We start from the raw sequence: 57,671 nt of genomic DNA, 5'->3' as shown, positions 1-57,671 counted from the left end.
TAATGTTATGATTCATGTTCAACGAAAAATGCTTTTCTTTATGCAAGACAGATAGCTTTAGAATTTCCAGGTGAATCCTTACATTTGAATAGCTAAAAACATTGATACTTTGAAAAAGACGACACAACAACATATCATCGGATTATTTGAGAAAACGTTTGGCGAAAAAGTAACAGATATCGAGGTATTGCCTCCTTCCGGTTCCTACCGGGAATATTGCCGGCTGATTTCGGAAAACCGGACGGTAATTGGCGCCTGGAATGAGGATGATAAGGAAAACCGCGCGTTTATCGAATTTTCGAAAGCGCTGAGAGGTGGCGGCATTAATGTGCCTGAGATTTACAGTGAAGAAACCGGAAAGCATATATACCTGCAACAGGATTTGGGTAATATCACATTGTTTCAGTTCTTGAGCGATGTGCGCGAAAAGGACGGATTCTCACCGGAAATTATCGATGTATATTGCAAAGTTGTGGCTCAGTTGCCGCTTATTCAGGTGAAGGCAGGCCAAAACATCAACTACAGCTATTGCTACCCACGCGATGCGTTCGATAGGCAATCGATGATGTGGGATTTGAATTATTTCAAGTACTATTTCCTGAAGTTGGCCAAGATTTCGTTCGATGAGCAATCGCTCGAAGATGATTTTCAGCGTTTTACCGACTTTTTACTGGAGGTTGAAAAGGACTTTTTCCTGTATCGCGATTTCCAGAGCCGGAACGTGATGTTGATGGATGGCGAGCCTTGGTTCATCGATTACCAGGGAGGACGGAAAGGAGCTTTGCAATACGATTTGGCTTCGTTGCTGTATGACTCAAAAGCAGATATTCCACAACTGGTTCGTGACGAATTGCTGGAATCATACCTGGATGAATTGGAAAAATATCATCCGGTTAACCGGAAAGATTTCCGTGAATATTTCTACGGCTATGTGCTTATTCGTATGATGCAGTCGATGGGAGCATACGGGTTCCGTGGATTTTATGAAAAGAAAGAGCATTTCCTGAAAAGTATTCCATATGCACTGGAAAACCTGGTCGTTGTTTTGGATAAATTTTCGTTTCCAATCAAGTTACCTGAACTGGAAAAAGTGTTGCGTTCACTTCCTGAATCAGCAACGTTGAAAAAAATTGCGTCGAAGCAAGATGAGATGACCGTTCGGATTACCAGTTTTTCATACAAAAAAGGGGTTCCACAAGATCCTTCAGGCAACGGGGGCGGCTATGTTTTCGATTGCCGTGCGGTTCATAATCCCGGTCGATACGACAAATACAAAACACTGACCGGTAAAGACCCGGAGGTGGTTACTTTTTTTGAAGAGGAATCGGAGATGGAGGATTTTCTGCGGCCGGTGTTCAATTTGGTAGACCAAAGTGTGGAGAAATATCTGGAACGTAAGTTTAATCACCTTATGGTAAATTTTGGGTGTACCGGTGGGCAGCACCGTTCGGTTTATGCCGCTGAGCGCCTTTCAGAGCACCTGAAAAACAAATATCCGGTCCGTGTTGTTACTTTCCACAGAGAGCAGGAAGCTCTGTGATTAGTAGCAAAAAGTAGTTATGTCAAAAACTTTGTGTAAGTCGAAGAAGGAGTATCAGCCTCCGGAAAATCCGAAGTACGAGTGCAAGAAATGCGGCAAGGTTACCATCAAGGAAAAAAAGGTCTGCAAGCCTCGGAAGGTAAAAAGTTAATTTATTCAATAGAATACATGATATCGGCGGTTTACCCTGTGAACCGCCGATGTTTTTTTATTTTCGTGAAGAAACAGTCGTCAATGTCTAAATATTACCAAACCATATGAAAGCCATGATTTTCGCGGCTGGCCTTGGCACCCGCCTTCGTCCGTTAACCGATAACAAGCCCAAAGCATTGGTAGAAGTAGCTGGAAAAACGTTGCTTCAACGGGCTATTGAAAAGGTGAGCGATGCCGGTTTTGATGAAATTGTCGTGAACATTCATCATTTTGGTGGTCAGATTATTGATTTCCTGAAAAAGAACGACAACTTTGGGTTGGATATCCGCATTTCCGACGAGCGCGGTGAGTTGCTCGATACGGGCGGTGGCATACTCAAGGCCCGGCGGTTGTTAGAAGGTTTGGAACCTTTCCTGGTTTACAACGTGGATGTGTTGTGTTCGCTCGATTTGAAAAAGTTACTGGAATGGCATCGGAAACATAAAGCATTGGCAACACTGGTTGTCCGGAAACGGGAAACTGCCCGCTATCTTTTGTTCGATAAAGAAATGCAGCTCTCCGGTTGGACAAATAGTAAAACCGGCGAAATAAAAATGGCCAGGCAAACACCGGAAGTCGGTAAGTTTGCTTTCAGTGGCATTCACATCATCGAGCCTTCTATTTTCCCTTTGATTACAGAAACCGGCAAGTTCCCGATTATTCCGATGTATTTACGTTTGGCCGCGCAAAATGCCGTTTATGGATTCGAAGATACTTCGGGTTTATGGATGGATTTGGGTAAGCCGGGGCAATTGAAAGTGGCAGAAGAAATGCTTTCAGATTAGCGGGCAACGAAAATCCCCGTAGGGAAGACAACCGAATGCAGATGTTTCAGATGCCGATAATACGCTGTTTTACGGCATTGCCGGGGGAATATGACCGGGTTGTTGTGTTGAACGATATTGTTGTTGCTCAAAATTGCTCCATTGGGGCGGTAAAAGGCCCCGTTCACGGGATGAATAAATGCGACGACGGAGTAAGTAACCCAGTTTATGCCGTAAAAGACCTGTTCAACGCGGTCCTATGACCCCTGTTTTGGGGAATATTACCCCTTTGTCCTGGCCATTCACCGAGTGAAAGCATTAATTCACCCCGCCGAAGGGTTGCCTGGACGGGGTAAATGGGGTTGCCTGACGGGGTAAACAGCTTTTTATGCAACAAAAAAAGAAGGTGTCCCTGATGGTTGGCTGCTACGTTTTTTGAAACTGACAGAGCCACGATGGCGACACCTTCTTCGTTTACCGTAATCGTTACGGGTTATTCGTCTTTCGTCCCTTTTTCGGGAAGCAGGGCAACACTTACGTAGTTGTTGAAATCCCAAACCCGTTTGGCTGCTTTTTGCAACTCTTCCGGGTTCAGGGCATCTACTTCTGTGTTAAACTGATTGAAGGTAGAGAAGTCGCCACCGTGATTCAGGTAATACGATTTCAATGCAGTTGACCAGTAGCTGTTTTCACGCAAATTGGTTTCCCGTTCCCGCATCATTTTTTCCATTGCCTTGTGTACCTCTTCCTGGGTCGGGCCCTTCTTAATCAAATCCTTTATTTCATCGAAAACGGCCGTTTTTAATGTGTCAATTTTCTTCGGATCGGTACCATAATAAATGGTCATGGTATATTCCGGTTCCGGAAGTTTATTGAACGAAGGGCGCGCTCCGATGTAATATACACTGGATTTGTCCTCACGAATACTCTCCAGCAAACGGGTGGTCAGGATTTTGGACAGTGCGTCGAGTTCGACGATGTCCTTCGTATCGTAGTTCAGCGGACCGTGGAACTGGATATACTGAATACTCTTGGGTTCGGTTCCCTTGTACACTGTTTTCACAACAGCACCTTTCGGTGGACGAATGCCCAAATCTTTCCAATGGTCAGTTTTACCGGTTGTCGGCAACGAAGCAAGGTAAGTTTCCACTAACGGTTTCATCTTGTCGAAGTCGATGTTACCAACAAAGATGAATTTGAAATCGCCGGCGTTGGAGAAACGGTCCTTATCGATGGCCTTGATGCGATCGAAATTTGCTTCTTTCAAAGTTTCTTTTGTCAGCGGACGGACCCATGGGCTGTAATTGCTGGTTACTACACGGAAAGTATCGGAGAAGGCTGCTTCCGGTGAAGCTTTCCGGTTATCGAGCTGACTCTCCATTCGTGTCATGAATGAGTTGAAAGCCGATTGGTCAAAACGCGGATGTGTGAAATAGAGGTTCACCAGTTGTAGCATTGTTTCAACATCGTTCCTGGAAGAAGAGCCCTCGAAGCCTTGCGTAATCTGGCGAATATACGGGGCAACACTCGCTACTTTGCCGGCCAGCTTTTTGTCCAGTTCAGGAGCAGTGAAATCCGACAGGCCACTCATTTGCATGATGGTGGTGGCAAAATCAGTGGAAATATCATCGGAAGACGGGAATACCGAATAACCACCGGGACCGTATGCGCTGAACAGAATCTCGTCATCCTTGAAATCAGTTTTTTTCAGGATAACCTTAGCTCCGTTGGAGAGTGTCCACTCTTCAGCATTAACTTCCGGAATTTTCTTTTCGCTGACAATCTTACCAGGAATAGGCTGTTTGGGCATCAGTGGCGAGTCAGAAACCTGATCTTTATAAGGTGTAACTTTAGCCGTATCAACTTCAGCCAACAGTTGTTTAACATCGGTCTCGCTTGGCACCGGAACGCCTTTAACATCCGGTGCTGTAATAATTATTACCCGGTTGTCATCAGTCAGCCATTTTTTTGCCAGTGCATTTACATCTGCCAGCTTGATGGTGGGCATGAATTCCTTATAATATTGGTGCTCTTTATCAAGACCGGGAACAGGCTCTTTACGCATCAGGAAGTTGCGGCTGTATTCATCAGCAATGCTGATGGACTTCCGCTTGTCGCGCTCGTTATAAGCTGTTTCCATGGAACTCATCATGGATGCTTTCGCACGTTTTAACTCGCTGGCAGTAAAGCCATAGTTTTTCACACGTTGATTTTCGAGAAGAACAGCTTTTAGTCCTTCCGGAATTTTTCCCGGATGGGTAACAACCATGGAAGAGTATACATCTACCGGTCCAACCAAACCTCCGTAACTGGAGCGGGCGAACACAAAAGGCGGATTTTCTTTTTGTGCGATTTCCGATAACCGGTCATTGATCATGCTGTTGTACAAGCTATGCATCATCATTTCGCGGTAGCCGCCAACCGTTGTATCAAGCTCCATCGGGTGTTTGATGTACAGGTTGGCCGAAGAGTAAGTTGCTTCCGGGTCGGTTACAATTTTGATGAGTGTGCCTTTCTGAGGAGGAACATCATATGAGGGCTTTGGGCGTTCCTGTTTGTGGACGGGAATTTTGGAGAATTTCTCTTTTACTTCCTGAACCATTTTCTTTTGGTCAAAATCGCCCACAACAATTATTGCCTGTAGATCGGGGCGGTACCAATCGTCGCGGAAACGCCGAACTGCTGAAGGCGGGCAACTGTCAACAACCGACATTTTCCCGATAGGTAACCTGTCGGCGTAGTGTGAGTCTTTGAAAAATACCGGCAACCATTGCTTCATCATGCGCTGCTGTGCACCCTGGCCACTGCGCCATTCTTCATGAATCACGCCGCGTTCTTTGTTGATTTCATCATTCGAATTGGTTACCTGGCAAGCCCAGTCATAAAGAACCTGCAGGCCTTTATTCATGAATTTAGCGCTGTCAAGCGGTACTTTCAACATGTAAACTGTCTGGTCGAACCCGGTATACGCGTTGATTTCCGGCCCGAACTCCATACCAATGGATTCGAAATAATTGATGAGGTCATTTTTGGGGAAATTTTTGGTCCCGTTAAAGCTCATGTGCTCGCAAAAGTGGGCGAGCCCCTGTTGGTCGTTGTCTTCCAGAATTGAACCTGCTGATACAACCAGCATCAACTCTGCACGGTTTTTAGGTGTTTGGTTAGCCCTCACATAATAGGTAAGTCCATTTTTCAATACACCTTTATCCGTTTTCGGATCAAAGGGAATTTTGGAATTTAAATCAGGCACCTGGGCAAAAGCGCCCGTTACCATGAAAATGGTCAACAGACCAAGGATTAACTTTTTCATAAGCAATTCGTCTTGAGATAGATAATTATGTATAATTAGTAGATATTTCTCTATTTGTATCCTGTTCTTCTATTTTGTTACAAATGTTTTCGAACAGCATAGGAGAATCCGTCTTTAAGATGGGAAAGACTGTTCCGGTAGCGAAATTTAAGTTCGTCCGGCGCATTGTCAACAACATACGAATGACGGGTGTAATCGAGTAACTCCATATCGTTAAAATCATTCCCGATGCCCAGCGTGTGTTCCTGTGGAATTCCGGTAATGTGGCAAACTTCTTCCACACCACGTGCTTTCGTAACTCCTTCCGGGAAGATTTCCATCCAGGTAAAATCGGGATGTAACGGAGAAGTGGCCCTAATAACACTGACGTGAGGGAAATGGTTCAGTATCTTTTGTTTGATGGTAACGAACAGTTCCGTACCACGCCGGAGAAATATCAGGACCTGCGAAATGGGAAAAGCATCGCCTTGTTTTAGGGGAACCGCGTCTCCCAGCACTTTATGATAATTCAGGTAACGTTCGAATTCTTCGCACGGGGTACTTCTCCACCAGGCAAAATGGTGATTGTCCGGTATCTCCCTTGACACTTTGAAGTTCAGTTTCTCCTCCATCAGAAAGCGGATGATTTCGCCGGTTTCCTCAGAAGGAATACTCCTGGCGATCAGCAGCTTTTGTTTTTTCCAGTCCATCAAGCCAGCGCCTGAGCTGAAAATGACAAAATCAAACGGCATGTCGGGAGTAAGCGCCTGCCTAACTTTCACCAGGTTTCTTCCGGTGGCTGCCACCCGGCATATTCCACGTTCTCCCAACTCCTTCAATGTACTGTAATCGGCTGTGCTGATGGAATGGTCGGCCTGCAATAGCGTGCCATCCAAGTCGGTTATTACCATTTTTATTTCTGTCATCTCAAAAAATAATTGTCGGCGGAATGGTTGAAGTTACAATTTCTGCAGTAGGCATAAAAATTAAATATTAAAAATTTAAGTGATTATGTAAGATAATTCGAAAGATATTGGCTTTGAAAAGGTGGAGTTTTTATGGGTGAAATTTGTCTCCTCAATTGTTAAATAATTATTAAATTGGGGCGCCGAACGAAATACTGATATGGGGTTTTATTATTCCTTTGTCTTTCATTAACCGGGCGATGGTTGCAGCGGCAATGGTATTTAACAGAAGAAGGTCCGGATGTATATTTTCTAAAGGATGTTGTTCGGTTCGTTGATGACATTACAATCTGTATTTTCTCTTCTTTTTTTTGTCAGGGGAATTGTATCTTTCGAATTCGTTTTTTTGGCATGTAGACAACCAAAATCAATGCATACAACAAATAACTAATAGATATGGACAACAGACTTCAAGAGCTGACTGATAAGATTTATCAGGAAGGAATCTCGAAAGGAAACGAGGAGGCCGAAAAAATTGTGTCCGATGCCCGCGCGGAGGCAGAGAAAATTTTGGCGGATGCAAAAAAAGATGCTGAGAAAATCGTTTCTGAAGCCGAGAAAAAATCAGCCGAATTTGATAAGAACACCAAATCAGAACTCAAGCTGGCTTCCCGGCAGGCAGTTGATGCCCTGAAACAAGAACTTGTGGGCATTATTAATGGTGCCATTACCACTTCCGAAATTAAAGCAGCGATGGGGGATACCGGGTTTATCCGGAAAGCCATCGAAACAGCTGTGAAAAACTGGGCTGTACATAACGATGAAACTACCGACATGCAGGTTCTTATCCCCAAACAGGACGAAAAGGCCATCAGCGATTACTTCGCAAGTGTTGCCAAAGGGGTGCTCGATAAAGGCTTCACCATCGAAACTGTAAACGGCCTGAAGGCTGGTTTCCAGGTAGCTCCGGCTGACGGAAGCTACAAGGTCAGTTTTACCGATGAGGATTTCATCAACTTCTTCAAAGAGTTCCTGCGTCCAAAAATCGTTGAACTTCTTTTCGAAAAGTAAGTAAAACACCGGGGCATTTCCCAGTGCTTTTGGATGAGAACCTTTTACGAATGAAACAACCAACCGGGCCAGGGTTCCTATTTTCAGACCTTTGCTATGGCAGGCCAGGAATAAGACTTATTTCCACTGAATCCGGCAGGCTGTTTGTTTTGGAAAACCGTTTCGAATGAAAAAATATTACTGTCTGGTTGCCGGGCTTCCCGAGATTCACATAGATGACAATAAGCAGAACTTTGATTTGAAAGAGTTCAAGGACGAGTTGCGTGCGAACCTGTCGGAAGACGATTTTGAGTTGATTAAGCTCTTTTACCGGAAATTCGACAACCTGAACCTGATTGCATACCTGAAAGATGCGGAGGCAAAACTTGACGACCGGGGTAATCTTGCCGGGGATGATTTAGCCGGGATTTTGCAAATGGTGAAGGAGGAAGAAAATCCGAAAGATGAACGAATTCCTGTGTACTTTAAGGAGTTTATTCCTGCCTGGCTCGAAGAGAAACCACTGTTTCCCGATATGGCCTGGGAAGATCAGTTGGCGACACTTTATTACGATGACGCCCTGAACAGCCGGAATGAGTTTGTCAGCAGTTGGTTTGCCTTTAACCTGAATGTGCAGAATATTCTCACGGCAATCAATTGTCGGAATTACGATTTGGATTTAGGGCCGGCGATTGTCGGAAACAGTGAAATCGCTAATACCATCCGCGAAAGCAATTCAAAAGATTTTGGTCTGGCAGCCATCTTCCCATATCTGGATGATGTATTACATATCGCCGAAGAGGCCAATCTTTATGAACGCGAACGTCGTATTGATGCACTGCGGTGGAAATGGCTCGAAGAAAATTCTTTCTTCAAGTATTTCACCGTTGAGAAAGTCTTTGCTTACCTGTTGCAACTCGAAATGATTGAGCGATGGGTGAAACTGAGCCAGGAAACCGGTCTGAAGATTTTCCGCGATTTCGTCCAGGAACTGCAACACTCGTTCGAATTCCCTGAAGAATTTAAATTAAACAAGTAAACAACGAATATGTCTACGCAAGGTAAAGTCAAAGGAATTATTGCCAACCTGGTGACAGTGGAAGCCGACGGTCCGGTAGCGCAGAACGAAATCTGCTACCTTCAGACTCGTGGTACCGACCTGATGGCAGAGGTGATTAAGGTGAACGGAGCCAACGCCTTTGTACAGGTTTTCGAAAGCACCAGGGGACTGAAAATCGGTGATCCTGTTCGATTCACCGGACATATGCTCGAAGTAACACTCGGGCCAGGCATCCTCTCCAAAAACTACGATGGTCTGCAAAACGACCTCGACAAAATGGATGGCGTCTTCCTGAAAAGGGGAGATTATACCAATCCGCTGGATGATGATACAATCTGGGACTTCAAACCGCTGGCCAAATCGGGCGACGAAGTGGAAGCTGCCGACTGGCTGGGTGAGGTAAACGAAAATGGTAAACCTCACCGTATTATGGTGCCATTTGTGTTTGAAGGTAAATACACTGTTAAATCGGTGGTCGAAGCCGGCGAATATAAAATAAACGACACAATTGCTGTGTTGGTGGATGCTGACGGCAAGGAGCATAATGTGACGATGGTCCAGAAATGGCCGGTGAAAAGAGCTATTACTGCTTACCGCGAAAAACCACGTCCATTTAAATTACTTGAAACGGGAGTTCGCACCATCGATACCATTAACCCGATTGTAGAAGGTGGAACCGGCTTTATTCCCGGACCTTTCGGAACGGGTAAAACCGTATTGCAGCATGCCATTTCGAAACAGGCCGAAGCCGATATCGTAGTGATTGCTGCCTGTGGTGAGCGTGCCAACGAGGTGGTGGAAATCTTTACCGAGTTCCCCGAACTGGAAGACCCGCACACCGGAGGTAAACTAATGGAGCGTACCGTCATCGTGGCGAACACTTCTAATATGCCGGTTGCTTCCCGTGAAGCGTCGGTATATACAGCAATGACGCTTTCGGAATATTATCGTTCCATGGGACTGAAAGTGTTGATGATGGCCGACTCAACTTCCCGTTGGGCGCAGGCATTGCGTGAGATGTCGAACCGTTTGGAGGAATTGCCCGGACAGGATGCTTTCCCGATGGACCTTTCGGCTGTTATTGCGAACTTCTATGCACGTGCCGGTTTCGTTCACCTGAATAATGGTGAAACCGGTTCTGTTACCTTTATCGGAACGGTATCGCCTGCGGGGGGTAACCTGAAAGAGCCGGTAACCGAGTCCACCAAGAAAGTGGCCCGTTGTTTCTACGCATTGCAGCAGAGCCGTGCCGACGGAAAACGTTACCCGGCCATCAACCCAATCGAATCGTATTCCAAATACCTGGAATATCCTGAGTTTGAAGAGTATATCGGCAAACGTATTGGAGACAAGTGGATTGCTTCGATTAATGAACTGAAAACGCTCCTGCTTCGCGGACAGGAAGTTAGTGAGCAGATCAATATCTTGGGCGATGATGGTGTGCCGGTGGAATATCACATCCGTTTCTGGAAGTCGGAAGTTATCGACTTTGTGATTCTTCAGCAGGATGCATTCGATAAGGTTGATATGAATACTCCGCTCGAACGTCAGGAATATATGTTGAATAAGGTAATGGGCATTTGCCATACCGATTTTCAGTTTGAATCGTTCACTGAAGTGGGGAGCTACTTCAAACGCGTGATCAACAACCTGCGCCAAATGAACTACTCGGAGTTTGAAACTGACGAGTTTAAGAAGTTTGAAGAAGAATTGAATCAGATCATTAACGAAAGAAAAGTAGCATAATGGCAACGAAAGCTTTTCAGAAAATATATACTAAAGTCACACAGATTACAAAAGCAACCTGTACCCTGAGAGCTGAAGGGATTGGCTACGATGAGCTGGCCGAAATTAGCGGACGGCTGGCGCAGGTGGTGAAAATCATTGGTGACGATGTGACCCTGCAGGTGTTTGGTGGTACCGAAGGTATCCCGACCAATGCAGAGGTAACCTTCCTGGGAAAATCGCCTTCGCTGAAAGTAAGTGACCAGCTTGCCGGACGCTTTTTTAACGCTTTTGGCAACCCAATCGATGGCGGACCTGATATTGAAGGGCAGGAAATTGCAATTGGCGGACCGTCGGTAAATCCCGTGCGTCGCAAGCAACCGTCCGAATTGATTGCAACCGGTATCGCTGGTATCGACCTGAACAACACGCTGGTGTCGGGACAGAAGATTCCGTTCTTCGCCGACCCGGATCAGCCGTTCAACCAGGTAATGGCGATGGTAGCACTTCGCGCAAAAGCCGACAAGATTATTCTTGGTGGTATGGGACTGACGAACGACGACTACCTTTTCTTCCGCAATGTATTCGATAATGCCGGTGCGCTTGACCGTATCGTATCGTTTGTGAATACGACGGAAAATCCGCCGGTAGAACGTTTGTTGGTACCGGACATGGCGCTGACGGCTGCCGAATATTTCGCGGTAGAGAAAAACGAAAGTGTGCTGGTGCTGTTGACTGACATGACGCTTTACGCGGATGCGCTCTCGATTGTGTCGAACCGTATGGACCAGATTCCGTCGAAAGACTCGATGCCGGGTTCGCTCTATTCCGACCTCGCGAAAATTTACGAAAAAGCAGTGCAGTTCCCAAGTGGCGGTTCCATTACCATTATCGCGGTTACAACGCTGTCAGGTGGCGATATTACCCACGCGATTCCGGATAACACCGGTTACATTACCGAAGGACAGTTGTTCCTGCGCCGTGACTCAGATGTAGGCAAAGTAATCGTTGACCCGTTCCGTTCGCTGTCGCGACTGAAACAGTTGGTTATCGGGGATAAAACCCGTGAGGATCACCCACAGGTAATGAACGCTGCCATCCGGCTTTACGCCGATGCCGCCAGCGCCAAAACGAAACTGGAGAACGGTTTCGACCTGACGGAATATGACCAGCGGACCCTTGATTTTGCTAAAGAGTACTCCAACGATTTGCTGGCTATTGACGTGAACATCGGTACGGATGAAATGCTGGACACCGGCTGGAAACTTCTTAGCAGACACTTCAAGCCTGAAGAGGTTGGTATCAAGCAGGAGCTGATGAATAAATACTGGCCGAAAGAGGCGTAGAAAATTAATTGAAAATTGAGAATTGAAAATTGAGAATGAATGAAGTCGCCAGCAATGTAATTCCTGACCGAACGTTTCGGTTTGCACAGAAAATTGTTGGACTGTGCAGATGGCTACAGCAGGAAAAGAAAGAATATGTTCTTTCCAAACAATTGCTTCGTTCTGGTACCAGTATTGGAGCCAACAGCCGTGAAGCGCAGGAAGCTGAAAGTAAAGCGGATTTCATTCATAAATTTTCAATTGCTAATAAAGAATCGATAGAAACTAATTATTGGCTGGAATTACTGGAGGCCAGCGAGTTGATTCTGGATTATCCGGACTACCAGGAAGTGATGGAAGAAGGAAAGGAGATTAAAAATATTCTTACTTCGATTATCCGTACTTCAAAAGGTGTTAGGAAGTCTTAATTTTCAATTCTCCATTCTCCATTTTCAATTGTAAAGAATATGGCAATAAATTTTCAATACAATAAAACCGCTTTACAGGGACTCGAGAAGCAACTCAAGGTTCGGGTGAAGGCTTTGCCTACCATCAAGAACAAGGAGTCGGCGCTGCGGGTCGAAGTAAAGAGGGCTAAAGATGAGGTGAAAAGGCTGAACAAGCTCCTCGAAGAGACCATCGAAGAATACGATTCAATGATGGCACTTTGGGGCGAGTTCGATGTTTCACTCGTCAGGGTAAAGGACGTGAAGATGTCGGTGAAAAAGATTGCCGGTGTCCAGACGCCTATCCTCGACGGTGTGGAATTTGATATTGCACCGTTCAGCATTTTCAGCAAACCTAAATGGTTCCTCGATGGTATCAAAGTGGTGAAAGAACTGGCCGAAATTGGGATCGAACAGGAGTTTTTCAGTCAGAAGATGGTTCTGTTGGATCACGCCCGTAAGAAGACCACCCAGAAGGTGAATCTCTTCGAAAAGGTACAGATTCCGGGCTACGAAGATGCCATTCGAAAAATCAAGCGATTCCTGGAAGACAAGGAAAACCTTTCCAAGTCCGCCCAGAAGATTGTGAAATCTCGACAGGAAGCAAGGGAGGTGGAATCATGATTATACGGATGAAAAAATACACTTTTCTCGTCTACCACAGGGAGTATGAAACGTTTCTGGAAGCTGTTCGGGAACGCGGATTGTTGCATGTGAAAGAGCGGAAAGGTGGAGAAATGGATGACGCTACACTGCGCGAAAAAATGCAGTTGCTGAAGCGTATCTCTGATGCTATCAAATTCTTGCACCTGCGCGAAGCAGAGCCGGTAGAAAATGCCGGAACCAATGTCGACAGCCTGAAGGTGCTTCACGATTTCGAGGCCATGCGGCACGAACGTGAAGTGGCGGAGCAGGAAGTACAGTCGCTGCAGAAGGATCTCCATCTACTGGAGCCCTGGGGCGACTTTTCCTGGGAGTCTGTTGAACGGTTGGCGGAAGATGGCTGGGAAATTAACTTTTTCTCTACATCGTCACGTCGCTGGGAGAAAGACTGGCCTGAGAAATACAATGCTTTTATCATTTCTGAATTGGGTACTACAACCTGGTTTGTAACGGTAACTCCCAAGGGTGGAAAGGTAGATATTGATGCGGACCCGGTCCGCTTGCCAGGGCATTCGATTAATTTCGTTCGCAGTGAGCTGAAAAAGCTGGAAGATAAGATAGCTGAGATTGATGCCGCTTACAACCAATATGCTGCATCCTATTTGCCGGCATTGGAGCAATTGAGCTTAAAGGTCCAGCAGGAATTCGATTTTGATAAGGTGGTACTTAGTTCGCCACGTTCTGCAGATGACAAGGTGGTAATTCTGGAAGGATTTATTCCGGATAATGCATCGGAAGAATTCGATCATTTCCTGGAATCACAGGGCGTTTACTTCGAATCGGCCTATCCCGACTTGAAAGAAAAGGTGCCGGTGTTGCTAAAGAACAATTGGTTTACCCGTCTTTTCGAAACGATTGGTGATTTGTATGCGCTGCCAAATTATAAGGAATTGGATTTGACACCTTACTATGCGCCTTTTTACTGGGTCTTTTTCGGGTTCTGTCTGGGGGACGCCGGATATGGTCTTGTGCTGGCATTGATTGGGTTCATCATGTCCGGCCGTGTAAAACCTTCCATGAAGGGGCCGATGAAGCTTCTTGGCTCACTGGGATTAGCGACCATTATTTTTGGTCTCATTAGTGGTACTGTTTTCGGCATGAATCTCTACGAAATGCATTTCTCCTTTTACGGCACATTAGCTGATCGTATGGCTGCGCAGGGGAAAACCATCAACGACCATCTTTTCACGCTGGCACTGTTGCTGGGGGCCATTCAGATTATTTTCGGGATGTTCATTAAAGTGGCGAACGAAAAGCACCAGTTTGGCTGGAAATATGCTGTTGGAACGGCCGGCTGGCTGGTCCTGATAGTTGGTGGATTGCTGGTATACCTGATGAAAACCCTGGGTGTCGGCCCGCTGATTGTGAATATTGTGATGTACGTCGTAATCGGAGTCGGTTTTGCCGGCGCTTTCCTGTTCAACAACCCGGAGCGAAATGTATTTACTAATTTCGGAGTTGGCTTGTGGGATGCCTATAACATGGTGACCGGTGTGTTGGGTGACCTGTTGTCCTATATCCGTTTGTTTGCCCTGGGAGTTTCCAGTGCGATTCTCGGATATGTATTCAACAGTCTGGCAATGCAGTTGTCACCCGATATTCCGGTGCTGAAAATTGTGGTGATGATCATTATTTTGCTCATTGGCCACGGCATCACGATATTTATGTCGACGCTGGGAGCATTTGTTCACCCAATGCGTTTGACTTTTGTGGAATTTTACAAGAATTCCGGTTTTGCCGGCGGTGGTTTACGCTACACGCCTTTCAAAAAGAAAATATCATAAGTAAGTAAATAATTAAAATTATTAACCTGTATAAATAATCAAGAAATGGAACCTATTACATTAGCTTACATTGGAATTGGACTGATGATTGGCCTGTCCGGTATCGGTAGTGCGTTTGGCGTAACCATCGGTGGTAATGCCGCCATTGGTGCAATGAAAAAGAATCCTGATGCATTCGGTAGTTACATGATTCTTTCGGCTCTTCCCGGTACACAGGGACTTTATGGATTTGCCGGGTACTTCGTATTTGCCAACTTCGGAACAGCGCTGGGCCCACATACCACAATGCTGCAGGCTGCTGCTATCTTTGGCGCTGGCCTGGCATTAGGTGTGGTTGGTTTGTTCTCGGCTATTCGCCAGGGACAGGTTGGTGCAAATGGTGTTGCTGCCATTGGTGCCGGTTACGATGTTTTTGGTAATACCCTTATTCTTGCGGTATTCCCGGAACTTTACGCTATTGTGGCGTTTGCGTCGGCATTCCTTATCAACGGTGCAATCCAATAAGTAAAATATTTATTGATACTTGGAGCCCGGGCAATGGTCCGGGCTTTTTGTGTCCTGTCGTTTTTTATTCAGTCTTTGTAATACTGGTGAAGAAGGGAAGGACGATGAGGAAGAAATGAAATAAGGCGCCATTTGTCATAATTGAAATGCCACTCCGGACAGAGTTGATATTCTTGAATATCTGATCGAAACAAAATTTATTTCATTGTTGTTACGAATTGAAATATAATTAGTTACATTTTGGTGGGGAACAGTCTCTTAATATTGGCTTAACAAATTATTTTATCAAATCGTTGAGGCCTGTTTAAATAATTGCTTATTTAGAGCCAATATAAGCCTGACTTAAAATGAAGCAACAGACGAATCCGGATGACCTTCTGTGGAAGGAAATTGTCCGGGATGACAAAAAAGCTTTGGAGTCGTTGTTTAGAAAGTATTTTGCTCCTTTATGCCGTTTTGCCGATTCTTTTGTCAAGAATCGGATGACGGCAGAAGAGTTGGTTGCTGATATATTTTTAGGTATTTGGACCAAACGGAAGGAACTTCTCATTCATACCTCAATACGGGCCTATCTTTTTGCTACTGCCCGCAATACCGCCCTCAATCATCTTCGCGGAAATACCAAAGGAAAGATTGTTTACCTGCACGAACAACCTGTTGAACCCGGTTTTGTCGACGGAGTGGATGCCGGACTTGAATATTACGAGCTGTTGGAACAGGTGGAGGGCATCATCGAAAAAATGCCAAAAAAGCGTCAACAGATTTTCAGAATGCACAAATTGGAAGGTTTGAAATACCATGAGATTGCCGATCGACTTTCCATTTCTGTCCATACGGTACAAAATCAGATGCTCGAAGCAAAAAGGTTTATGTCGCAGTTTAATGTATTCATTTGATTATCTGTGAGAAGAGGATTTTTATTTCCGGTTAATAATTAATTAACATTAAAGAATAGGAGGTCTCCTTGTTGATTGGTGTCTCAGATATGAGAAACACAACCTAATGAGTACGACGGAATTTTATGAACTTGCTATCCGGTGCCTGACTGAAGAAGGCACGAACGAAGACTGGAAAGAACTTGAAATGTTCCTACAGAAAAAGGAATACCGTCAACTTTATCAAAAACTGGCTACTTCATTTTCGCCCAACGAAAAATCTTCCCGACAATACAATCTTGAAAGAGGAGTGGACCTTCTCCGTCAGAATATATCTCTTGCTGATAAGAATAAGAGAAGAGGTTGGTACAGGTTGTTTAAGCGAAGTCTTGTTGCAGCATCCGTTGCTGCGGTAATTGCGGTGGGTATGGTACTAAGGTACTCTTCCGGTAAGGACGGTGCACAGTTTAAAATTGAGAAGGTTGCCTGGCTTGAGAAATCAGCGCCTGCCGGACAACAAATTCGTATTGTGCTCTCCGATGGGACCCGTATTGTATTAAACGGTAATAGTAAACTTCGTTACGCTGCCGATTATTCTTCTCAATCCGTTCGAAAAGTGTATCTGAGTGGTGAGGCATTCTTCAATGTAAAACATAGTGACAAACAGCAATTTGAAGTAATCACTGGTCATGTTGTTACCCGCGATTTGGGCACACGTTTTAATATCGAAGCGTATGCGAAAGATTCGGTTATTACTGTGGCATTGGTCGATGGTGCAATCGAAGTGAATTCCCAGTTAGCCAAACACCTGAAAATGAGGCCTCTCCAGAAGCTTACTTACCATATGGATGAAAACCGTCAGGAATTGAATTCCTTCAATGTGGCAGAACTGACCGGTTGGAAAGATCAACTCCTGATTTTCCACAACAAGCCGCTTCCGGTGGTGTTGGAAAAACTCTCGCGACATTATGGAAAGCCCATTGTTTTTCACGACAGTGCATTAAATGGAATTATTCTGACGACGCAATTCAAGCAAAAGTCGTTGAACCAGGTTTTGGAAGTGCTCTCGTATGCGGTGGGAGTTAAATTTATCGATAAAGGGGACAGCATTTTAGCTGTGAAAAACAATAGTGATAAAAAGAGAAATGAAAACTAAAATGGAATATATGGTTTAATCTACTTAGTCTATCTGTTCGGGATATCCCCGAAAATCAACAACAAATGGAGCACAAAAAAAGAGTAAAAATGAAGTTTGGCGACCGTCACTTTTACTCTGGAGAGAATTAGTAATTAATTCAAAACTGTTACAAAATTATGAAAAAAAAATTGTTCCTGACAATTTTCAGGCTGGGATTGTTTGTCCTAACCAGTCTGTTGTTCTTAGACACTCCGGCTTCGGCCAGTGATTTATCCGGACGGATAAATATCAATGAAGGCTCATATACGCTGAGTCAGTTCATTAACATGATTACCGCTCAGTCGGGGTATGATTTCACCTACCAGGCAGCTGAACTGCCTATGGAAACAAAAGCCAGCATTCCCATGCAAGATGAAACTGTTGGTAAAGCAGCGGAAAGACTGGCGAAAACCTTCCAATTAAAAGTTAACATCCTTAACAACAACATCATCCTGAAGCCCGGCGATGCCAAAGGGAAACAGGACACCAAAACCATTAAAGGAAAGGTGCTGGACGACAGTGGGCAACCTCTTCCCGGTGCAACGGTGGTTATTAAAGGTACAACTACCGGTACGGTGACTGGTCCTGATGGTACGTTTTCGTTGAATGCACCGGCCAATGCTACTGCTCTTTCGGTTACATTTATTGGTATGCAGGGTCAGGATGTCACTCTTGACGGACGTGCCAGTTACACCGTTAATATGCGGCCCGAAACAGTGGGACTGGATGAAGTGGTAGCCATTGGTTACGGAACTGTGAAAAAGAAAGATTTAACGGGGGCTGTGGGCATCGTTAAATCGAGTGAAATAGAGAGCCAGCCGACCGAAAGTGTCGACAAGATGTTGCAGGGACGTATGGCTGGTGTGGATGTGGTTGCTGATAATTCGCCGGGTGGCGGTGTGGCCGTTCGTGTTCGTGGTTACAGTACTATCAGGAATAACGAACCGCTTTATATCATCGACGGAGTTCCGGTTTCGGAAGGAATCAATATGGTTAACCCCAACGACATCGCATCGATTCAGGTGCTGAAGGATGCATCTTCTGCCTCTATTTATGGTGCACGTGCTGCCAACGGCGTCGTTATTATTACTACCCGTCAGGGAAAATCAAAAGACCCTACCATTCGGTTGGATGCTTATGTTGGTTTGCAGCAGGCCGCCAATAAATTGACTATGCTGAATGCACAACAATACGGCGATATGCTGTGGCAGGCCATTAAAAACGATGGCGCTACTCCGGCTAACGAAATTTATGGGAGTGGGGCGACGCCGGTTATACCGCAATACCTCGATGCCGCTCAAACGGAACCTTCGGCCAATACCAACTGGGTGGATGAAATTTTCCGTATAGCTCCGGTACAGTCGTATAATGTTTCCTTTTCGAAAGGAGATAATAAGTCGAGACAGGCCTGGTCTCTCGGTTACTTTAATCAGGATGGTATTATAAAATATACCGGGTTTGAGCGTGTTTCAGGTCGTCTGAACTCAGAATACAACTTCTTCGACAAGAAACTGAAAGTTGGTGAGAATATTAGCCTTTCACACACCTGGAGCAATGTGGCCGAAAATAACTCGGCATTGGGAGGGGTTGTGTACGAAGCCTATAAAATGCCATCCATTGCGCCGGTAAAAGACCTGAACGGCGAATATGCCAGTTCTCCGCTGAATGATATTCAGAACCCAATGGGTAGACTGTACAGGAATAAGGATAACAAAGGGAAAACGCTCAAACTGTTTGGTAACGGTTACATTGAATACAAAATTATCGAAGGCCTGACAGCCAAAACCAATTTTGGTATCGACTATACCAACTTCTATGAGCGCAATTACAGTCCCAAATATGTGGAGACCTATAGCCAGCAGAATTTGAGTTCGTTGACAACCAGCAATAACTGGAAATTCGACTGGGTTTGGACCAATACCTTGAATTACGTTCATCAGTTTGGTAAACATTCGATTAATGTATTGGCCGGTATGGAAACGTTGAAATCGCAAATGGAAGGGTTTACCGGTTTCCGTGAAGGGTTTGCGTACGATGATCCCAACTTTCGTTACCTGGACGCCGGTGATGGAGGTTCGCAGAAAAACACCGGAACAGGAACAGAGTGGAGCATGATATCTTACATCAGTAAAGTTGACTATAGTTACGATAACCGTTACCTGTTGTCGGCTACCTTCCGTCGTGACGGTTCTTCGAAACTGGGTAACAACAAATGGGGAAACTTCCCGGCTGTTTCTGCCGGATGGCGCGTAAGTGAAGAGAAATTCTTCAACGTGGGTGCCATTACCAACCTGAAGCTGCGCTTCGGTTGGGGACAGAATGGTAACCAGGATGTCCCGGCGTATAGTACCATATCCTCTTACTACAGTAATCCTAACTATTCCAACTACGCCATGGACGGATCTCAAACATCGGTGTATACCGGATTTACGCCAACCCGTAACGGTAACCCGGATTTGAAATGGGAGACAACGACGCAGACGAACTTTGGTATCGATTTGGGATTAGTGAGAAATCGCATCGAATTTACCGGCGACTATTTCATTAAGACAACCAAAGACCTGTTGATGGAGCAACCGCTGCCTCCGACCATTGGAGGTACCACCCAAACGGTGTGGACCAATGCCGGCGAAATGCAGAACAAAGGTTTTGAGATTACGGCGAATTACCATAGTAAAAAGGTAAACGACCTGCAATGGAACGTGGGGCTTAACCTGTCGCATGTGAAGAACGAGCTGACTTCGTTGCCGCAAGATATCGAATACATCGGCCTGCCGGGCTCGTATCTGCATAGCGTCAACTTCGACCAGGAAACGTCGCGCTCAGCTGTTGGCGAACCGATTTCTTCCTTCTATGGCTACAAGGCGATGGGCCTCTTTAAAACCCAGGCCGAAGTGGATGCATGGGGAAAACAGGCCAATGCGCAGCCGGGTGATATCAAGTTTGCCGACCTGAATAAAGACGGTGTGATTGACGCTAACGACCGTACCTTCATCGGAAGTCCGCACCCTGATTTGTCATTTGGCCTGAATTTCAACCTGAACTACCGTAGCTGGGACTTTTCCTTGTTTGCACGCGGAAGTGTAGGTGCCCAGATTTACGACCTGACCCGTTATTACGGCGATTTCTTCGACCTGTCGGCTTACAATAAGCAGTCGCGTACGCTGAATGCCTGGACAACCGACAATCCGAATGCTACTGTTCCGCGTTTGTCACTTGACGACCCGAACAACAATATTCGTCCATCAAGCTACTATGTTCAGGACGCCGATTATGTCCGTTTGCAGAATGTGAAACTGGGATACACGCTCCCGGCAGGAAAACTGCATAGCAAGCGGTTCTACCTCTACGTACAGGCACAAAACCTGTTCACTATTACCAATTACAATGGCCTGGATCCGGAAGTTGGATTACAGAACTACAGTTCAGCTCACAAAAACCTGGATATTGGCGTCGACCGTGGTGTTTATCCTGCGGCACGTACCTATACGCTGGGTGTGAATCTGGAATTTTAAAAGGTAAAACGGACTGCATAAAATGAATAGAAAAATGAAACGTATATATTTATTTATTATCATAATCGGCTTTGCTTTTTCTTCCTGTAGCAATAGCTTTCTTAACGATACTCCCATTGGGGAATTATCAGAAAGTCAGGTTCAGACGCCGGAGAACATCGAAGGTCTGGTTGTCTCAGCCTATTCGGTGCTAAACGGCCAGTTCGACGAGGCGTCGAATGCATTTAACTCACCGGCTTCGAACTGGAGCTTCGGTGACGTAGTTTCGGATGATGCTTACAAAGGTGGCGGTGGTACCGGCGACCAGAACCAGATTCACCTGATGGAGATTTTCCAGACCAACCCGTCGATTATCGATATGGACCGGAAATGGCTGGCACTGTACGAAGGGGTGAAACGTGCCAATCTCGCCATCCGCGAACTGAATAAATCGGAAACATTCGATCCGGCATTGAAGACACAACGTATTGCTGAAATGCGTTTCCTGCGCGGTCACTACTACTTCGAACTAAAGAAGATCTATGACCATGTTCCGTGGATTGACGAGACGGACGAAACCACTGAATCGTATTATAAATCGAATACTGAATTAACTTCCGACCAGTTTTGGCAGAAAATTCTGGACGATTTCGATGCGGCATACAAAGTGTTACCGGCCAGTCAGTCAGAGCCCGCCCGCCCGACCAAATGGGCTGCCCGTGCCTACATGGCCAAGTGTTACATCTTCATGCAGAAATGGAGCGATGCCATTATCGCAGCCGACGATGTAATTAATTCCAAGAAGTACAGTCTGCAACCGAACTTCCGTGATGTATTCCTTCCGGAAAATGACAATGGCCCCGAAGTTGTTTTCGCGGTACAAAACTCGATCAACGATGGTTCGCCCAATAACTACAATGGCTCCATTGGCGACCGTTTGCTGACTCCCGGTGGTCCTTATCCTGACTACGGTTTTCTGCGTCCTTCGCAAAACCTGGTGAATTCATTTAAAACAGACGCTTCGGGTATGCCTGTTGAGGACAACGCCAATGTGACAGATAATGACTATGTCGATCCGCGCCTCGATCACACGGTTGGTCGTCACGGCATTCCGTACCTCGATTTAGGTGTCTACAACTGGGAACCACGTGATGCGGTAACCTATGGTGAATTCATTCAAAAGAAACGTCAGGTATCGTTAAATTCATCTGCATATCTTTCGGTTTGGCCGTATGTAACATCGATGAACTATTACATCATCCGTTATGCCGATGTATTGTTATGGAGGGCGGAAGCTTCCATCGAGACCGGCGACCTGGAAACCGGACGTACCTACATCAACATGGTTCGTCAGCGTGCGAAAGACAGCCGGGTGGTTACTTTTGACGACGGAACACCGGCAGCCAACTACAACATCGATACCTACAATACGCCGTTCGCCGATAAGGCTGCAGCTACCACAGCCCTGCGTACCGAGCGCCGGCTGGAGTTTGCTTTGGAAGGGCACCGGTTCTTCGACCTCGTCCGCTGGGGCGTTGCCGACAATGTGATGAATACCTACTTCGAGGTAGAGAAAACACGGCGTACACACCTGGCCAATGCCCACTTTACGGGAGGGAAGAATGAGTATTTCCCGATTCCGCAGGCAATGGTCGATCTGGGTAAGGGTATGATTACCCAGAACCCGGGCTACTAGGTTCATACATTCTCTATTAGATAACACCAAAGTACCCGGCCCCTGATTTGCATTGACGGGGGCCGGTTTTTTCCTTACTGGAAAATGTGTTGACAGGTTGTGTGGAACGAATAGTAGCCATGAAAAATCAAGCTTATTTACCCTGAGGATGTCCGAAAAGTGAGTTTTACATTTCAATAACTTACAATATATAAGTAACGGCATCGCAACTACCCCTAAATCCCCTGAAGGGGACTTCAAAGCCGCCCCTTTAGGGGAGGTTTGGAGGGGTAAACTGAAAGCATACTTACAAACTGAAAGAAGAAAAATTAAGCAATTGGCTTTTCGGACACCCTCTAAAGGGAAACCTTGATTTTTCAGTCTCACCCTTCAGGGTAGGGGTAAAAGACAGAGAAATTTTTACGTCACTGAATTTCACCAACAGGCATGTATTACAATCAATTCCGGTGCGCCGGAAAATAATTTCAACTTATGAGCAATCGAAAAATAGTATTGTTGGCTGTCCTGGTATTGTTCACCTTTACGGGAAAGGCGCAGTCCGCTTCGCCGAAAGTGGATTACCAGCCGGGATACCGGTGGATATTATCGGGAAATTATGTGCAGGATAAAAACTTTTACCTGTTGACCCTGATGGAGAAATTACCGGCGGTACAAGAGGCGCTGGCAGCCGATCCGGTGTTAAAGTCAATGTTGGCCGGGCGGACAAAGAATATCAAAGAGGCTACCGGCTATGATTTGCCGAATCAGTCGATGGAGTCGGTGCGGGACAAAACCTCCCGTTGGGCCGATTTATTCCTGCTAAGCAATGACGAAATTGAAAAAGCGGGTGATGAGCTGAAGAAGATATACCAATCGGATGCAGCGCTACAGGCGCTGGTGACAGAGCAGGTCCGCCCCAGCGGGGCTTACGAACATTTTGCCGGTTTGGATGATGCTGCATTACTGGCGCAGGCCTGGAAAAGTGCAGCCGAAGGAATGAATGGTATTATCCGGACGTATGCGCTGGGTGAAAAACCGCTCTATCCGAAAATCGATTCGGTGAGCTACGATGTGAATTCACAGTATTACCGGATGCTGATCAATATGCTGGCCAGCAACGTGGGTGACGATACGAAACAAATGACGGTGTTCTTTCAGCCGTCCCTTTCCTTTTCGCTGTGGCTGTTGAAGATGAACCACCGCGATGAGGCGGCCCGCTTTGAACCGATGATGACGGGCGAAAATGCCAAAGCATACGAACAGGTCCGGAAAACCAATTTCGACAATTATCCCTATACCGTTATCATGTTGCCTGGCTATGGTCCCGAAAAGAAAGGCGTCGATTTGAGCCCGGCCGGCATGTTGCGTTGTAAACTGGCTGCCGAGCGCTATTTTGAGAAGAAAGCGCCCTTTATCATTGCTTCCGGTGGCTATGTGCACCCTGACCAGACACCTTTCTGCGAAGCGATAGAGATGAAGAAAGAATTGATGAAGCAATACGGTGTCCCGGAAAGCGCTATCATCATCGAACCCCATGCACGGCACACTACGACCAACTACCGCAATGCAGCCCGGTTGATGATTCGTTACGGAATGCCCATCCATAAAAAGGCGCTTTGTACCACCACGAAAGGACAGAGCTACTACATCACCGATATGGGGTTTGAGAAGCGATGTGTCGATGCATTTGGCTACATGCCCTACGTTCCCGGCAAACGGTTAAGCCGGAACGATACGGAGTTCACTCCCCGGATGGAATCATTGACCATCGATCCGAAAGATCCGCTAGATCCGTAAAATATGGCGTCAGTTTGGATTGGAAAGGGCCCGGCTGCTGTCAGTCGGGCTTTTTTATCCCCACCCCGTTAGCAGTTGTAAATACAGTGCCGGCCCGATGACTGAAAAGAAAATCATGATGATGGGCCAGGCGAATTTTAATGCCGTGTTCACACGGGTGTTCACTTTAACCACTTCCCAGGCAACCCGTACGGCGGCAACAATGCCAACCAGGTACCACGGTATGACAAATAAGGGATTTTCAAGAAAATTCAGAAACGTTACATTCAGCATGTTCGTTACCAGATTTAAAGGTTCCTGGCAGAAGTGAAAACAATCTATTTCGACGTTGGGGTTCCTCACCCTGGTTCGCCCGGTTATTTACTTTTCATGTGAGATTGTTTTTCCATTTTATCTTTCTTCATATGCCCCGACTTCATCATGCTTTTTTCCTGCATCATTTTCATCATATCGGGATGTTGGGACATGATGTGCATTAACTGGTTTCTCATGGCAGAATCCTTCTCCGTTTTGTTCATCATCTTTTCCATCATTTGTTGCCTCATGCCGGGGTTATCCATTATATTGTCCATCATTTCACCGTTCATCATCATCATCATGGCGTTTTTGTTTTCTTTGGCCACTTTCATAAAATCTTTCATCATATCCTGGTCTCCTTAGTCAAAATTGTGCGTAATACATCGATTATGAAGTGGTTGAGTTCATTCTGCCATTCGATGCACCGGATTGAACCCTTACTTTTTGATATTCACTTTAATGAGTAATACAATATCGTACCATAAATGTTTTATGGTAATGTCGTTCGGTTCGAACCCGGCTTTCAGCAGGTTTTCGTAGGTTTCCCGGTTAATGTTGGCACCGTATAGATGCAGGGGAATGGGATTCATCCAGTCCATCAGTTTGCCTGCTACTTTATGATTGCTTCTGACGTGTTCGAGCATGAGTAGCCGGCCGCCGGGTTTGCACACCCTTTTCATTTCTTTCATTCCCTGCACGGGGTCGGGAACGGAGCAATAGACACACGATGTAACAACCGTATCAAATGTGTTGGCTTCGAAATCCATTCTCTCGGCATTCATCACCATCAGTCGGATGTTTGGCTTGTTGCCGGATTTTCGCCGGGCCCGTTCAATCATGTTCTCGCTGAAATCAATTCCGGTCAGGTCGACATCGGCGGGATAATATTTCAGGTTTTTCCCCGTGCCAACGCCCACTTCAAGGGTTTTCCCTTTTACCCCGGAGAGCAACTTTTCTCTCCACCGGGAAAACCCCGATTCCATCGGACTCTCGAGAACATCATAAATTTTGGCTATCCGGTTGTACCGATTTTTAATTTTTGTATCCATTGGTTTTGAACGCACTATGCAATGACCTCGTAATTCCGCATCATGCCCATGTCTTCATGTTCGAGGTTATGGCAGTGGTAAACGAAGAGTCCGGTAAAGTCTTCAAACTTCATTACCGCCTGCACTTTCATTCCCGGCATGAGCAGGAACGTATCCTGCCAGCCCTGGTCGATGAAACCGTGTTTTACCGATTCCCATACTGATGCGCTCATGCCGGAGACATCGCGGTCGATTATTCTGAATTGCAGCCCGTGCAAGTGGACGGGATGGGGCATTTGCATCATGTTGCCCATCCGGCCCATGCCCCGGCTGCCGCCACCATTAATGAATTCCCATATTTCGGTGGTGTTCAGTTTTACTTTTTCCCAGTCGGCTACCCCCATCATTTCAAAGGTTTCGCCATTAATGACCCATTGCATCCGTTCGAACGAGAAATGAAATGTTCTGGGGTTGCCGGCATTCACAGCATCTGAGGGAGACAATGTTTTGTGTTTTGGGAAGGCGGCCGGGAGCTCTTTCTGCACGCCGGCTTGTGTCGTTACATGGAACAATGCCAAATCGAAGGCTGTTCCGTTGGGAGTTTGTTGTTGCCCGCCTCCCATCATGCCCCCCATCATTCCGCCACCTCCCATGGGAGAACCGGTTTCGAAAGGAAGACTTTTTAGCCGCACTTCACCTGTATTTTGGGAGGAAAAATCTTTCCATAGTTCGGTGCGCTCGCCCGGAGAAAGTATCAGGTAGGGCCTGGTTACCGGTTTTTCCAGCAGGCCGCCATCCGTTCCAACAGCCACGATATCGTTGCCATCGCTCCAGGCCAGTTTATAGATACGGGAATTGGAGCCATTTAGGATTCGGAGCCGGTAGGTACCTTTTTTCACATCAAGGTTCCAGTCGGGTTGGCCGTTCACTAATATTCTGTCACCTAAAAATCCCTGCGTCCGGTCCATCCGTCCACCATCGAGGTATACAAGCTGATTGTCAGCATCTATTTTTCGGTCCTGAATAACTATAGGCACGTCATATTCTTCGTCGGGCAACCCCGTTTTATCGCCTTCGACAATGAACATTCCGGCCAGGCCGTAATACACCTGTGGACCGGTATATTTGTCAGGGTGGGGATGGAACCAATAAGTACCGGGCCGATTGTTGACTGTGAACTCATAGACAAATTCCTTGCCCTTGTCGATGGCATACATGGGATGGCCGTCCATTTCCTGCGGGATGTGCAACCCATGCCAGTGAATCACGCTTTCGCGCGGCAATTGATTTTTAAAACGAACGCGAACGTTTTGGCCTCTTTTTACCCGGATAACCGGGCCGAGATAGCTGCCCGGTAATTTATCTACCGTAGCATTTTCAGCTTTCAGGATACGGGTTTGGTAGGTATAAATATTCGTTTTACTTCCGTTGAGAAGCTGCACTTGATCCGGTCTGGCGGTGAACTCCAAATCGACGTCCGCCGGAAAGTCTTTATTCAGTGGATGGGGTGAAACTCTTTGTCCCCCGGTAATTGAATTGTACAATTTCGGGAGTACCGGAACGCTCAGAACACCAACTGATGCTGCAGAGGCAATCCTGATGAATTTTCTGCGTGAGCTATTCATTGATTTTATGGTTTTGAAAATGTTGTTCTGTTAGAATAACACACATGTAGTTAAATTGTTACAAAAATTTTAGTTGGCCTGGTGCTAACGGGCTTAAGTGTTTCGGAGGTGCTTTTTTGGCAACCGGGTAAACCAATCGAATGATAAGTTAGATCGTCAGTTCAATCCATCATCAAATTGCTTCAGGCAAGTTTCCTGGTAGCACCTTTTGTCCCGCTTTCCGGGTTCACAGAGTTGTTATAGTAAGGAAACAACCCAAAAATCATATAAAAGAAATAATGAATTGTATAACAGCAAAGGAGAGTTGGTATATAAATTTGTATCATCAATTTAAAAGGAAACTACAAGGAGAACCAGGAATAAATTCCTGTGAAAAAGTTAGTCAGTATTTAACTTTAAAATAAATAGTTATGATGGGAATTGGATGGATTATTGGAATCGCTTTTATAGTAGGTATTGTTTGGCTTCTGTCCAAAGGAAGTGGAGCGGATAGTAGATCGAACATGCAAACAACGCGAACGGCACTCGATATTTTGAATGAACGTTTTGCCCGTGGAGAAATCACGAATGAGGAGTACCAGGAAAAGCGAAATACGATCGCATAAATGACCTGTTTTTCTCATGCTTGCCCACCACTAAACCGGAATTGGTAGATGAAATCAAAAAGAATGATATCATTTCCCGATGCCGGCTGTAATCGCTATGAACTGCAATGAAATAACGGATGAATAACGGCAGAAGATGTAATTACAGGTAAAAATAAAGAAACAATATATTATGGATTTTAGTAAGAAGAAAGCACCTATTTATACCCTATTAATATTGAGTTTATTATTCCTGGCTAAAATACCAGGCTATGCTCAAACGGATACAACCACCTATCACCTGACGATACGTAAGGAGCAGGTTGACAAAGCAGGAAAAAAGGTTCTGGGGATGACCGTCAACGGCACGATTCCCGGGCCCACATTGAAATTTATGGAAGGCGACTATGCTGTTATCTATGTCAGGAACGAAATGGATGTAGAGACATCGGTTCACTGGCATGGACTTTTGTTACCCAACTTTTATGATGGCGTACCATACCTGACGACTCCACCGATTAAACCCGGGGAAACGCGTAAGTATGAGTTCCCGTTGAAACAATCCGGAACATACTGGTATCACTCGCACACCATGTTACAAGAACAAAGTGGAGTGTATGGTTCCATTGTGATTGAACCCAGGAAAAAGAAGTTAAAGTATGACAAGGAGTTAGTGCTGGTGCTTTCGGACTGGACCAATGAAAAGCCCATCAACGTTCTTCGTACACTGAAGCGAGGGAGCGAATGGTATCAGATAAAGAAAGGTACCGCTACGCCGCTGAACAAGGTAATTGCCCGCCATGCTTTGGGAGCACAGCTTAATTTCTGGAAACAGCGAATGGATGGTGCTGATATTGCCGATGTGTATTATCCTGCGTTTTTGGTCAACGGAGCAGAAAAACAGGAATATCCCGATTTCAAGCCGGGAGACCGGGTTCGATTGCGGATCATTAACGGGTCCTCTTCGACTTCTTACTGGATGACCTTTGGCGGAAAAACACCTACGCTCGTATCGGCTGATGGTAAAAACGTAGTGCCGGTGAAGCGTAATAAGACATTTATCGCGATAGCGGAAACGTACGACTTCATTGTTACGATTCCGAAGAACGGGCAAATTGAATTCAGGGCCACAACTGACGATGGTTCGGGTTCGACGTCAGCCTTCCTGGGGAAAGGACCCGTACTGGCAGCCCCGGATGTTCCCAAACCCGATAAAATCGGGATGATGAAAAAAATGGCGAAAATGGATATGCGCATGGGAGCTCCCGCTATCAAATACCGGCCCAAAAAAGATGAACCCCATAAGATGGAAAAGAACTGGGGTATGCAGATGGATAAGTCGGCCAATAAAATGAAGGGGAACATGCGCAGTGATATGAAAGGTGGCATGAAAGGCGATATGAAAGGGATGGATATGTTTGCGAAATACAACTATGGCTACCTGAAATCGCCCGTAAAAACTACCTTCCCGAAGGATGTTCCGGTCAGGAATATTTTGCTCAATCTTACCGGTAACATGCACCGTTATATCTGGAGCATGAACGGTATACCGTTGTCAGAAACGGACAAGATTAAGATTAAGAAAGGTGAAGTTACGCGGATTACGCTGAATAACCTGACGATGATGAGCCACCCCATGCACCTGCACGGACACTTTTTCAGGGTACTTAATAAGAATGGAGACTATTCACCATTAAAACATACAGTGAATGTACCTCCGATGAAAAAGATTACGATTGAATTTTATAATCAGGAGAGCGGAGACTGGTTCTTCCATTGTCACATTCTCTATCACCTGACGAGTGGCATGGCAAGGATTTTCAGTTATGGTACTCCAAGAGACCCTCGCCTGAAAGGTTACCCGGTGAAGAAACTCATACATGAAACAAACCGCTATTATACGTGGGGAACTGCTGATGTGGCTTCGAATATGACCAGTGTAAGCCTTGCATCATCCAACATCCGTAATCAGTTCAATTTTGATGCTGAGTATGGCTGGAATAAGAACATGGAGGCAGAGTTTACCTATGAACGGTATTTGTATGATTACTTCCGGGTTTTCGCCGGAGTGAATATGGAGAATACCGATCGAAATAGTCTGGATAATATTAAAACGACTGCTGTTGCCGGAATCAGGTGGTTTACGCCTTACATGTTCGATTTGGACCTTCGTGTGGATAATGAGCTACGGCCCCGTATTTCAATCGGACGGGACTTGATGGTATTCCCGCGCTTCTTTGTATTCGGATACTACGAATATCAACTCGACTTTGGAGCGGTGAATACCCTTCCAGCCAATAAAAATATGGAAACCGAAACAGTATGGAATGCCGGCGCCGAATACATGCTGTCGAAGAATTTTTCACTGGTTGCCAGCTATGATAACCGGTATGGGGCCGGTGGCGGGGTATCGCTTCGGTTCTAAAGGAAACTAACTTTTAAATGATAAAGGCTGTCCATTGGTAAAGAAAGGGTAGAAAAGAACCTCTGTTATCTTAGCAGAGGTTCTTTGTACGGATGACACAGGTACTCAATCTGAATAGATGAATTCTGATTGGATAAAATGCTTTCCAGGTAATAGGCCAAGGTTGATTCAACTACTCTTTCAATTTCATGTATTTATCAAATAGAGCTGCGATGGATTTGGGTTCGCCAATAATCGTCAGAATATCACCTTCCTTTAGTAGCGTATGGCCGCGAGGCGGGAATGTATTGCCCTTCCGCTCGACTAATGCAACCAACACATCTTCCGGTAATGTGATATCCTTCATCTGACGGCCGATTAATTCGGACTGTGCTGTTTCCTTTTTAAGCACCAGGGAGATAAAATGTTCGTTTTGTAAAAGATATTCTTTAACGGAACGCACACTGTCATAAGCCAGAAAATGAGTAAGAAAGTCTTCCCGCTCGGTAATGCCGATTAGACGGGCAAGCATGCGGAGTTGCTGTTTGGGATTCTCTGGCGGATGGATAAGTACAAACAAGACATCTATCCTTCCTTGCTTAGCTTCAGTGAGTAACCCTCTCGTGGATAACAGTCCCGAACGATTAATAAGAATGTGTAATTTAGGAAGTTCCATCGCGGGGTTGATAATACTGTTGATAGCTACACCGGGAACTGGAAAAAGAAGCTTGTCCGGTTCTTTATATTGTTCAGACGTTTGCCCGGAATCTCCGGGTGGAAGTGATGGAACCTCTTCCGAACGGACTAACCAATTGTGGATATCCCGGAGCGAATGAAAGTTTTCCTTAAGGAAGAAAACATGAGATACAACAACTGTCTGGTCGAAAGGATCGGTCATGCGCAGTCCCTTTTCCTTTAGGATCATCATGAATTCATTTTCCAGATTGTTATCCTGAGATTTCCCTAACAGGGCAAACCAGTGGTAGATGGCGCCTTCCCTTGCGACCCACTTCCGTACATACATTCTGTACCAGAGAAAAGAAATCAGTATGATGACAAGACTAAATCCTACCGGGCCCCATCCCATGTAAATAATCAGCACCAGGTAAATCAGGATTCCTGCTACCTGCAGAAAGGGATAGAAGGGTGACTTAAAGCCTGGATCATAAGCTTCAATACGGCTGTTGCGGAATACGATAACTGAAAAGTTAATCAGAGCGAAGATAATGAGCTGAAAGGTACTGGCAAGTTTTGCGATACCTTCTTCGGAAAGGATGATGATGAACAGTAAGATAAGCCCCGCGGACAATAACAAGGAATATATTGGAATTTGTCGGTTGATCCGGGCAAACATCGGAGGGAAAAGTTTGTCCCTGCTCATGGCAAACGGATACCGGGAAGAAGCAAAGAGGCCGGCATTGCCAGTGGACGCAAATGCGGCAATGGCAGCCCCTGCCATAAGAAATATACCGGTACGTCCGGGTAGCCATTGGAACAGTTGTTTCGATGCGGTGGCTGCTGGAGAAATATCGGTGGCTAATGCCGTGTGGGGAATGATCTTTACCATCAGAAATACCCCAAAGAAATAGATAAGTGAGGTAACCACCAGCGAAAGAATCATTCCCAGCGGAATGTTTCGTTCCGGATTTTTGACCTCTTCAGCCACACTGGCAATCTGGGTTACCCCGAGATAGGATACAAAAACAAAACCAATAGTAGTTAAGAAACCGCCCATTCCGTGACTAAAAAAAGGGGGGGCAGCTTGGCCCTGTTCACCGGGAACAATGGAGGGGCTGGTTCTAATCACATGCCAGGTTCCATCTAAAATAAAAGTGATTAGCACAAGGATGAGAAATACAACAAAGAAATTCTGAAGCCGGGTTGCCTCCTTTGCCCCCTTCAGATTGAGTATTAAAAAAAAGAGCGTGGCACTCACGGCAACCGTTTTGACCGGGACATCCCAGAAAAGGGCCGCATAAGCGCCAATACCGACAATGGCGAAACTGGTTTTGAGAATCAGCGCCAGATAGGTTCCAAGACCGCCAATTGTTCCCATTAACGGGCCCATGCTGCGATCCAAAAAGAAATAGACCCCACCGGAACGGGGAAGTGCTGTTGCAATTTCGGCAATGCTAAATACGGCAGGAAGCATCAGAATGCCAGCTGCCAGGTAGGCCACAAAGACAGATGGGCCGGTAAACCGGGAAGCCAGCCCCGGCAGCAGAAAGAAGCCGGAACTGAACATTGCGCCGGTGCTGATGGAAAACACATCGAAGAGCCCTAACTGCTTATGTAATTTATGTTCTGCCATTCCCGTTTTTAATGCTAGTTAATAATATTTTCTCATCTTTTCCAAAATGCCGGTGAAAAAAGCGCCAGGACGGTTAGCAGTTCAAGCCGGCCGGATATCATGTCGAAGGAGAGAAAAAGCTTGGCAAATCCGGAGAAATGGCTGAAGTTACTGGCCGGGCCAACGGAGCCAATCCCGGGACCAATGCCTCCCATTGCTGTTGCTACCGCACTGGCGGCGGATTGAAAATCAATACCGGCAGCTAATAGAACGACAGTCGACATCACAAAGAATAACAGGTATAAAACGATGAAGGCTAATATCGTTCGGTTCTGTTTCTCCGGGAGTGTATGATTGTTTAACCGTATCGTATGGACTGCCCGGAAACTGTTCATCCCCTGAAAAATGCTACGGACATTTTTGAACATTACCAGGTGACGGACCATTTTAATACCTCCGGACGTTGACCCGGCACTTCCCCCGGCAAACATGAGAAAAAAGAGAAAGTAATAAGCATAATGCGGCCATTTCAGGTAATCGGTAGTGGCAAAGCCCGTACAAGTAACAATGGATGTCACCTGGAAGAATGCTTCCCGGAAAGAATGTTCCAAACCTTTATTGGTTTTCAGATAGAGTATTGAGGTAATAAGGAGACCGGAGATGAAGATAACGAACAGGTTAAAACCAAAATTCTTCATTCTGTTTTGCTTTCCTGCCCTGTCCGGTCAAAATAAAGTAGTGCACAATGAAGTTGGTTCCCGACAGTAGCATGAATATGGTCACGACATACTGAATGTAGGGGGGTACCCGCCAATACTGGTGTTTTTGGGAGAAAATCCTCCGGTAGCCACGGTACCGTATGCATGGCAGATACTTTCAAACCAATTCATATTCCCCAGCATCAGGAATATAATTTCAGCAGCGGTTAATCCCAGGTAGATAAGTAAAATGCGGATGCCAACCGATTTGATGTGGGGGTGCGTTTTTTGCTGTAATGAAGATTCCAGGGTGAAGATGCGGTAACCTCCGATATTAAATGAAGGAAACACGACAATGACCAGCGTGATTACCCCGATGCCACCTATCCAGTGTGTCAGGCTACGCCAGTATAAAATTGATTTGGGCAGCGCTTCTATATCGGTCAGAATAGATGACCCCGTGGTCGTGAAGCCGGAGACTGATTCAAAAATGGCATTATTTATTTGAAACGATATGCATTTTCTATGGGATTCATTTCGGTTGACGTTAGTTTCAAAATTTCACCTTCTTTACGGACAATATGATTAACCACATCAATAGAAAGGCTACCGAATTCCAATACGGGTTCATCATTTGCATTTTGTACCACTCTCGTAATTTTTAAGCACTTCCTCAACTGCATCATTTTTCGGCCTTGTTTCTGTCTCATTTACATGCGTGTATCCAGGTTGTTGATTGTAAAGTTGGTTGTTTATGGTTTCACACCAAAAAAGAGAGCCCTGAAAAAGGCCAGTACCGGGATGACTTCCAACCTGCCTGCCCACATCTGGATGATATAAAAAACTTCGAGTACCGGCGGCATGGAAGGAGAGGTGATACCAGTCGATAAGCCTACGGTACATTGGGCCGACGTAGATTCAAACAGGGAATCGAAATAACTAAATTCATTTCCCATGTATGCATAAGTTACCAGGGAGGAAATGAAAATAAAAAGAAAAAAGAGGATGGCTATGGTTACGGCTTTGGAAAATTCTTCATTCATTTCGTCAGGTGTAAGCGAACGGCCATTTAATTGTATTCTCCTAATTGTATTTTCCGATAAAAAAACTTTGTTAAGTTCCCAGATCACCCCTTTGGCAATGGTCAATCCCCGGATGATTTTAATTCCGCCTACGGTGGCCCCGGCAGCGCCACCAATAAACATAGCTGCAACCACTACGTATATGATGGAACTCCAGTTCCAACTGCTTATATCGGCGGTCTGCCAGCCTGTTGTTGAAATAGCGCTGACAAATTGGAAAATACCTTTCCGGAATGGTTCTTTAACAATATTGTTATTCAGCAGTAGCAAAGACAGAATGATACTTCCGAAAAAGAAAGACAAAATGAGCGCCCTGGTTTGGGCGTCTTTCCATACTTCACTTATTTTTTTCGATGTCCACACCTTATAATAAAAAGGAATGGAAAGTGATCCCAGTATCATGGGAAGAAGCAAAAGCCCTTCCATTACGGTCGAATGGTAACCGGAAATGCTATCATCAAGGGTGCTGAACCCACCCGTAGAAAGACCGGTCATCGCATTGCTAATGGCGTCAAAAATAGTATCCGTCAGCGGATAACCCGGCAGGGCAAATAATGTCCCCGCAATAAGGAACACAATGGTGAACAGGGTGAGGGAAAGGTAGATTTTCCAAATGACCCTGGCCGTCTCGATAACCTTGGGTTTTAATCTTTCTCCCGTCGATTCGGAACTGTACAACAGCAAAGCCCCACGTCCCGTTTTTTGTCGAAACACAGCTAACACCATCACGATGAAGCCGGCCCCACCTACCCATTGGGCCAGTGAGCGGTAGAACAAAATGCCTTTCCCCACCGAAGATACATGCACCGCCATTGAAAGACCAGTGGTCGTGTATGCGCTCATACTTTCGAAAAAACAGTGAAGCGGGTTTTTGAAATACTCCAGGCTGGACAGATGATAACCGGCATTTGCCGGAATAAGCCCTTTCATGATGTCTGCCGGCATGATGTGCGCAATGGCCCAGAACGGAATGGCCCCCATTACTGTAATGGCCAGCCAACCGGAAGCGGCAACCACCATGGCATGATTATACTGGATGTCCCCAGCTTTTTTAAATGTTTGATTTAATGCAATCCCTATGAGAAGAATGACAAGGAATGAAATAAAAAAACCGGCAGCTTCGTACCATTCATGGTACAACAGCGATACAATGCCGGGCACCGCAACAACAATGCTGAGTAAAATTAACAGGCTTCCTACCTGTTTCAGGACAATGGGTAGTGTATTATATTTCATGGATATAAAAGAAAAAACGACCTGGGTGTAACGTTACTTGTTCCTCCCGCGATATTTGACGATCAATTTAACGGTTTTTATAATACAAATAAAAAACCACTGCCACAGAAATCGTAAACAGGGTATCAGCAAATGTCAGGAAAATTATTTTTAGTATACAACAAAGATGTTAAGGATTTCATAAGCGGTATATAAAATTTCATATTGCAGGTATAAGGATTTTATAAAGAAACAAAAGATTGGCAAGGGCCGCAGGGGTTTAATAAAGCATTTTCATAAATTCAGTTGTAACAGAAATGTTGGCCGGCATTATGATCCGTGCTTTTATGAATGGACACCGGTTAATCAACAGATTGATTCTTGTTTAAATTGATTCTTAACTATATGATGATTAAGTTAGGCTAAGTTTTTGGTAAAACCGGTTGACCAATCGGCTGGCACCAGGCAGAAAACGATAATATCAGTTTATAGGGGGAAAGAAAACAACTGGAACCGACAGGTGGTTCCAGAATGAAACGGATAACTATAACCTTAAACCGAGACTGATGAAACAACCGATGAACAACCGATTGACCCGACAGGAAAGCCATTTTCCTCGGACACCTGACTTCTGTATGTTATCATGCTACAACGGAAAATACCTGGCTCGTCCTGAGCAGGAGAGACTAAACCGCTCAATCATTTACCCTGTAAAATCCTATACATAATGAAAAAAGACAAGAAAAACGGCCTGAAAAAGCTGGGCGAAACCTTGCTCAAAAAAGGCCTTCCCCTGTTAGGGAGCATTGTTACCGGCGGAGCATCCGACCGGATTATTAACCTCGTAAAAGGAGCGACCGGCATTCTCGACGATGACCCGGAAGCCATCGAAAAACAACTGAGCGACCATCCCGGGCTGCTGGTGAAACTGAAAGAGTTGGAAGCCACCAACAAAGTGCAGTTGCAGGAGCTGTTGCTGCAATCGGCCCGCCTCGAGCTGGAAGAAACACAGTCGTACCTCGGCGATGTACAGGATGCCCGTCGGCGGGAAATCCAGGTAACCAATGCGACCGGGCGTCGCGACTGGCTTTTCCTGGCATTAGCTATTATTGTGGTAGTCGGCTTTTTTACATTGGTCATGATGGCCGTCATTGGTTCGTTCAACGGGAAGACCTTCTCGACCAACGGCGCCATTAACCAGCTGTTTGGCGCCTTGGTGGCAGGCTTCACCATGGTACTTTCGTATTTCTTTGGTTCCAGCAAAGGCAGCGCCGACAAAACCAACCTGATGGAACAGCGCTTCCGGACGCAGTCGCCTGCGGTTCCTGCAATCACTGAACCTTTTACGAACGCCAAAGGATAGCCCATGGAACTGCAAGTGATACGGTACAGCACTTCCGGCGAATCGACGCTGGGGATGCTGCTCATTAACGGCACCTTTGCCTGTTATACCCTCGAAGACCGGCCGCGTGAGGTCAAAGTAAACGGTAAAACCGGTATCCCGGCCGGGCGCTACCGCGTGAAATTATATACCCAGGGGCGGCTACACGCTAAATACCTCGAAAAGTATGGTCCCGGTTTCCATAAAGGCATGTTACACATCGTGGGTGTGCCGGGATTCGAAGGCATTCTTGTCCATACTGGTAATACCGGTGAAGATACTGACGGCTGTCTGCTGGTGGGCGATACTTCGCAGGTGAACATCCGGCGCGACGGTTTCATTGGCGAGAGCCGGAAAGCTTACCAACGCATCTACCCGATGATTGCCAATGTGCTCGAACTTGGCGAGGCCGTATGGATAACCTACCGGGATAACATCAATGGAAAGTCCGAACCGGCAGAAGCGGGCCAACTGGTGGTCGCCGACCAGCTCAACTTCCGCGCAACGCCGGGCGGTAACCGGATGGGCGTTTTGTTCGAAAATACGGGTGTCGAAACCATCGAACAACGCGACGGCTGGTCCCGCATCCACGTCGAAGGATGGGTGAGCGGTAAGTATTTGGGGTAAATCGCCCCACCCCGTCAGTGGTTGTAAACCCTGACGGTGGTTAAAGAATAGAAAGCAGGCCTGTCAGCGTGCAAAGCACCTGACAGCGTCGGAAACAGTGGTAGATGAAGACATATGATACGGAACGACAACGATATGATGAAAAAAGCGATGACGTTATTTTTTGTAAAATCACATTTTATTGATAAATTCATTCCGTTAAAGACTTTGCCTTTTTACCTACCTGTATTTTTTTAACTAACGTCAAACCGAAATGAGATTTCAACTAACATTCAATCGTACCGGTAAGCAGCGGATGTTGCCGATAGACTACCAGTATTTCATCGGGGCCTGGATGTATAAGGCGCTCGGGCGTGCCGACGGCGAATTTGCCGAATTTCTGCATGCCGAAGGATACGGATCCGGGAAACAACGCTTCAAGCTGTTTAGCTATTCGCCTTTGAATATCGGACGTCCGAAAGTGTGGAAAGAGAAGGCGCTGTTTGAATTGCACCGCGATACCGTTATCCTGAAAGTAGCCTTTTACTTGAACGGGGCAGCCGAAAAGTTCATCATCGGCTTGTTTAATCAGCAACAGTTCTTCCTGGGCGACCGTTTTAACGGAATCGATCTGACCGTGTCGCGCGTAGAACGCCTGCCCGAACCGGCCATCGTTGAAACCGTTGGTTACCAGGCCACATCGCCCGTGGTGATTAGTACCTGGAAGGAGGGCGATAAATATGCGCAATACCTTTCGCCTAATGACAAACAATATGGCAACCTTCTGAAACAACATCTCGAAAACAAATATCATTCGGTGCCCGGGGCCGAACCTTTGCCCGGCGAATTCCCATTCCGGCTGACCGTGAAGGGAACGCCCAAATCGAAACTGGTGACCATCAAACCCTATTCGGCCAGCGAAAGCAAGGTGCGCGGGTTCAAATACGATTTCGAACTGACGGCCCCGCCGCACCTGCACCGGCTGATCCTGTCGGCCGGCATGGGCGAAAAGAATGCTACCGGCTTCGGCTGGGTCGACCCGGTATAATCTGCCCACCCCGTCAGTGGCCGGAGGCCCTGACGGTGTTTAGAAAACATACCGAAACAATCGCATTTCCTTCCGGGAAACCACAGCTTCCTGAAAGGATCGTAACCCAATACCGAATTGCATAAGCATGATTTCTACGAATCATAATCTTGGCTCAAGAAAAAGGAGTCTTACCGATGATTTGGAACAGTTTACCATTGAATAAAAGACGATGAATGAAGAACTACAATTGTACAGAAAGAGGTTGCAGGAAAGAATTGGAAACGAAATCTTTAAGGTATGATACGAGAACGAATCAATTTTGTCGACGACCTGAAACGAAAGTCTTCGATATTGATTATAAAACCCTGTCCGGATTGGGAATAAGCGAATTAAAGCAAAAACGATGCAACAGTTTGAGCCTTTAATATACGGACAGTTTTACCACATCTACAATCATGCGGTTGGCGGGCGAAATTTGTTTTGCGAAGCTAATAACTACGAGTACTTCCTGAATTTGTATGACAAGTACATTGAACCAATAGCCGATACCTATGCTTGGGTGCTGATGAAGAATCATTTTCATATGTTGGTAAGGGTGAAAGAAAAAGAAAAGATTGGTTTTTACAAAAAATTAAACTCTGACAGGTCTGACGACTCTGTCAGGTTTCAAACGACTACTGACCTTTCAGAGTTCGGAGAACCTGAAAGAGTCGACATTAATAATTTAAAACGTCCGGAGCCTGTAAAACATTTTTCGCATCTGTTTAACGCATACGGTAAATATTTGAATAGACGTAACGAAACCCGCGGTGCCTTGTTCGAACGCCCGTTTAAACGCAAACTGATTGACAACGAAAATTATCTGAAACATGTGATTTTGTACATACACAACAATCCGGTTCACCACGGATTCTGTTCGCATCCCCTGGAATACCCGTGGAGCAGCTATCTGAGCTGCATTTCGATAAAGCCCACAAAGCTGCATCGCGATGCAGTCATCGGATGGTTCGACAGTGAAGCTAATTTTAAGGCAATGCACAACCAAAAAGTGGAGGTGATGAAAATTGAAGAGTGGTTGGAATTGTAAAATAACGAAATGAAAAATTAAAACCTCTCAATATGAAACAAACCTACAAAACCATTGACTACGAATGGCTGACGAGGCCAACAGGCGATCCATTGAAGCCCAAAATAATTGTAATATGATACGAGAACTCATCAATTTTGTCGACGACCTCGAAGAGGATTACCCCGAAGTCTTTGACCTGAACAAAATACCTTCGCCCGGATTGCACTTGTGGGTAGAACTGGACGAGGAAGGAAACTGGAAAAACAGTCCGCCCGTGGAGGGGGTGGACTATGTGATTTATGACGGGAAAGAAAAGCTCACTCCCAAATTACAGGAGGCTATGCAGTATGAAGAATTGGGAACCCGTGTAGGAAATACGATGAATAAAGTCCTGGACAAGAAGAAACAGATTTTTTCATGTTCTCCTTTCGTTCTTAATTTCAAATTGAAATCATATTCTAATGATAAGCTGGAAGGAATAAAAGAAGAAAAAATCACTCGTCTTCTGAAATTCTATTTTGATAATGCTATTGCTATTTGTATCCCTGATGATACCGCTAAATTAAGAGAGCAGGCTCTTGCTTTCAAAAAAACAATTTCTGAGGCATTAAAGGCTATTAGTCGTATTGCAACTACTATATATGAAAAGGATGGCCCCTCTATCGAGAAGCCTTTAATTGAAACCTTTAAAGATGATTTTTATATTAACCTTTATTTGAGAAATGTTCATCTTGAGGATTATCGGGCCTGTCATGAAAATTACCTAAAAGAAAAGCTGTTTAACGATAATAAGTACAACAGCACGAAAGAAATAGATGATGCAACATTTGGGCTAAGCAATTTTATTAATGGAGCCAATTCAAAAAAGATGTTTTTGGAACACAAAACGGCTTCTATGCATAGGGGTATTTCGGGGCGGATTACTGCACTGGACGCATTAGCATTGAATAAGTTTGAGCTTCTGTTGAATAGCCGGGTGCTTCCCAATCCTATCCTTCCCATTTTTATCGACAAAAACGAGTTTAGAAATAATTCGGAGATCGTTCGTATTTTCAATAACGAAGGTGAACGGAAATTCTCTTATCCACAGCTGCTCAAGAGTATTTATGAAAAAGACCAACAGCGGGTTTTAAGTAATTATTACCTGTTAAACATCAGCCGGGGTGTGGTGAATGATTTTGATTTTGTTTCCAACTTTCAATACAAACTGGATGAATTTGTCATCGACAATCTTTTTCGGCTCAGACAAAAAGGAGAAGCATTGCAATCGATTAAGTTACATACCATTTTTGGCTTCGAAAACATTGTGGTGACCAAGGTTTTCAATAATGGGTTGGTACGTGAGAAACAGGGACAATTCTCCTATAATTATTTCTACGATATTGACCCTAATTACATTAGCGGAGGCGATGAAATTGCCAATCTCATTCTCCGGTTTAGAAAGGCTTTCTACGACTACATTTATAAAAGCCGAAAACAGGCCATTACTACAACCATGTTTGATGAAGCTTTGCTGACCTCCATTATTAGCGATCTGAAACATGATGAATTCAAGGACGGATATCACACCAAAGAAACTTCCATAAAAGAGAAGCTAAACATCTGGTTTAGTTTGTACAATAAATTTAGTAACCACTCAAAAAACAGAGAAAATATGGCAAATACATTTAAACAACTTTTAGAAAAAGCGGAGTTGGTTGCCAACGACGACAACACGCTTCTTGATGAGCAAAACGTGGGCGAATTTCTTTTTGTTGCCGGGCAGGTGATTTACTTTTTGCTTAGCAAAAGCAAGGCCAGTAACCCAACCCATGCATTGCTCGAACCCTTTTTACAAAAAAGCGGTGCGCCACAATTGCAGAATGCAATTGCCAATGCAGTGAATGCCTACAAACACGAAATTAGTTTTTATAAAGACCGTTTCGAACGTTTGGCATCACAGGTTTTGGCATTCGATACCAGCGAAAACCTGAAAAATTATCAGCGCTACTTGCTTGCCGGGTATTTTGCACCCTCCGTCATATATAAATCAAACAAACAGAAAGAAGAACAACCAGAAATTATTAACAACTAAAATAAGACAATCATGGAATTTAAAAACAGAGTATTCGGATGTGCTGTTGTAAAGGCCGTCAATTCTAATTACAACGCTGATTTCTCGGGTCAACCACGTACTTTACCTGATGGAACCGTTTATGCTACAGATAAAGCTTATAAGTATACAGTAAAAAATTTCTTTAAAGCTGTTTATCCCAAAGAAACCATTTTTTATTTCAAATCATTAAATGAGAACATGAATCCTATTTCTTTGGATGAAACTTATGTGAAGTATTTTGGGGAATATCCTAAAGATAAGAAAACGATCAAACAGGTTGTTGCCGGGAAGCTTTTGAGTTGTCTGGATATTCGTTTGTTTGGAGCAACTTTTGCCGGAAAAAGTATCAATATCTCAGTCCATGGTCCGGTACAGATTAATCATGGTGTAAATATCTGGCACGAAAACAATATTTATTCTGAACAAATTACCTCCCCTTTTAGTAATAAATCGAATGATCCGGAGGCTGAGCGGGGGATGACAACCATTGGCCGTCAATCCAAATTACAGGAAGGTCACTACCTGCATCATTTTTCCATTAATCCGGGAACCCTTTCTGAAATCAAAACTTTAGCTGGAGAAGAAGCAAAAGCTGTTTCATCAGAGGATATTTCAAAGCTTAGAGCGGCAATGCGCCAGGGTGCCACTTTTTACGACTCGGCAGCAAAAGCAGGAACCGATAATGAGATCCTGTTTTGGGTGCAATTAAACGACGGTTCTAAACTCATACTACCTGCATTTACCGATTTGGTGAAAGCACTGCCTGAAAAACAGGACGGAAAAACAGTATTTGATTTTGAAAAAGTAAGTGAATTACTTTCTGGTTTTCGTTCTGAAATTGAGACTACCGAACTATATATTAATGGGCAATCGGCAACGGCAATTAACCTGCCGGTTGGATGTACTACCTTGCCTTTATTTGGAAATAATGGAGAAGAAGCATGAAAACAGTTATCTCATTCGATTTGTATGCCGATATGGGGTTTCTGAAAAAGCCGGATATAAACGAGAAGATTTATCTCACCTACAATATGCTTCATAAACCTTGTGTATTGGGTATTTTAGGAGCAATTGCAGGACTAAAGGGATTTACTAAAAACAATGAATTTCCGGAATATTATACAAAACTTAAAGATATTCCCGTAGGCATCAAACCCATTGGAAAAGGTTGCGAACGTGGAAATTTCACTAAAAACGTAACCACTTATACCAATACTATTGGTTTTGCCAATACTGATGGTAACCTTATTGTTTCCGAGCAAACCTTAATTCACCCGGCTTATCGCATCTTTCTTTCACTGGATTTGGGAAAGGAGGATGAGCAGATACTTTATGACCATATTAGGCAACAGGAAGCGGTGTTTATTCCTTACCTCGGGAAAAACGATTATTCGGCCTGGTGGAGTAAGGAGGATGTAAAAGATGAAAACGATAACGTGCTCATTCAGGGTGTAAAAGAATACGATATTCTTCAAGATGATTTCAATTACGATTATAAAGTTGAGACCGTTTTCATCAAACAGAAGGCTGTAGTTGAAAGTTTGGTCGATGAAAATGACGACGACGATTTCTCTGATAACTTTCAAATTTCGGATTTTGGTACTTATGTGTATTTTGAAAAGTTGCCAACAAAATATAATGAGGAACTTTATCAATACGACTATGCCGATTTTTCGTTGACCGATTCGAGATTAAAAGCAGGTTCGTTACCGCCAGAAACTTTACTTCACCTTCAGGAGAAAAAGAGCAAACAAGAGTTTGTTGTTCAGTTGAATTAATTTATAAGTAAAATCCTGACAGGTTTCTAAAACTTGTCAGGATTAAATAATTATCGATGAATACGTACCAAACCATCTTGACCCATCCAAACAAGTATTTGGCTCATCTGCCAAAACAGAATGAAAGTAAAAGTGCCGAAACACTTCCGGAGCATTCCGACTTAGTAATAAGTTATGCGCGAAAGGTTTGTGAGAAGTTTGGACTTAATAGGGTTATAAGAGCGTTGATTGATTCTTCACTTAGCGAAAACAGCTCTGGAAAATTAAAGACAACTATAGATGACCTGTTTTTTCAAGCGATTTACTACCATGATTTTGGAAAGATAAATCCAAACTTTCAGCGAAGGAAGATGCATAATGATACAATTAAAGGTTCAAATTATGAATTTGGAAGTGATCATTCCTTTCCAGGAGTGCTGATGCTGCTTAATACAAAATTACCTGAGCTTATTGAAAGCAACGAATTGTCAAATAGTGAGCGGCTGACAGCTGTTGTGTTTTTTTTTCTTTTCTGTCATCCAATAGCTAAACACCATAGTCCGTATTTAACTGCCTCCTTTGAATTCATTCGTAAACGACTCGATTTTTCGGTGGGAAGCGAAAAAGTTAATTTGTCTCAGGTTCTGGAAATATTAAATAAGTTAGAGAATATTGACCCCTCAAAATATTGGTCTACTATTTCGCAGGGAGACGCGACACAACATGTTTCATGGATTGTTAAGAAAGTAGATAAGTTTTTAAAACAACGGGAGGAGTTGAATCCTTTTCCCCTCTTCGCCCTTTTAAAGCTACATTATTCATTACTGACGGCTTCCGATTATCTGGCTACAACCCATTATATGAACAACTGGGAAGCATCTCTGAATGATTTTGGGCAGATTAACGATGAGCTACGGCAACGCATCATTCGAAATGTACAATCAACGAAATCCTACAACAAGGCCGTATTTGATAATTTGGATGAATTTGAGTTTACTTATCCCACTGACGCAAACAACGGAAACTTAAACCGGCTGAGACAGGAATTATCGGTTGAGGTGATTCAGAATATTCGTAAAAATAAGGATCAGAATGTTTTCTACATTGAGGCACCAACAGGTGGTGGCAAAACCAATCTTTCGATGTTAGCGGTGGCTGAACTTTTGTCTGGCGACGCTGAAATTAGCAATGTGTTTTACGTGTTTCCATTCACTACCTTGATTACACAAACCTATCAGTCGCTAAAGGAAACCATGGGTTTGGAAGAAGATGAAATTATTCAATTACACTCCAAAGTAGGTTTTAAAGAAAAAGACGATCAGTACGGAAAGGAAAAGAAAAACCATATTGATTACCTGTTTTTGAATTATCCAGTGGCCTTAATGTCCCATGTCCGTTTTTTCGATATTTTGAAGACCAACAGCAAAGAAGCCAATTATCTGTTGCATCGTTTGGCTAATTCGGTGGTTGTGGTGGATGAGTTACAATCCTATCCCCCCCAAATTTGGGATAAGCTTATTTATTTTATTCAAAATTATGCCCGGTATTTCAACATTCGTTTTATTCTAATGTCGGCCACATTACCCAAGCTGGATAAACTGTCGAATGTAGCCACCGACATTTGCTACCTGACCAACCATCGGAAGCAATTTTTCCAAAATCCAAATTTTTGCAACCGGGTTTCGTTCGATTTCTCTTTATTGGATTGGCCCGCACCCGAAAAGGAAGAAAAAGAGAATTATTTGCGAAGGCTTGCTAACGTAGTTGTTGAAAAGTCGATAGAATATGCCGAGACTAACAGTAAGTATCCCAGTAGTGTCTTCACAATTATCGAGTTTATTTACAAACAAACTGCAACAGATTTTTATACTAAGATTGCAGATGCGGCGGATGGATTCTTTGATGAGTTATTTGTTTTGTCGGGAACCATCTTGGAACCACGGAGAAAAGAAATTATTCATTATCTGAAAGACAAAACCAACAGAAATAAGAAGGTGCTGTTAATTACCACCCAGGTTATTGAAGCCGGTGTCGATATGGATATGGATTTAGGCTTTAAAGATCAATCGCTGGTTGATAGTGATGAGCAATTAGCTGGTCGTATTAATCGAAATGTAAATAAAACTGCCAGCAAATTATATCTGTTCAATTGCGACGATGCCAAGGTCCTTTATGAAGGAGATAAACGATTTCAACTCATGCAAAATGAATTGTCGGGCTTGGAACGGGAAATATTGCAGTCGAAAGATTTTGATTTGATGTATGATCGGGTAATGGAAAAAATAGATAGACAAAACGATCGGGTTTATCAAACTGGTTTTTCTGATTTTCAGAATAATTTGAGAATGCTTGACTTTCCCGAAGTGGACCAGAACTTTCAGATAATAAATCAACAAAGCACATCGGTTTTTATTCCAATGCCTCTTCCCGTTTATGTGCCCGGAACCAATCAGACGGAGCGAAATATTACCAGGCAAGAAGTGCAGTTTTTAGTACAATACGGAATTGTAAATACAGATGATGAAACCATTTCAGGAGAAGCCGTTTTTGCTCTTTATGAACAACTTATTCAACAAAAGGACGATGACTTTATTGCCGTCAAAACAGAATTGAAAAAACTTCAGGGCATTATGAGTCAATTTACTATTTCATTAATGACTTATTCAAAGAGCATGAAACAATTAATGGAAAATGTCCATGGCGAAGAGCGTATGGGCATGTACTACCTTAGCCATTGGGATGAAGATAGTATTTATAATTATGAATTTGGCCTTTCAGAAACAGGAGAACCTGCAATAATTCTTTAGCTATGCAAGTTACAGGAACCCATATTCATTATTATTTTAATTGTCATCGACAGTTGTGGTTATTTGCCAACAGCATCAACATGGAGCAGAGCAGCGATACGGTTTATGAAGGCAAATTAATTCACGAAACCTCGTATACACAGCGAACTGATCGTTACAAGGAAGTAGAAATAGGGCCAGTCAAAATCGATTATTTTGATCATAAGGATAAAGTAATTCATGAAATTAAAAAGTCGAGCCAGCTTTTTGTGTCACACAAATGGCAGGTGAAATATTACATCTACTTACTTGAGCAAGCTGGAGTTGAAGGGGTGACAGGTATTCTGGAATATCCAAAAGAACATAAGACAGAAGAAGTGCTTTTAAGTGAACCTGATCGGGTTTTTCTCTGCGAGTTACTCGACAGAATAGAGCAATTAATTCATCAGAAAAAATGTCCGCCGTTATTAAACAAACCCAGATGTAAAAATTGCAGTTATTACGATTTCTGCTACAGCGGGGAGGAGGCAATTAGAGAATGAGGGAATTTGCTGATTTGCTGATGTGTTGATGTGTTGATTTGCTGATGTGCTGATGTGCTAATTTGCTGATGTGGTAATGGGATGATTTGACAAATGCAGAAATAAAATGGGAAGTAAGAATGTAATAGTGGAAAAAAGTGTGGATTTTGCTTTGGCTGTAATAGAATTCAGTGAAGAATTGGAACAGCGAAAGAAATATGTTATTGGCAGGCAGCTATTGCGCTCCGGAACATCAATTGGTGCAAATATTCATGAAGCGCAATCATCGGAAAGCAGAGCTGATTTTATTCATAAACTAAAAATTGCAGCCAAAGAAGCTTGCGAAACTGAATATTGGTTAACACTATGCAACAAAAGTCAACATTATCCTTCATCGGAAGAGCTTATTGCGCAACTAATATCGATACAAAAACTATTAAGCAAAATAATAAGTACCGCCCAAAAGCATTCGGCCCATTAGCACATCAGCAAATTAGCACATCAACAAATTAGCACATCAACAAATTAGCACATCAACAAATTAGCACATCAACAAATTAGCACATCAACAAATTAGCACATCAACAAATTAGCACATCAACAAATCAAATGCTATGAAACGCACCTACTACCTATTCAACCCCGGCCGGCTGCAACGCCGTGATAACACGTTGAAGTTTACACCATGCGATGAGGACGGAAACGAACAAAAGCCCCGTTTTCTTCCCGTGGAAAACGTAGAGGAGTTGTACTGTTTTGGCAACCTTGATGCCAATGCAGCGTTGTATAATTTCCTGGGGCAGCAGCAAATTCCCGTCCATTTTTTCGATTACTACGAAAATTACACCGGTTCGTTTATGCCGCGCGACAGTCTCCTGTCGGGGAAAATGCTGATTGCGCAGGTTAAGGTGCAGCAAAACAAACTAAAGCGGCAGGTGATAGCCCAGCAAATACTGACAGGCGCAGCGCATAACATGTTGAAGAACCTGCGCTATTACAACAGCCGGGGCAAAGACTTGGTGCCCATTATCGACATCATGGAAGGGTATGCCTCCCGTATTCCGCAAACCACTGCCATCGACGAGCTGATGGGAGTGGAAGGGAACATCCGGAAAATTTATTACGAAGCCTTCGAGTTAATCATTAACGACTTTAGTATGAGTGGACGAACCTACCGTCCACCGCAAAATGAAGTGAATGCGTTAATATCGTTTGGTAATATGATGTGCTATAGTCAGGCATTGAGGGCTATTCATCAAACCCAACTTAACCCGACTGTAAGCTTTCTGCACCAGCCTGGTGAGCGTCGGTTTTCGCTTTCGCTTGACCTGGCTGAGATCTTCAAACCATTGCTCGTCGACCGCGTTATTTTTAAACTGTTGAATAAAAAAGAGCTGCAAGCCCGTCATTTTGAAGATGCCGTTAACCGGGTCGTGCTAAAACCTAACGGGAAGAAGATTTTTGTGAAAGCATTTGAAGAGCGTTTGCAGGAAACCATTAAACACCGGACGCTGAACCGATCGGTTAGCTACAAACATTTGGTAAAACTCGAATGCTACAAGTTGCAGAAACATATTCTGGGCATCGAAGATTATCGGCCATTTAAGATGTGGTGGTGATAAGCAATGATTGAATGATTGAATGAGTGAATGAGTGAATGGAGGAATGAATGAAAAATATATTGTTATGACTGAGAAGGAACTTTTTATACAGAAGATGAAGGCGAGGACAAAGCGGTTTGCTTTGGATATTATTGCTTTTTGTTCGCAGCTTCCTAAAAATAATGTTGGTTACCGGATAGGAGATCAGTTGTTGCGTTCGGGAACCTCGGTTGGAGCTAATTACCGGGCATCCTGCAGGGCACGTTCACAGGCTGAGTTTTACAGTAAAATATCGATTGTAGTAGAGGAGGGCGACGAAAGTGGATTCTGGCTTGAGCTTCTGATTGAGTCAAATCAAATGGGCACCGATGAGGCTCACCGATTGTTGAAGGAGGCTAATGAGATTACTTCAGTTATGGCTACACCTGCTCATTTTCAAAGCGCCTTAAAGCATTCCACATGCTAATGAGATTACTTCAGTTATGGCTACACCCGCAAAACACTAAGCCAAAAATGAAACGACCTCCATCCATTCACTCATTCACTCATTCACTCATTCACTCATTAATCATATGTATGTAATTCTTGTATACGACATGGGCGAGAAGCGGGTAGGCAAGATGCTGAAGCTTTGTCGTCGTTATCTTTGCTGGATTCAGAATTCGGTGTTCGAAGGTGAAATTACCGAAGTGAAGCTCGAAGAATTGAAAATCAGGGCCTCGGGGCTGATGGAAGAAACCGATAGTTTGATTATCTTCCGATCGCGTAGTGAACGTTGGCTTGAGAAGGAGGTTATTGGCGAAGAACGTTCGCCGGTGGATAATTTCTTATGAATTGGCTTTGATTGGTTTAGGTGGTTTTCCCGTCGTCGGTGACCGAAAGCATGCCGGCAGGGGAGCTGCAGCGAAGCCTAACCGTCGGCTTCGATGTTCATTGACGTATTGAAAATGTGAGTATTAGTGATGGTTGTCGAAACCCTGGGAAAAATTTGTTATTGGTGGTCGACAACCTGGAATCGAGATATTACCTATATTTGAATTGCAGAATTGCCTGAAAACAGGCATCTTTTTACGAGTTGTCGAACGCCTCCCAATCGTACCAAAGTGGAATTGAAATAACCATTTCACCAGTTTATCAAACGTTCGCTGAACCTCCCAATCGTACCAAAGTGGAATTGAAATGGAGATCGAGAAGGTACGGGTTGAAGTCCGGGAAGACTCCCAATCGTACCAAAGTGGAATTGAAATGCGTCAGTCAAGCGGAAAGGCCTACATGGTATCATCTCCCAATCGTACCAAAGTGGAATTGAAATACTTAAAGCCATATCATATACTGGCCGGGCATATCTCCCAATCGTACCAAAGTGGAATTGAAATGACCTTCCGATACAGAGAAAGATGACCTTCCATTTTCTCCCAATCGTACCAAAGTGGAATTGAAATACAGTTGGACTGAAATATGGGTCCGGTCTGACGGTACTCCCAATCGTACCAAAGTGGAATTGAAATAATGGTATCAATATTACTGGTCAATTCCAAGTAACTCCCAATCGTACCAAAGTGGAATTGAAATAACTTTGCGCCGAAGGATCGGGAAGTGGAAACATCTCCCAATCGTACCAAAGTGGAATTGAAATTCAGATATATTGGAAGGTTCGCGGCTTTATTACACACTCCCAATCGTACCAAAGTGGAATTGAAATTCCGAAAACGAAATGCGGCAGCGCACTATTGAATCTCCCAATCGTACCAAAGTGGAATTGAAATATTTATACAAATGCCGGACTCGCTGCCGAATTTAACTCCCAATCGTACCAAAGTGGAATTGAAATTGCCCAAACACCCGGCAGAAAGCAGCCCAGCTTCCTCCCAATCGTACCAAAGTGGAATTGAAATACCATAATGCTGAAGTTTTCGAGCAAATAGCTGACTCCCAATCGTACCAAAGTGGAATTGAAATGACTTAATTCTCATGGTGACTACCAGGAATCGCAAACTCCCAATCGTACCAAAGTGGAATTGAAATTGAATTACAACAGTGTCACGCCTGACATGGGTAACTCCCAATCGTACCAAAGTGGAATTGAAATTGGCTTATCCTCCGTTTTATTTTTCATCGCAGTGCTCCCAATCGTACCAAAGTGGAATTGAAATAACAATATCGGAGGTATAAGAGTTAACGGTAATACTCCCAATCGTACCAAAGTGGAATTGAAATTCAAATCCTTGTATTTCGTTACTCCATGCCATTACTCCCAATCGTACCAAAGTGGAATTGAAATAAAGAATTGTTTTAGGTCTTTTGAATTCTTATAACTCCCAATCGTACCAAAGTGGAATTGAAATCCAGGTAAGTTTCTGGCAAACTATGTGGAATTCGGTCTCCCAATCGTACCAAAGTGGAATTGAAATAGTTGAAACAATGCTAATCGGTATTCCCAAATAGAGCTCCCAATCGTACCAAAGTGGAATTGAAATTAAATAAGTTAAAGGATGAAACGTACTAAAACTCCCCTCCCAATCGTACCAAAGTGGAATTGAAATGCAAAAAAAGCGACTGATATTTTAACAGCAGCTGCTCCCAATCGTACCAAAGTGGAATTGAAATAGAGGAATGTGGGAGTAAGTTTTATCTGGAAGTTCCTCCCAATCGTACCAAAGTGGAATTGAAATACAGTACTAACTTTGAAGGTTTCGACCCAACGAGATCTCCCAATCGTACCAAAGTGGAATTGAAATTCCGATTCAAATAGTCCATATCAACTCGAATGCCCTGCTCCCAATCGTACCAAAGTGGAATTGAAATAAAGGAAATATGATTTTAATAACTAAAGTCTTTTTGCTCCCAATCGTACCAAAGTGGAATTGAAATTCATAGCATTCAAAAATATTCAAATCCTGAATATACTCCCAATCGTACCAAAGTGGAATTGAAATTAAGTTGACAAACTGAAACGCTGCCATGTAATCGCTCCCAATCGTACCAAAGTGGAATTGAAATCATAGTACTATCGGTATTTTATACCATTTTGCAGCCTCCCAATCGTACCAAAGTGGAATTGAAATTACGTTGAGGAACTGAAACGCTGCCATGTAATCAACTCCCAATCGTACCAAAGTGGAATTGAAATGAGCATCGAAGGCCTTTTGTAACCCGCTTGTTTGCCTCCCAATCGTACCAAAGTGGAATTGAAATATTTTTATAAAAACCCTTTGGGCAAGCCTTGGGACGCCTCCCAATCGTACCAAAGTGGAATTGAAATACGATTGCAGATTTACAAGCGCAAGTCGAGAGCGGACTCCCAATCGTACCAAAGTGGAATTGAAATACAGTTAACTGGGCAGCAAATAACATGAATGTTGCTCCCAATCGTACCAAAGTGGAATTGAAATGCAGTTAACGGTAATTTAGCGCTAACCTTCGCCATTCTCCCAATCGTACCAAAGTGGAATTGAAATACCGGATGGCTCAAACATGAGATGGACATCAAAGGCTCCCAATCGTACCAAAGTGGAATTGAAATTGGAAAATCCCAAGGAAGCTCAATCCATCTTCCCGCTCCCAATCGTACCAAAGTGGAATTGAAATGGCAGTAAATGCTTTGAAGTCTGATAAATTGAAACTCCCAATCGTACCAAAGTGGAATTGAAATACGTGATATGTGGCTTGTGAACAACGTCCCAGACAGGCTCCCAATCGTACCAAAGTGGAATTGAAATAAGAATCCTCAGCCCATATAGCGTAAACTTTTCCTCTCCCAATCGTACCAAAGTGGAATTGAAATATACTAAATGCTTCCGGCTCTGGTTTAACTATATAACTCCCAATCGTACCAAAGTGGAATTGAAATTAGTAATCAAAAGCACCGCCGCCGTTTATTGCAACTCCCAATCGTACCAAAGTGGAATTGAAATTATATTAAAGAGTTTCCATTTACACCCAAGACATTCTCCCAATCGTACCAAAGTGGAATTGAAATACATTTTGCCGAAGTCGTGTGCGCCTTAGCATCTCTCCCAATCGTACCAAAGTGGAATTGAAATACTGCATAGTGACTGGACTCATTTGATGCCTTTATCTCCCAATCGTACCAAAGTGGAATTGAAATTCAGAATTTACTTTCATACATTATAATTTACAAATGCTCCCAATCGTACCAAAGTGGAATTGAAATATACGAAGTAGTGTTTGTCTCTTTTGCGTTTACTCTCCCAATCGTACCAAAGTGGAATTGAAATACAGAAATAGTATATCCACCAAATTCATCTATTCTCTCCCAATCGTACCAAAGTGGAATTGAAATTTCGAAACATGGGGTTACTCAACATCGGCAGCGGGCTCCCAATCGTACCAAAGTGGAATTGAAATATATTATAATTTGCGGCGTGTCCGTTGCGGCGGGTCTCCCAATCGTACCAAAGTGGAATTGAAATTAATAATTTGAAAGGTTAAATGTATCACCGTCAACAACTCCCAATCGTACCAAAGTGGAATTGAAATAAAAAATCCTCATCATAAATGGATTTTACATTTCGCTCCCAATCGTACCAAAGTGGAATTGAAATGGGGGTTAGGTTCCCACAACCTGCCCCCTTATCTACTCCCAATCGTACCAAAGTGGAATTGAAATAGCTAACGACCATTATAACAGACAAATAAAGAGTAAACTCCCAATCGTACCAAAGTGGAATTGAAATACAGAATTAAGGAAAAGAATTTTAAAATAATAAACTCCCAATCGTACCAAAGTGGAATTGAAATAACTAAAAAAGCAAAAATTACCCAATCCAAAGAAACTCCCAATCGTACCAAAGTGGAATTGAAATTGTGCGCCTTAGCATCTCTCCAATCGACATACCCGCTCCCAATCGTACCAAAGTGGAATTGAAATACACTCACAATGTGGAAATTTCGCCCCTCATAAACTCCCAATCGTACCAAAGTGGAATTGAAATGCAGTTAGCGGTAATTTAGCGCTAATCTTAGCCATTCTCCCAATCGTACCAAAGTGGAATTGAAATCCAGAACTGAGCGCGTCTGGAAAGACTACTCCGACTCCCAATCGTACCAAAGTGGAATTGAAATACATTTGATTTTTCGAGCTTGATGCCGTTGATAGTTACTCCCAATCGTACCAAAGTGGAATTGAAATAAGTCGGACATTGAAAGTGCCGATTTTGTGGTAGCTCCCAATCGTACCAAAGTGGAATTGAAATTAATTTTATTGAATTAGGCATTTAAATAATACTTTGTTTATAAGGGAAGGGCTCTGCATTAACCATTCTGGTTAAAAGGCTATCGAAGATTCTTTCCTTCATATTACTTCGGTTAAACCGGTAGCAGTATTCATCAATATAGGCTTGCAAATTTTCGACTTGGTGGTGCATGCCCCGGAGCCAGCCTTTGAAGCCCATAATACACCTGTGCAAGTCAGGGAAGTTGCCGCCCTTTTTCCCTGAATCAACCTGCACAAGATTACTGAAGTCTTTTACCAAAGGGGAATATCCTCGCCATTTATCTGTCTTTATTTGTGCACTTGTCTCAATGGTCATTTTCATAAACCCACCAAGTTCCTTCGAACTGCTCTGCTTGATGACCTTTCCGTACATACGGCTAACTCCTTTGCCGTTTCTCTCAATGGCAAATACAACCAACTTCTTTTTGCCGTTTTTTCTCCCCACAACCCCTTCTTCCTGGCCGCCGACAACTGTTTCATCAACTTCGGCCTTGCCATCGATTTTATGGTTGCCACTGCTTTCCATGGCTTTCATTACCTTGCCTTTGAACTTCCAGCAGGTCTTTTGTCTTAACCCAAGCTTTCTGCTTAGTTCCGTACTGCTGATCCCTTTTTTACTCGTACTTACATAATAAACAATGTAAAAGGCCTTTAATACCGAGAACTTTAACTGGTGAAACAATGTCCCGCTCGTTGGGGAGGAGATTCGGTGGCAACTGGTACACTGTCTGTCGAATAGGCGCTTTCCGTTACAATAATTGGTGTGTCCACAATTGGGGCAAACAAAGCCAGTCCCCCATTTTAGTTCAGTCAAATATTGATAACAAGAATCTTCGTCAGGGAAACGTTCCTGAAACTCAAAAATAGTAAGGCTTCTGAATTTGTTCTCCATTTTTATAATATTTCCCCCTAAAGTAGACATTTCTATTGTATTTACAAAGAGCCTAATTCAATAATTTTAATTATTAAAAATTAATATTGAGCCGATCTCCCAATCGTACCAAAGTGGAATTGAAATGCACTAAGCATCCATGCTATCAAGTCGTCAATAAACCTCCCAATCGTACCAAAGTGGAATTGAAATGTGCGACGGAATGCGAGCCAAATGTGCAGATTGTCACTCCCAATCGTACCAAAGTGGAATTGAAATAAAGCAAAGCCCGTGGCACTGATAAAATGGCAGGCCTCTCCCAATCGTACCAAAGTGGAATTGAAATATAAACAATCCGTAACGCGTATATAAACGTTTGAAATCTCCCAATCGTACCAAAGTGGAATTGAAATAGCGTAAATGGAACATCATTTTCGACAATTGATAATACTCCCAATCGTACCAAAGTGGAATTGAAATGACTGCCGTTATTTTGACATGAACGTAAAGGGATGCTCCCAATCGTACCAAAGTGGAATTGAAATATAGATGACTATCTTCCATTTTGACAAAAAATGGGCTCCCAATCGTACCAAAGTGGAATTGAAATTCGTTTTTTATTCTTTTATGTTTTACTTTTCGTTGGCTCCCAATCGTACCAAAGTGGAATTGAAATAACGGACCTAAGCAGGACGCAATAGCGGACATGCACTCCCAATCGTACCAAAGTGGAATTGAAATAATGTTGAACAGGATAGCTCCGACCCATTTACACACTCCCAATCGTACCAAAGTGGAATTGAAATAAAAGTATTTGCAATATTTCCCACTTCGATTTTACCCCCTCCCAATCGTACCAAAGTGGAATTGAAATGCGTTAGCCAACATGCTGACATGTCAGGCGTTCGGCTCCCAATCGTACCAAAGTGGAATTGAAATGCGCTAGAGTTAAGGGATTCGCTTATTGATGTGAACTCCCAATCGTACCAAAGTGGAATTGAAATGGGGAAAGGGATGCGAATTGCAATTCATTTCTGACTCCCAATCGTACCAAAGTGGAATTGAAATATGGATGGGAAACGGCGGATTGCGGAAAGGGCCGGATCTCCCAATCGTACCAAAGTGGAATTGAAATCCGGGTTAAGAATCATAAATGGTATTTCCTTCTTGCTCCCAATCGTACCAAAGTGGAATTGAAATTCGCTAAACAAGGTGAGGAAGGATTAAAGGAGTATGCTCCCAATCGTACCAAAGTGGAATTGAAATAAATATGTCGAAAGAACAGCGCGATAAGGGGATGACTCCCAATCGTACCAAAGTGGAATTGAAATACGTTACTCTCTGTCCCAACGTCAGATTTAAATACCCTCCCAATCGTACCAAAGTGGAATTGAAATACGGAAAATTATGGGTTAAAGGTGATGTAAAACGTCTCCCAATCGTACCAAAGTGGAATTGAAATTCAGCTACCCTGAACGCTTCGAATAACCCCTCTTTTCTCCCAATCGTACCAAAGTGGAATTGAAATAAGCTCACAGGCTCTGAGTAGTCAATTTCAATAACTCCCAATCGTACCAAAGTGGAATTGAAATACGCTCACAATGTGGAAATTTCGCCCCTCATAAATTACTCCCAATCGTACCAAAGTGGAATTGAAATAAGGGAAATGAACACATCAGTTGGTAAAGAATGGCTCCCAATCGTACCAAAGTGGAATTGAAATAAATAAATTGGTAAGTCTTGAGTGGCCTTTAGGTGTCTCCCAATCGTACCAAAGTGGAATTGAAATGCATTAAGATTAGCATTTAAATTACCATTATTTACTCCCAATCGTACCAAAGTGGAATTGAAATTTGAAAAAGCTCTTTAAACATCACCAGGTCAGTTTTCTCCCAATCGTACCAAAGTGGAATTGAAATGAATATACTACTGATGAACTTTACAGTACAAAAGCTCCCAATCGTACCAAAGTGGAATTGAAATATGATTATAAAAGATCGAAACGATGGATTTAAGGATGCTCCCAATCGTACCAAAGTGGAATTGAAATTTATGTAATCAATGCACTTATGAAAGTGTTGCAAGACTCCCAATCGTACCAAAGTGGAATTGAAATAAGTAAAAGCCTGCTAATTTAGCGGTTTTTTTTATTCTCCCAATCGTACCAAAGTGGAATTGAAATGGCGTTCGGTTGAACTCAAAAGGCGACTATCAGGAACTCCCAATCGTACCAAAGTGGAATTGAAATGCGCGTCCGGATGCGCGGCTCGCTTTGTGAGCGTCTCCCAATCGTACCAAAGTGGAATTGAAATGAAGTAGAGGGGCTTGGAATTCCTGAAATTCAAACTCCCAATCGTACCAAAGTGGAATTGAAATATGTAAGTGAGTTGTCAGGATTCTTGGTGATAGGCTCCCAATCGTACCAAAGTGGAATTGAAATAACAGTTTAAAGCGTGGCAGTCGCATTCCTCCCATCCTCCCAATCGTACCAAAGTGGAATTGAAATGCTCAAAGTAAGGAGTCAGCCGAGAAAGGGTATTGCTCCCAATCGTACCAAAGTGGAATTGAAATAAGCAATAGTCTTTTCAATCGTTTCAACAACGTTTGCCTCCCAATCGTACCAAAGTGGAATTGAAATATCAATCTCCCGGTTAGACGTAGCTAACCACGTTCTCCCAATCGTACCAAAGTGGAATTGAAATACAAAAAATTCAACCGCTGTTACAGGCTAAGACTTTCTCCCAATCGTACCAAAGTGGAATTGAAATTAGCTTAGTGTTTAAAGGTTACTTATTTACTTTCCGCTCCCAATCGTACCAAAGTGGAATTGAAATACATTATTATATGCATTAGATAAATTTGAATGGGCTCCCAATCGTACCAAAGTGGAATTGAAATGAGGTTTCGTTGTAGACTACGGCATATGTCAAATCACTCTCCCAATCGTACCAAAGTGGAATTGAAATACAGGATTAACCAAGTTATTATCTATTGAATCCAAACTCCCAATCGTACCAAAGTGGAATTGAAATACAAATCTATCAGATGGATTATCATTGGCAAAAACTCCCAATCGTACCAAAGTGGAATTGAAATTCGCTAAACAAGGTGAGAAAGGATTAAAGGAGTATGGCTCCCAATCGTACCAAAGTGGAATTGAAATTACTGATATTATAAGGCTCACGACCCCATTTCTTTCTCCCAATCGTACCAAAGTGGAATTGAAATAT

Annotated in this window: 42 protein-coding genes and 2 CRISPR repeat arrays (1 of these 44 running past the window's edge); of the genes, 30 read left to right on the top strand and 12 right to left on the bottom strand. The window is 43.8% G+C overall.

The window, feature by feature from the left end:
• Positions 1–109 precede the first annotated feature (109 nt).
• Entirely contained in the window at positions 110–1,540 is a 1,431-nt protein-coding gene (locus tag GJU82_RS08555) for a phosphotransferase (RefSeq protein WP_153631765.1), read from the top strand.
• A 257-nt stretch (positions 1,541–1,797) separates the two neighbouring features.
• Positions 1,798–2,517, top strand: a complete 720-nt coding sequence (locus GJU82_RS08550) for a nucleotidyltransferase family protein (RefSeq protein WP_153631764.1) — start codon at positions 1,798–1,800, stop codon at positions 2,515–2,517.
• A gap of 472 nt (positions 2,518–2,989) precedes the next feature.
• Here the strand turns inward: GJU82_RS08550 and GJU82_RS08545 are convergent, their stop codons facing one another.
• Both GJU82_RS08545 and GJU82_RS08540 read right to left on the bottom strand, forming a co-directional pair.
• Positions 2,990–5,806 carry a pitrilysin family protein gene (locus GJU82_RS08545; protein WP_153631763.1) on the bottom strand — a complete coding sequence of 939 codons (2,817 nt, stop codon included), beginning with the start codon at positions 5,804–5,806 and terminating at the stop codon, positions 2,990–2,992.
• A 77-nt stretch (positions 5,807–5,883) separates the two neighbouring features.
• Positions 5,884–6,711 carry an HAD hydrolase family protein gene (locus GJU82_RS08540; protein WP_153631762.1) on the bottom strand — a complete coding sequence of 276 codons (828 nt, stop codon included), beginning with the start codon at positions 6,709–6,711 and terminating at the stop codon, positions 5,884–5,886.
• Positions 6,712–7,146: 435 nt separating this feature from the next.
• On the opposite strand from GJU82_RS08540, the gene GJU82_RS08535 reads away from it, so the two are divergent.
• From GJU82_RS08535 to GJU82_RS08475, 13 genes are all read left to right on the top strand, one after another.
• Entirely contained in the window at positions 7,147–7,761 is a 615-nt protein-coding gene (locus GJU82_RS08535; RefSeq protein ID WP_153631761.1) for a V-type ATP synthase subunit E family protein, read from the top strand.
• Positions 7,762–7,927: 166 nt separating this feature from the next.
• On the top strand, positions 7,928–8,779 hold the full coding sequence (locus tag GJU82_RS08530) for a DUF2764 family protein (RefSeq protein WP_153631760.1): 852 nt from the start codon (positions 7,928–7,930) through the stop codon (positions 8,777–8,779).
• A 9-nt stretch (positions 8,780–8,788) separates the two neighbouring features.
• On the top strand, positions 8,789–10,546 hold the full coding sequence (locus tag GJU82_RS08525) for a V-type ATP synthase subunit A (RefSeq protein WP_153631759.1): 1,758 nt from the start codon (positions 8,789–8,791) through the stop codon (positions 10,544–10,546).
• The gene (locus GJU82_RS08520; protein WP_153631758.1) at positions 10,546–11,871 is read left to right on the top strand and encodes a V-type ATP synthase subunit B; all 1,326 of its coding nucleotides are present in this window, start codon (positions 10,546–10,548) and stop codon (positions 11,869–11,871) included. The genes GJU82_RS08525 and GJU82_RS08520 overlap by 1 nt, the downstream gene beginning before the upstream one ends.
• Before the next feature lie 35 nt (positions 11,872–11,906).
• Entirely contained in the window at positions 11,907–12,278 is a 372-nt protein-coding gene (locus tag GJU82_RS08515) for a four helix bundle protein (RefSeq protein ID WP_153631757.1), read from the top strand.
• 39 nt (positions 12,279–12,317) lie between these two features.
• Entirely contained in the window at positions 12,318–12,920 is a 603-nt protein-coding gene (locus GJU82_RS08510; protein ID WP_153631756.1) for a V-type ATP synthase subunit D, read from the top strand.
• Between the two features lie 8 nt (positions 12,921–12,928).
• Positions 12,929–14,743, top strand: coding sequence for a V-type ATP synthase subunit I (locus GJU82_RS08505; RefSeq protein WP_194831008.1), 1,815 nt, complete (start codon positions 12,929–12,931; stop codon positions 14,741–14,743).
• 45 nt (positions 14,744–14,788) lie between these two features.
• Positions 14,789–15,247, top strand: a complete 459-nt coding sequence (locus GJU82_RS08500) for a V-type ATP synthase subunit K (protein WP_153631754.1) — start codon at positions 14,789–14,791, stop codon at positions 15,245–15,247.
• Between the two features lie 347 nt (positions 15,248–15,594).
• Positions 15,595–16,143 (top strand): RNA polymerase sigma-70 factor, encoded by a 549-nt coding sequence (locus GJU82_RS08495; protein ID WP_153631753.1) that lies wholly within the window; start codon positions 15,595–15,597, stop codon positions 16,141–16,143.
• A gap of 106 nt (positions 16,144–16,249) precedes the next feature.
• Positions 16,250–17,278, top strand: coding sequence for a FecR family protein (locus tag GJU82_RS08490; protein WP_153631752.1), 1,029 nt, complete (start codon positions 16,250–16,252; stop codon positions 17,276–17,278).
• A gap of 158 nt (positions 17,279–17,436) precedes the next feature.
• Positions 17,437–20,814: a TonB-dependent receptor gene (locus tag GJU82_RS08485; protein ID WP_228488632.1), complete on the top strand. Its 3,378-nt coding sequence runs from the start codon at positions 17,437–17,439 to the stop codon at positions 20,812–20,814.
• A gap of 34 nt (positions 20,815–20,848) precedes the next feature.
• Entirely contained in the window at positions 20,849–22,489 is a 1,641-nt protein-coding gene (locus GJU82_RS08480; protein WP_153631751.1) for a RagB/SusD family nutrient uptake outer membrane protein, read from the top strand.
• A gap of 471 nt (positions 22,490–22,960) precedes the next feature.
• The gene (locus GJU82_RS08475) at positions 22,961–24,265 is read left to right on the top strand and encodes a YdcF family protein (protein WP_153631750.1); all 1,305 of its coding nucleotides are present in this window, start codon (positions 22,961–22,963) and stop codon (positions 24,263–24,265) included.
• A 54-nt stretch (positions 24,266–24,319) separates the two neighbouring features.
• Here the strand turns inward: GJU82_RS08475 and GJU82_RS08470 are convergent, their stop codons facing one another.
• The 4 genes from GJU82_RS08470 to GJU82_RS08455 all read right to left on the bottom strand — a co-directional run bounded on the left by GJU82_RS08470 (position 24,320) and on the right by GJU82_RS08455 (position 27,215).
• Positions 24,320–24,538, bottom strand: a complete 219-nt coding sequence (locus GJU82_RS08470; RefSeq protein WP_153631749.1) for a hypothetical protein — start codon at positions 24,536–24,538, stop codon at positions 24,320–24,322.
• 83 nt (positions 24,539–24,621) lie between these two features.
• Positions 24,622–24,909 carry a hypothetical protein gene (locus tag GJU82_RS08465; RefSeq protein ID WP_153631748.1) on the bottom strand — a complete coding sequence of 96 codons (288 nt, stop codon included), beginning with the start codon at positions 24,907–24,909 and terminating at the stop codon, positions 24,622–24,624.
• A gap of 90 nt (positions 24,910–24,999) precedes the next feature.
• Positions 25,000–25,611, bottom strand: coding sequence for a class I SAM-dependent methyltransferase (locus GJU82_RS08460; RefSeq protein ID WP_153631747.1), 612 nt, complete (start codon positions 25,609–25,611; stop codon positions 25,000–25,002).
• Between the two features lie 14 nt (positions 25,612–25,625).
• Positions 25,626–27,215 (bottom strand): multicopper oxidase family protein, encoded by a 1,590-nt coding sequence (locus tag GJU82_RS08455; RefSeq protein ID WP_153631746.1) that lies wholly within the window; start codon positions 27,213–27,215, stop codon positions 25,626–25,628.
• Positions 27,216–27,625: 410 nt separating this feature from the next.
• On the opposite strand from GJU82_RS08455, the gene GJU82_RS08450 reads away from it, so the two are divergent.
• Together GJU82_RS08450 and GJU82_RS08445 are read left to right on the top strand one after the other, a co-directional pair.
• A complete protein-coding gene (locus GJU82_RS08450) occupies positions 27,626–27,820 on the top strand; it encodes an SHOCT domain-containing protein (RefSeq protein ID WP_153631745.1) in 195 nt (64 codons plus the stop codon).
• Positions 27,821–27,992: 172 nt separating this feature from the next.
• Positions 27,993–30,224: a multicopper oxidase domain-containing protein gene (locus GJU82_RS08445; RefSeq protein WP_153631744.1), complete on the top strand. Its 2,232-nt coding sequence runs from the start codon at positions 27,993–27,995 to the stop codon at positions 30,222–30,224.
• Between the two features lie 172 nt (positions 30,225–30,396).
• Here GJU82_RS08445 and GJU82_RS08440 read toward each other — a convergent pair whose 3' ends face one another.
• The 5 genes from GJU82_RS08440 to GJU82_RS08420 form a co-directional block, all read right to left on the bottom strand.
• Positions 30,397–32,514 carry an amino acid permease gene (locus GJU82_RS08440; RefSeq protein WP_153631743.1) on the bottom strand — a complete coding sequence of 706 codons (2,118 nt, stop codon included), beginning with the start codon at positions 32,512–32,514 and terminating at the stop codon, positions 30,397–30,399.
• A gap of 32 nt (positions 32,515–32,546) precedes the next feature.
• A complete protein-coding gene (locus GJU82_RS08435; RefSeq protein ID WP_153631742.1) occupies positions 32,547–33,191 on the bottom strand; it encodes a potassium transporter TrkG in 645 nt (214 codons plus the stop codon).
• An 81-nt stretch (positions 33,192–33,272) separates the two neighbouring features.
• The gene (locus GJU82_RS08430; protein WP_255474011.1) at positions 33,273–33,695 is read right to left on the bottom strand and encodes a potassium transporter TrkG; all 423 of its coding nucleotides are present in this window, start codon (positions 33,693–33,695) and stop codon (positions 33,273–33,275) included.
• The gene (locus GJU82_RS08425; RefSeq protein ID WP_153631740.1) at positions 33,692–33,901 is read right to left on the bottom strand and encodes a response regulator transcription factor; all 210 of its coding nucleotides are present in this window, start codon (positions 33,899–33,901) and stop codon (positions 33,692–33,694) included. Before GJU82_RS08425 ends, GJU82_RS08430 begins: the two co-directional genes overlap by 4 nt.
• Positions 33,902–33,943: 42 nt before the next feature.
• Positions 33,944–35,509 carry a TrkH family potassium uptake protein gene (locus tag GJU82_RS08420; RefSeq protein WP_153631739.1) on the bottom strand — a complete coding sequence of 522 codons (1,566 nt, stop codon included), beginning with the start codon at positions 35,507–35,509 and terminating at the stop codon, positions 33,944–33,946.
• A gap of 706 nt (positions 35,510–36,215) precedes the next feature.
• Here GJU82_RS08420 and GJU82_RS08415 point away from each other — a divergent pair.
• The 13 genes from GJU82_RS08415 (at position 36,216) to cas2 (ending at position 49,167) form a co-directional block, all read left to right on the top strand.
• Positions 36,216–36,851: a hypothetical protein gene (locus tag GJU82_RS08415; RefSeq protein WP_153631738.1), complete on the top strand. Its 636-nt coding sequence runs from the start codon at positions 36,216–36,218 to the stop codon at positions 36,849–36,851.
• Positions 36,852–36,854: 3 nt separating this feature from the next.
• Positions 36,855–37,496 carry a DUF5675 family protein gene (locus GJU82_RS08410; RefSeq protein ID WP_153631737.1) on the top strand — a complete coding sequence of 214 codons (642 nt, stop codon included), beginning with the start codon at positions 36,855–36,857 and terminating at the stop codon, positions 37,494–37,496.
• A 253-nt stretch (positions 37,497–37,749) separates the two neighbouring features.
• Positions 37,750–38,523, top strand: a complete 774-nt coding sequence (cas6, locus tag GJU82_RS08405) for a CRISPR-associated endoribonuclease Cas6 (protein WP_153631736.1) — start codon at positions 37,750–37,752, stop codon at positions 38,521–38,523.
• A 385-nt stretch (positions 38,524–38,908) separates the two neighbouring features.
• Positions 38,909–39,592, top strand: coding sequence for a hypothetical protein (locus tag GJU82_RS08400; protein ID WP_153631735.1), 684 nt, complete (start codon positions 38,909–38,911; stop codon positions 39,590–39,592).
• Between the two features lie 115 nt (positions 39,593–39,707).
• The gene (locus GJU82_RS08395; RefSeq protein ID WP_153631734.1) at positions 39,708–41,648 is read left to right on the top strand and encodes a hypothetical protein; all 1,941 of its coding nucleotides are present in this window, start codon (positions 39,708–39,710) and stop codon (positions 41,646–41,648) included.
• Between the two features lie 12 nt (positions 41,649–41,660).
• Positions 41,661–42,614, top strand: coding sequence for a type I CRISPR-associated protein Cas7 (locus tag GJU82_RS08390; protein WP_153631733.1), 954 nt, complete (start codon positions 41,661–41,663; stop codon positions 42,612–42,614).
• Complete coding sequence (gene cas5b / locus GJU82_RS08385; RefSeq protein WP_153631732.1) at positions 42,611–43,447, top strand: type I-B CRISPR-associated protein Cas5b; 837 nt, start codon at positions 42,611–42,613, stop codon at positions 43,445–43,447. The genes GJU82_RS08390 and cas5b overlap by 4 nt, the downstream gene beginning before the upstream one ends.
• Before the next feature lie 56 nt (positions 43,448–43,503).
• Positions 43,504–46,233: a CRISPR-associated helicase Cas3' gene (cas3, locus tag GJU82_RS08380; RefSeq protein WP_153631731.1), complete on the top strand. Its 2,730-nt coding sequence runs from the start codon at positions 43,504–43,506 to the stop codon at positions 46,231–46,233.
• A 2-nt stretch (positions 46,234–46,235) separates the two neighbouring features.
• Positions 46,236–46,754, top strand: coding sequence for a CRISPR-associated protein Cas4 (gene cas4 / locus GJU82_RS08375; RefSeq protein ID WP_153631730.1), 519 nt, complete (start codon positions 46,236–46,238; stop codon positions 46,752–46,754).
• 106 nt (positions 46,755–46,860) lie between these two features.
• Positions 46,861–47,214, top strand: a complete 354-nt coding sequence (locus tag GJU82_RS08370) for a four helix bundle protein (protein ID WP_153631729.1) — start codon at positions 46,861–46,863, stop codon at positions 47,212–47,214.
• Positions 47,215–47,347: 133 nt separating this feature from the next.
• Positions 47,348–48,352 (top strand): type I-B CRISPR-associated endonuclease Cas1b, encoded by a 1,005-nt coding sequence (gene cas1b / locus GJU82_RS08365; protein WP_153631728.1) that lies wholly within the window; start codon positions 47,348–47,350, stop codon positions 48,350–48,352.
• Between the two features lie 67 nt (positions 48,353–48,419).
• On the top strand, positions 48,420–48,800 hold the full coding sequence (locus GJU82_RS08360; RefSeq protein WP_153631727.1) for a four helix bundle protein: 381 nt from the start codon (positions 48,420–48,422) through the stop codon (positions 48,798–48,800).
• A gap of 106 nt (positions 48,801–48,906) precedes the next feature.
• On the top strand, positions 48,907–49,167 hold the full coding sequence (cas2, locus tag GJU82_RS08355; RefSeq protein WP_153631726.1) for a CRISPR-associated endonuclease Cas2: 261 nt from the start codon (positions 48,907–48,909) through the stop codon (positions 49,165–49,167).
• A gap of 253 nt (positions 49,168–49,420) precedes the next feature.
• Positions 49,421–53,550: direct repeats of the CRISPR family, unit length 30 nt; unit sequence CTCCCAATCGTACCAAAGTGGAATTGAAAT.
• A 21-nt stretch (positions 53,551–53,571) separates the two neighbouring features.
• Here cas2 and GJU82_RS08350 read toward each other — a convergent pair.
• On the bottom strand, positions 53,572–54,492 hold the full coding sequence (locus GJU82_RS08350) for an IS1595 family transposase (RefSeq protein WP_153630358.1): 921 nt from the start codon (positions 54,490–54,492) through the stop codon (positions 53,572–53,574).
• A 66-nt stretch (positions 54,493–54,558) separates the two neighbouring features.
• A CRISPR array of direct repeats spans positions 54,559–57,671; the repeat unit is 30 nt; unit sequence CTCCCAATCGTACCAAAGTGGAATTGAAAT; it runs 11,388 nt beyond the window's last position.

The organism is Prolixibacter sp. SD074 (assembly GCF_009617895.1).
GTDB lineage: Bacteria > Bacteroidota > Bacteroidia > Bacteroidales > Prolixibacteraceae > Prolixibacter.
Note: the sequence above shows the minus strand (reverse complement) of the source record. Positions and strands in the feature narration are given on the sequence as shown.

Coding starts and splice junctions, on each gene's coding strand:
- cas3 (WP_153631731.1), top strand. CDS start 43,504: ATGAATACGTACCAAACCATCTTGACCCATCCAAACAAGTATTTGGCT.
- GJU82_RS08510 (WP_153631756.1), top strand. CDS start 12,318: ATGGCAATAAATTTTCAATACAATAAAACCGCTTTACAGGGACTCGAG.
- GJU82_RS08360 (WP_153631727.1), top strand. CDS start 48,420: ATGACTGAGAAGGAACTTTTTATACAGAAGATGAAGGCGAGGACAAAG.
- GJU82_RS08480 (WP_153631751.1), top strand. CDS start 20,849: ATGAAACGTATATATTTATTTATTATCATAATCGGCTTTGCTTTTTCT.
- GJU82_RS08545 (WP_153631763.1), bottom strand. CDS start 5,806: ATGAAAAAGTTAATCCTTGGTCTGTTGACCATTTTCATGGTAACGGGC.
- GJU82_RS08520 (WP_153631758.1), top strand. CDS start 10,546: ATGGCAACGAAAGCTTTTCAGAAAATATATACTAAAGTCACACAGATT.
- GJU82_RS08505 (WP_194831008.1), top strand. CDS start 12,929: ATGAAAAAATACACTTTTCTCGTCTACCACAGGGAGTATGAAACGTTT.
- cas4 (WP_153631730.1), top strand. CDS start 46,236: ATGCAAGTTACAGGAACCCATATTCATTATTATTTTAATTGTCATCGA.
- GJU82_RS08500 (WP_153631754.1), top strand. CDS start 14,789: ATGGAACCTATTACATTAGCTTACATTGGAATTGGACTGATGATTGGC.
- GJU82_RS08530 (WP_153631760.1), top strand. CDS start 7,928: ATGAAAAAATATTACTGTCTGGTTGCCGGGCTTCCCGAGATTCACATA.
- GJU82_RS08395 (WP_153631734.1), top strand. CDS start 39,708: ATGATACGAGAACTCATCAATTTTGTCGACGACCTCGAAGAGGATTAC.
- cas2 (WP_153631726.1), top strand. CDS start 48,907: ATGTATGTAATTCTTGTATACGACATGGGCGAGAAGCGGGTAGGCAAG.
- GJU82_RS08445 (WP_153631744.1), top strand. CDS start 27,993: ATGGATTTTAGTAAGAAGAAAGCACCTATTTATACCCTATTAATATTG.
- GJU82_RS08460 (WP_153631747.1), bottom strand. CDS start 25,611: ATGGATACAAAAATTAAAAATCGGTACAACCGGATAGCCAAAATTTAT.
- GJU82_RS08515 (WP_153631757.1), top strand. CDS start 11,907: ATGAATGAAGTCGCCAGCAATGTAATTCCTGACCGAACGTTTCGGTTT.
- GJU82_RS08440 (WP_153631743.1), bottom strand. CDS start 32,514: ATGGCAGAACATAAATTACATAAGCAGTTAGGGCTCTTCGATGTGTTT.
- GJU82_RS08435 (WP_153631742.1), bottom strand. CDS start 33,191: ATGAAGAATTTTGGTTTTAACCTGTTCGTTATCTTCATCTCCGGTCTC.
- GJU82_RS08485 (WP_228488632.1), top strand. CDS start 17,437: ATGAAAAAAAAATTGTTCCTGACAATTTTCAGGCTGGGATTGTTTGTC.
- GJU82_RS08525 (WP_153631759.1), top strand. CDS start 8,789: ATGTCTACGCAAGGTAAAGTCAAAGGAATTATTGCCAACCTGGTGACA.
- GJU82_RS08550 (WP_153631764.1), top strand. CDS start 1,798: ATGAAAGCCATGATTTTCGCGGCTGGCCTTGGCACCCGCCTTCGTCCG.
- GJU82_RS08540 (WP_153631762.1), bottom strand. CDS start 6,711: ATGACAGAAATAAAAATGGTAATAACCGACTTGGATGGCACGCTATTG.
- GJU82_RS08455 (WP_153631746.1), bottom strand. CDS start 27,215: ATGAATAGCTCACGCAGAAAATTCATCAGGATTGCCTCTGCAGCATCA.
- cas1b (WP_153631728.1), top strand. CDS start 47,348: ATGAAACGCACCTACTACCTATTCAACCCCGGCCGGCTGCAACGCCGT.
- GJU82_RS08470 (WP_153631749.1), bottom strand. CDS start 24,538: ATGCTGAATGTAACGTTTCTGAATTTTCTTGAAAATCCCTTATTTGTC.
- GJU82_RS08535 (WP_153631761.1), top strand. CDS start 7,147: ATGGACAACAGACTTCAAGAGCTGACTGATAAGATTTATCAGGAAGGA.
- GJU82_RS08420 (WP_153631739.1), bottom strand. CDS start 35,509: ATGAAATATAATACACTACCCATTGTCCTGAAACAGGTAGGAAGCCTG.
- GJU82_RS08450 (WP_153631745.1), top strand. CDS start 27,626: ATGATGGGAATTGGATGGATTATTGGAATCGCTTTTATAGTAGGTATT.
- cas6 (WP_153631736.1), top strand. CDS start 37,750: ATGAGATTTCAACTAACATTCAATCGTACCGGTAAGCAGCGGATGTTG.
- GJU82_RS08390 (WP_153631733.1), top strand. CDS start 41,661: ATGGAATTTAAAAACAGAGTATTCGGATGTGCTGTTGTAAAGGCCGTC.
- GJU82_RS08495 (WP_153631753.1), top strand. CDS start 15,595: ATGAAGCAACAGACGAATCCGGATGACCTTCTGTGGAAGGAAATTGTC.
- GJU82_RS08465 (WP_153631748.1), bottom strand. CDS start 24,909: ATGATGAAAGATTTTATGAAAGTGGCCAAAGAAAACAAAAACGCCATG.
- GJU82_RS08350 (WP_153630358.1), bottom strand. CDS start 54,492: ATGTCTACTTTAGGGGGAAATATTATAAAAATGGAGAACAAATTCAGA.
- GJU82_RS08370 (WP_153631729.1), top strand. CDS start 46,861: ATGGGAAGTAAGAATGTAATAGTGGAAAAAAGTGTGGATTTTGCTTTG.
- cas5b (WP_153631732.1), top strand. CDS start 42,611: ATGAAAACAGTTATCTCATTCGATTTGTATGCCGATATGGGGTTTCTG.
- GJU82_RS08425 (WP_153631740.1), bottom strand. CDS start 33,901: ATGAGACAGAAACAAGGCCGAAAAATGATGCAGTTGAGGAAGTGCTTA.
- GJU82_RS08400 (WP_153631735.1), top strand. CDS start 38,909: ATGCAACAGTTTGAGCCTTTAATATACGGACAGTTTTACCACATCTAC.
- GJU82_RS08415 (WP_153631738.1), top strand. CDS start 36,216: ATGAAAAAAGACAAGAAAAACGGCCTGAAAAAGCTGGGCGAAACCTTG.
- GJU82_RS08475 (WP_153631750.1), top strand. CDS start 22,961: ATGAGCAATCGAAAAATAGTATTGTTGGCTGTCCTGGTATTGTTCACC.
- GJU82_RS08410 (WP_153631737.1), top strand. CDS start 36,855: ATGGAACTGCAAGTGATACGGTACAGCACTTCCGGCGAATCGACGCTG.
- GJU82_RS08490 (WP_153631752.1), top strand. CDS start 16,250: ATGAGTACGACGGAATTTTATGAACTTGCTATCCGGTGCCTGACTGAA.